53 protein-coding genes (2 of these 53 only partly in view) are annotated in these 55,576 nt (G+C 68.2%); 17 read left to right on the top strand and 36 right to left on the bottom strand.

The window, feature by feature from the left end:
* From lepA to ACAV_RS05835, 14 genes are all read right to left on the bottom strand, one after another.
* Window positions 1-1,432, bottom strand: the 5' portion of a protein-coding gene (gene lepA, locus ACAV_RS05900; RefSeq protein ID WP_013593665.1) for a translation elongation factor 4. Its footprint begins 377 nt before the window's first position; the window shows 1,432 of its 1,809 coding nt (coding positions 1-1,432); it begins with the start codon at window positions 1,430-1,432; its stop codon lies off the left edge, out of view.
* Between the two features lie 475 nt (window positions 1,433-1,907).
* The gene (locus tag ACAV_RS05895; RefSeq protein ID WP_013593664.1) at window positions 1,908-3,389 is read right to left on the bottom strand and encodes a DegQ family serine endoprotease; all 1,482 of its coding nucleotides are present in this window, start codon (window positions 3,387-3,389) and stop codon (window positions 1,908-1,910) included.
* A 126-nt stretch (window positions 3,390-3,515) separates the two neighbouring features.
* The gene (locus ACAV_RS05890; RefSeq protein WP_013593663.1) at window positions 3,516-4,556 is read right to left on the bottom strand and encodes a MucB/RseB C-terminal domain-containing protein; all 1,041 of its coding nucleotides are present in this window, start codon (window positions 4,554-4,556) and stop codon (window positions 3,516-3,518) included.
* 91 nt (window positions 4,557-4,647) lie between these two features.
* Entirely contained in the window at window positions 4,648-5,268 is a 621-nt protein-coding gene (locus tag ACAV_RS05885; protein WP_013593662.1) for a sigma-E factor negative regulatory protein, read from the bottom strand.
* Window positions 5,269-5,330: 62 nt separating this feature from the next.
* Window positions 5,331-5,960 (bottom strand): RNA polymerase sigma factor RpoE, encoded by a 630-nt coding sequence (rpoE, locus tag ACAV_RS05880; protein ID WP_013593661.1) that lies wholly within the window; start codon window positions 5,958-5,960, stop codon window positions 5,331-5,333.
* A 12-nt stretch (window positions 5,961-5,972) separates the two neighbouring features.
* On the bottom strand, window positions 5,973-6,476 hold the full coding sequence (locus ACAV_RS05875) for a hypothetical protein (RefSeq protein ID WP_013593660.1): 504 nt from the start codon (window positions 6,474-6,476) through the stop codon (window positions 5,973-5,975).
* Window positions 6,477-6,515: 39 nt separating this feature from the next.
* Window positions 6,516-7,760, bottom strand: coding sequence for a beta-ketoacyl-ACP synthase II (gene fabF, locus ACAV_RS05870; RefSeq protein WP_013593659.1), 1,245 nt, complete (start codon window positions 7,758-7,760; stop codon window positions 6,516-6,518).
* Window positions 7,761-7,827: 67 nt separating this feature from the next.
* Window positions 7,828-8,067 (bottom strand): acyl carrier protein, encoded by a 240-nt coding sequence (gene acpP, locus ACAV_RS05865; protein WP_003058049.1) that lies wholly within the window; start codon window positions 8,065-8,067, stop codon window positions 7,828-7,830.
* A gap of 103 nt (window positions 8,068-8,170) precedes the next feature.
* Complete coding sequence (gene fabG / locus ACAV_RS05860) at window positions 8,171-8,926, bottom strand: 3-oxoacyl-ACP reductase FabG (protein WP_013593658.1); 756 nt, start codon at window positions 8,924-8,926, stop codon at window positions 8,171-8,173.
* A gap of 22 nt (window positions 8,927-8,948) precedes the next feature.
* On the bottom strand, window positions 8,949-9,905 hold the full coding sequence (gene fabD / locus ACAV_RS05855; protein WP_013593657.1) for an ACP S-malonyltransferase: 957 nt from the start codon (window positions 9,903-9,905) through the stop codon (window positions 8,949-8,951).
* Between the two features lie 62 nt (window positions 9,906-9,967).
* On the bottom strand, window positions 9,968-10,945 hold the full coding sequence (locus tag ACAV_RS05850) for a beta-ketoacyl-ACP synthase III (protein ID WP_013593656.1): 978 nt from the start codon (window positions 10,943-10,945) through the stop codon (window positions 9,968-9,970).
* Between the two features lie 23 nt (window positions 10,946-10,968).
* Window positions 10,969-12,003 carry a phosphate acyltransferase PlsX gene (gene plsX / locus ACAV_RS05845; protein WP_013593655.1) on the bottom strand — a complete coding sequence of 345 codons (1,035 nt, stop codon included), beginning with the start codon at window positions 12,001-12,003 and terminating at the stop codon, window positions 10,969-10,971.
* Between the two features lie 112 nt (window positions 12,004-12,115).
* Window positions 12,116-12,298 (bottom strand): 50S ribosomal protein L32, encoded by a 183-nt coding sequence (gene rpmF / locus ACAV_RS05840; RefSeq protein WP_005794249.1) that lies wholly within the window; start codon window positions 12,296-12,298, stop codon window positions 12,116-12,118.
* Window positions 12,299-12,402: 104 nt separating this feature from the next.
* Window positions 12,403-12,954 (bottom strand): YceD family protein, encoded by a 552-nt coding sequence (locus ACAV_RS05835; protein WP_013593654.1) that lies wholly within the window; start codon window positions 12,952-12,954, stop codon window positions 12,403-12,405.
* 26 nt (window positions 12,955-12,980) lie between these two features.
* Here ACAV_RS05835 and ACAV_RS05830 point away from each other — a divergent pair, with 26 nt between their 5' ends.
* Window positions 12,981-13,580 (top strand): Maf family protein, encoded by a 600-nt coding sequence (locus tag ACAV_RS05830; protein ID WP_013593653.1) that lies wholly within the window; start codon window positions 12,981-12,983, stop codon window positions 13,578-13,580.
* On the top strand, window positions 13,577-14,398 hold the full coding sequence (locus ACAV_RS05825) for an SAM-dependent methyltransferase (protein WP_013593652.1): 822 nt from the start codon (window positions 13,577-13,579) through the stop codon (window positions 14,396-14,398). The genes ACAV_RS05830 and ACAV_RS05825 overlap by 4 nt, the downstream gene beginning before the upstream one ends.
* A 66-nt stretch (window positions 14,399-14,464) precedes the next feature.
* On the opposite strand, the gene ACAV_RS05820 is transcribed toward ACAV_RS05825, so the two are convergent.
* From ACAV_RS05820 to ACAV_RS05805, 4 genes are read right to left on the bottom strand one after another with little or no spacing between them, the layout of a single operon-like run.
* Window positions 14,465-15,517 carry a S49 family peptidase gene (locus tag ACAV_RS05820; RefSeq protein ID WP_013593651.1) on the bottom strand — a complete coding sequence of 351 codons (1,053 nt, stop codon included), beginning with the start codon at window positions 15,515-15,517 and terminating at the stop codon, window positions 14,465-14,467.
* A gap of 8 nt (window positions 15,518-15,525) precedes the next feature.
* Window positions 15,526-15,903 carry a Rieske (2Fe-2S) protein gene (locus ACAV_RS05815; protein ID WP_013593650.1) on the bottom strand — a complete coding sequence of 126 codons (378 nt, stop codon included), beginning with the start codon at window positions 15,901-15,903 and terminating at the stop codon, window positions 15,526-15,528.
* Between the two features lie 29 nt (window positions 15,904-15,932).
* Complete coding sequence (locus ACAV_RS05810; protein WP_013593649.1) at window positions 15,933-16,601, bottom strand: HAD family hydrolase; 669 nt, start codon at window positions 16,599-16,601, stop codon at window positions 15,933-15,935.
* 13 nt (window positions 16,602-16,614) lie between these two features.
* Window positions 16,615-17,646 (bottom strand): RluA family pseudouridine synthase, encoded by a 1,032-nt coding sequence (locus ACAV_RS05805; RefSeq protein WP_013593648.1) that lies wholly within the window; start codon window positions 17,644-17,646, stop codon window positions 16,615-16,617.
* Between the two features lie 585 nt (window positions 17,647-18,231).
* On the opposite strand from ACAV_RS05805, the gene ACAV_RS05795 reads away from it, so the two are divergent.
* The 4 genes from ACAV_RS05795 to queF all read left to right on the top strand — a co-directional run bounded on the left by ACAV_RS05795 (window position 18,232) and on the right by queF (window position 24,084).
* Window positions 18,232-21,351 carry an Rne/Rng family ribonuclease gene (locus ACAV_RS05795; RefSeq protein WP_013593646.1) on the top strand — a complete coding sequence of 1,040 codons (3,120 nt, stop codon included), beginning with the start codon at window positions 18,232-18,234 and terminating at the stop codon, window positions 21,349-21,351.
* 93 nt (window positions 21,352-21,444) lie between these two features.
* A complete protein-coding gene (gene yaaA / locus ACAV_RS05790; RefSeq protein WP_013593645.1) occupies window positions 21,445-22,224 on the top strand; it encodes a peroxide stress protein YaaA in 780 nt (259 codons plus the stop codon).
* 101 nt (window positions 22,225-22,325) lie between these two features.
* Window positions 22,326-23,222 carry a 2OG-Fe(II) oxygenase gene (locus ACAV_RS05785; RefSeq protein ID WP_013593644.1) on the top strand — a complete coding sequence of 299 codons (897 nt, stop codon included), beginning with the start codon at window positions 22,326-22,328 and terminating at the stop codon, window positions 23,220-23,222.
* A gap of 16 nt (window positions 23,223-23,238) precedes the next feature.
* Window positions 23,239-24,084: an NADPH-dependent 7-cyano-7-deazaguanine reductase QueF gene (queF, locus tag ACAV_RS05780; RefSeq protein ID WP_013593643.1), complete on the top strand. Its 846-nt coding sequence runs from the start codon at window positions 23,239-23,241 to the stop codon at window positions 24,082-24,084.
* 2 nt (window positions 24,085-24,086) lie between these two features.
* Here queF and ACAV_RS05775 read toward each other — a convergent pair whose 3' ends face one another.
* Both ACAV_RS05775 and murJ read right to left on the bottom strand, forming a co-directional pair.
* Window positions 24,087-24,938, bottom strand: coding sequence for a SirB1 family protein (locus ACAV_RS05775; protein ID WP_013593642.1), 852 nt, complete (start codon window positions 24,936-24,938; stop codon window positions 24,087-24,089).
* Window positions 24,939-25,015: 77 nt separating this feature from the next.
* The gene (murJ, locus tag ACAV_RS05770; RefSeq protein WP_013593641.1) at window positions 25,016-26,581 is read right to left on the bottom strand and encodes a murein biosynthesis integral membrane protein MurJ; all 1,566 of its coding nucleotides are present in this window, start codon (window positions 26,579-26,581) and stop codon (window positions 25,016-25,018) included.
* A 131-nt stretch (window positions 26,582-26,712) separates the two neighbouring features.
* Here murJ and rpsT point away from each other — a divergent pair, with 131 nt between their 5' ends.
* Complete coding sequence (gene rpsT / locus ACAV_RS05765) at window positions 26,713-27,012, top strand: 30S ribosomal protein S20 (RefSeq protein WP_011794312.1); 300 nt, start codon at window positions 26,713-26,715, stop codon at window positions 27,010-27,012.
* Between the two features lie 61 nt (window positions 27,013-27,073).
* Here the strand turns inward: rpsT and ACAV_RS24500 are convergent, their stop codons facing one another.
* Complete coding sequence (locus tag ACAV_RS24500) at window positions 27,074-27,343, bottom strand: hypothetical protein (protein WP_157768734.1); 270 nt, start codon at window positions 27,341-27,343, stop codon at window positions 27,074-27,076.
* On the opposite strand from ACAV_RS24500, the gene mqo reads away from it, so the two are divergent.
* Window positions 27,327-29,039 (top strand): malate dehydrogenase (quinone), encoded by a 1,713-nt coding sequence (gene mqo / locus ACAV_RS05760; RefSeq protein WP_013593640.1) that lies wholly within the window; start codon window positions 27,327-27,329, stop codon window positions 29,037-29,039. The genes ACAV_RS24500 and mqo overlap by 17 nt on opposite strands.
* Before the next feature lie 171 nt (window positions 29,040-29,210).
* Here mqo and ACAV_RS05755 read toward each other — a convergent pair whose 3' ends face one another.
* Window positions 29,211-29,540 carry a DUF3579 domain-containing protein gene (locus tag ACAV_RS05755; protein WP_013593639.1) on the bottom strand — a complete coding sequence of 110 codons (330 nt, stop codon included), beginning with the start codon at window positions 29,538-29,540 and terminating at the stop codon, window positions 29,211-29,213.
* 257 nt (window positions 29,541-29,797) lie between these two features.
* Between ACAV_RS05755 and ACAV_RS05750 the strand changes: the two genes are divergently transcribed.
* Genes ACAV_RS05750 through ACAV_RS05735 form a run of 4 tightly spaced genes read left to right on the top strand, consistent with a single transcriptional unit; the run spans window position 29,798 to window position 33,116 of the window.
* The gene (locus ACAV_RS05750; protein ID WP_013593638.1) at window positions 29,798-30,994 is read left to right on the top strand and encodes an aspartate aminotransferase family protein; all 1,197 of its coding nucleotides are present in this window, start codon (window positions 29,798-29,800) and stop codon (window positions 30,992-30,994) included.
* Window positions 30,991-31,920 (top strand): ornithine carbamoyltransferase, encoded by a 930-nt coding sequence (gene argF, locus ACAV_RS05745; protein ID WP_013593637.1) that lies wholly within the window; start codon window positions 30,991-30,993, stop codon window positions 31,918-31,920. The genes ACAV_RS05750 and argF overlap by 4 nt, the downstream gene beginning before the upstream one ends.
* A 29-nt stretch (window positions 31,921-31,949) precedes the next feature.
* On the top strand, window positions 31,950-32,618 hold the full coding sequence (locus tag ACAV_RS05740; RefSeq protein WP_013593636.1) for an HD domain-containing protein: 669 nt from the start codon (window positions 31,950-31,952) through the stop codon (window positions 32,616-32,618).
* A 39-nt stretch (window positions 32,619-32,657) separates the two neighbouring features.
* Window positions 32,658-33,116 carry a hypothetical protein gene (locus ACAV_RS05735; protein ID WP_013593635.1) on the top strand — a complete coding sequence of 153 codons (459 nt, stop codon included), beginning with the start codon at window positions 32,658-32,660 and terminating at the stop codon, window positions 33,114-33,116.
* A 33-nt stretch (window positions 33,117-33,149) separates the two neighbouring features.
* Here the strand turns inward: ACAV_RS05735 and ACAV_RS05730 are convergent, their stop codons facing one another.
* The 3 genes from ACAV_RS05730 to ACAV_RS05720 are packed head-to-tail and all read right to left on the bottom strand — an operon-like array spanning window position 33,150 to window position 35,667.
* Window positions 33,150-33,449: a hypothetical protein gene (locus ACAV_RS05730; protein WP_081463113.1), complete on the bottom strand. Its 300-nt coding sequence runs from the start codon at window positions 33,447-33,449 to the stop codon at window positions 33,150-33,152.
* Window positions 33,446-35,350 carry a ferrous iron transporter B gene (gene feoB / locus ACAV_RS05725; RefSeq protein ID WP_013593633.1) on the bottom strand — a complete coding sequence of 635 codons (1,905 nt, stop codon included), beginning with the start codon at window positions 35,348-35,350 and terminating at the stop codon, window positions 33,446-33,448. Before feoB ends, ACAV_RS05730 begins: the two co-directional genes overlap by 4 nt.
* The gene (locus ACAV_RS05720) at window positions 35,347-35,667 is read right to left on the bottom strand and encodes a FeoA family protein (protein ID WP_013593632.1); all 321 of its coding nucleotides are present in this window, start codon (window positions 35,665-35,667) and stop codon (window positions 35,347-35,349) included. Before ACAV_RS05720 ends, feoB begins: the two co-directional genes overlap by 4 nt.
* Window positions 35,668-35,854: 187 nt before the next feature.
* Between ACAV_RS05720 and ACAV_RS05715 the strand changes: the two genes are divergently transcribed.
* The gene (locus ACAV_RS05715) at window positions 35,855-36,181 is read left to right on the top strand and encodes a YkgJ family cysteine cluster protein (protein WP_013593631.1); all 327 of its coding nucleotides are present in this window, start codon (window positions 35,855-35,857) and stop codon (window positions 36,179-36,181) included.
* On the opposite strand, the gene ACAV_RS05710 is transcribed toward ACAV_RS05715, so the two are convergent.
* Entirely contained in the window at window positions 36,178-36,648 is a 471-nt protein-coding gene (locus ACAV_RS05710; RefSeq protein WP_013593630.1) for an Lrp/AsnC family transcriptional regulator, read from the bottom strand. The two genes, ACAV_RS05715 and ACAV_RS05710, sit on opposite strands and share 4 nt — an antisense overlap.
* Before the next feature lie 135 nt (window positions 36,649-36,783).
* Here ACAV_RS05710 and kynB point away from each other — a divergent pair, with 135 nt between their 5' ends.
* The 3 genes from kynB (at window position 36,784) to kynA (ending at window position 39,737) form a co-directional block, all read left to right on the top strand.
* Window positions 36,784-37,434: an arylformamidase gene (gene kynB / locus ACAV_RS05705; RefSeq protein ID WP_013593629.1), complete on the top strand. Its 651-nt coding sequence runs from the start codon at window positions 36,784-36,786 to the stop codon at window positions 37,432-37,434.
* 66 nt (window positions 37,435-37,500) lie between these two features.
* Window positions 37,501-38,808, top strand: coding sequence for a kynureninase (gene kynU, locus ACAV_RS05700; RefSeq protein ID WP_013593628.1), 1,308 nt, complete (start codon window positions 37,501-37,503; stop codon window positions 38,806-38,808).
* A gap of 23 nt (window positions 38,809-38,831) precedes the next feature.
* Window positions 38,832-39,737, top strand: coding sequence for a tryptophan 2,3-dioxygenase (gene kynA, locus ACAV_RS05695; protein WP_013593627.1), 906 nt, complete (start codon window positions 38,832-38,834; stop codon window positions 39,735-39,737).
* A 194-nt stretch (window positions 39,738-39,931) separates the two neighbouring features.
* Here the strand turns inward: kynA and ACAV_RS05690 are convergent, their stop codons facing one another.
* From ACAV_RS05690 to ACAV_RS05670, 5 genes are all read right to left on the bottom strand, one after another.
* Window positions 39,932-41,167, bottom strand: a complete 1,236-nt coding sequence (locus ACAV_RS05690; RefSeq protein ID WP_013593625.1) for an FAD-dependent monooxygenase — start codon at window positions 41,165-41,167, stop codon at window positions 39,932-39,934.
* 73 nt (window positions 41,168-41,240) lie between these two features.
* Window positions 41,241-43,793 carry a putative bifunctional diguanylate cyclase/phosphodiesterase gene (locus ACAV_RS05685; protein ID WP_013593624.1) on the bottom strand — a complete coding sequence of 851 codons (2,553 nt, stop codon included), beginning with the start codon at window positions 43,791-43,793 and terminating at the stop codon, window positions 41,241-41,243.
* Window positions 43,794-43,795: 2 nt separating this feature from the next.
* A complete protein-coding gene (locus ACAV_RS05680; protein ID WP_013593623.1) occupies window positions 43,796-47,158 on the bottom strand; it encodes an EAL domain-containing protein in 3,363 nt (1,120 codons plus the stop codon).
* Window positions 47,159-47,271: 113 nt separating this feature from the next.
* The gene (locus ACAV_RS05675; RefSeq protein ID WP_013593622.1) at window positions 47,272-50,163 is read right to left on the bottom strand and encodes an aconitate hydratase; all 2,892 of its coding nucleotides are present in this window, start codon (window positions 50,161-50,163) and stop codon (window positions 47,272-47,274) included.
* 550 nt (window positions 50,164-50,713) lie between these two features.
* Window positions 50,714-51,013 (bottom strand): H-NS histone family protein, encoded by a 300-nt coding sequence (locus tag ACAV_RS05670; protein WP_013593621.1) that lies wholly within the window; start codon window positions 51,011-51,013, stop codon window positions 50,714-50,716.
* Window positions 51,014-51,242: 229 nt separating this feature from the next.
* On the opposite strand from ACAV_RS05670, the gene ACAV_RS05665 reads away from it, so the two are divergent.
* A complete protein-coding gene (locus ACAV_RS05665; RefSeq protein WP_013593620.1) occupies window positions 51,243-52,085 on the top strand; it encodes a symmetrical bis(5'-nucleosyl)-tetraphosphatase in 843 nt (280 codons plus the stop codon).
* A gap of 36 nt (window positions 52,086-52,121) precedes the next feature.
* Here the strand turns inward: ACAV_RS05665 and ACAV_RS05660 are convergent, their stop codons facing one another.
* From ACAV_RS05660 to dcd, 5 genes are all read right to left on the bottom strand, one after another.
* Entirely contained in the window at window positions 52,122-53,597 is a 1,476-nt protein-coding gene (locus tag ACAV_RS05660; RefSeq protein WP_013593619.1) for a DEAD/DEAH box helicase, read from the bottom strand.
* Between the two features lie 109 nt (window positions 53,598-53,706).
* Entirely contained in the window at window positions 53,707-54,603 is an 897-nt protein-coding gene (gene ypfJ / locus ACAV_RS05655) for a KPN_02809 family neutral zinc metallopeptidase (protein ID WP_013593618.1), read from the bottom strand.
* A 55-nt stretch (window positions 54,604-54,658) separates the two neighbouring features.
* Window positions 54,659-54,949 carry a hypothetical protein gene (locus ACAV_RS05650; RefSeq protein ID WP_013593617.1) on the bottom strand — a complete coding sequence of 97 codons (291 nt, stop codon included), beginning with the start codon at window positions 54,947-54,949 and terminating at the stop codon, window positions 54,659-54,661.
* Between the two features lie 24 nt (window positions 54,950-54,973).
* Complete coding sequence (locus ACAV_RS05645; protein ID WP_013593616.1) at window positions 54,974-55,297, bottom strand: hypothetical protein; 324 nt, start codon at window positions 55,295-55,297, stop codon at window positions 54,974-54,976.
* A gap of 178 nt (window positions 55,298-55,475) precedes the next feature.
* Window positions 55,476-55,576, bottom strand: the 3' end of a protein-coding gene (gene dcd, locus ACAV_RS05640) for a dCTP deaminase (protein ID WP_013593615.1). 466 nt of this gene lie beyond the right edge of the window; the window shows 101 of its 567 coding nt (coding positions 467-567); the start codon falls outside the window, past its right edge; its stop codon occupies window positions 55,476-55,478.

Raw genomic sequence — 55,576 nt, 5'->3', positions numbered from 1 at the left:
ACTCGTAGTCCATGGACGCATAGCCGCGCGACACCGATTTCAGCTTGTCGAAGAAGTCCAGCACGATCTCGCCCAGCGGCAGTTCGTAGGTCAGCATGACCTGCCGGCCGTGGTAGGCCATGTTCATCTGCACGCCGCGCTTCTGGTTGGCCAGCGTCATCACCGGGCCCACGTATTCCTGCGGCATGTAGAGATGCACGGTCACGATGGGCTCGCGCACCTCCTGGATGCGGCCCTGGTCCGGCATCTTGGAGGGGTTCTCCACCATGATGACCTCGCCGTCGCCCTTGACTACTTCGTAGACCACGCTGGGCGCGGTGGTGATGAGGTCCTGGTCGAACTCGCGCTCCAGGCGCTCCTGCACGATCTCCATGTGCAGCAGGCCCAGGAAGCCGCAACGGAAGCCGAAGCCCAGCGCCTGCGACACCTCGGGCTCGAAATGCAGCGAGGCGTCGTTGAGCTGCAGCTTCTCCAGCGCGTCGCGCAGCTGGTCGTATTCGCTGGCCTCGGTCGGGTACAGGCCCGCGAACACCTGCGGCTGGATTTCCTTGAAGCCGGGCAGCGCCTGTTCGGCCGGGCCCAGGTTGTTGGGCAGCTTCTTCTCCAGCGTGATGGTGTCCCCCACCTTGGCGGCCTTGAGCTCCTTGATGCCGGCGATGATGTAGCCCACCTCGCCCGCATTCAGCGCATTGCGCGACTCGTTGGCGGGCGTGAAGACGCCCAGGTTGTCGGCGTTGTAGGCCGCACCCGAGGCCATCATCTTGAAGCGCTCGCCCTTGAGCAGCCGTCCATCGACCACGCGCACCAGCATCACGACGCCCACGTAGGGATCGAACCAGCTGTCGATGATCATGGCGCGCAGTGGCGCATCGGGATTGCCGCGCGGCGCAGGCACCTTGGCGACGATGAGCTCGAGGATCTCGTCGATGCCCATGCCGGTCTTGGCGGAGCAGGGAATCGCATCCGTCGCGTCGATGCCGATCACGTCCTCGATCTCGGCCTTGGCGTTGTCGGGATCGGCCTGCGGCAGATCCATCTTGTTGAGCACGGGCAGCACTTCCACGCCGAGGTCCAGGGCGGTGTAGCAGTTGGCCACCGTCTGGGCTTCGACGCCCTGCGAGGCATCGACCACGAGCAGTGCGCCCTCGCAGGCGGACAGCGAGCGGGAGACCTCGTACGAGAAGTCCACATGGCCGGGCGTGTCGATCAGGTTGAGGTTGTACACCTGCCCATCTTTGGCCTTGTATTGCAGCGCCGCGGTCTGGGCCTTGATGGTTATCCCACGCTCTTTTTCGATATCCATCGAATCGAGCACCTGTGCTTCCATCTGGCGCTCTTCCAGGCCGCCGCAGCGCTGGATCAGGCGGTCGGCGAGCGTCGATTTGCCGTGATCAATGTGCGCAATGATCGAAAAATTTCTGATGTGATTCATCAACGAGAAGCGACAAGTAGTTGAATTAGAACGGCGCGCACAAGAAAAAAGGGCGCGTCAAGTGGTGACGCGCCCTGAACCAACAATCTTTGGCAACTGCGATGGTTGGAGCTTCATTGTAGGCAAAAAGGCCGACAGGGAAAGCCCGCATCATGACCGGCAGGGCGCGTTGCCACCCTGCAACGCGGTATTTATGCACAGCTTATTCACAATATGCCGGCACATCATGAGAACAACTTGTGGGCGATCTGTGGAACACCTGTGCATGAAAAGGGGCGATCCCATATGGTGATGTTAACGGCTTTGCATATACAAGCAGAGCGCTGAAAACGTGCAGCATTCTATCCAAATGTATAGATAGAACTTTTTTCCCGCCCGGCGCGCCCAAAGCCTCTGCCCAGAGGGAGATCCCAAGGCAGCGGAAAGGCCCCAATTCCCACTCCGGGATGGGGCCTTTGCCTGTCATTGCCGTGTCTTACCGGCTCGGGCGGATGACGGCGTACTGGGTCCAGTCACCCCGGCGGAAAAGCACATTGATGGGCTTGGACTTGTCCGCCTTGGCCAGCACGGCATCGAAGTCCTTCATGCTGGAGACCTCGGTGTTGGCGACCCCCAGGATCACGTCGCCCTCCCGCAGGCCCGCCCTGGCCGCGGCATCGGTCACCCCCGTCACGCGCACTCCGCCCTTGACCTTCAACTCCTTTTTCTGGGCATCGGTCAGGTCGGCGGCCGCGAGGCCGAGCTGCAGGGCGGCGGGCGACGCCTTGGGCTTCGCGCCGCGGTCCCCGGCTGCGGCCGTCGGCTTGTCGTCGGGCTCCACCTCCGCCACCGTGATGGGCAGCTCCTTCGTTGCACCGCGCCGGAACACCGTCACGGTGCTCTTGTTGCCAGGCTTGGTGTTGCCCACCAGGCGCGGCAGATCGGAAATCTTCTCGATGTTCTTGCCATCGAAGCGGGTGATGATGTCACCGGCCTCCACGCCAGCCTTGTCGGCCGGCGAGCCGGTTTCCACGCCCGTCACCAGCGCGCCCTGCGTCTTGCCCAGGCCGATCGATTCCGCCACGTCCTTCGTGACCTGGCCGATCTGCACGCCAATGCGTCCGCGGGTCACGCGCCCCGTGGCCCGGAGCTGGTCGCTCACCCGGATCGCCTCGTCGATCGGGATGGCGAACGAGATGCCCATGAAGCCGCCGGAACGCGAATAGATCTGGCTGTTGATGCCCACGACCTCGCCGCGCATGTTGATGAGCGGGCCGCCCGAATTGCCGGGGTTGATGGCCACATCCGTCTGGATGAACGGCAGGTAGTCGCCCGTGTCGCGCTGCTTGGCGCTCACGATGCCGGCGGTGACCGTGTTCTCGAGGCCGAACGGCGAGCCGATGGCCATCACCCATTCACCGACGCGCAGCCGGTTCATGTCGCCGACCTTCACCGCGGGGAGCCCCGTGGCGTCGATCTTCACCACCGCCACATCGGTGCGCTTGTCCGAGCCCACGATCTTGGCCTTGAACTCCCGCTTGTCGGTCAGCGTGACCAGCACTTCCTGCGCGCCCTCCACGACGTGGGCGTTGGTCATCACGTAGCCGTCGGAGGTGAGGATGAAGCCGGAACCCACGCCGCGCGGCTGCTCGTCATCGGGACGCTGGGGGCGCTGCTGGCGCGGCGCGCCCGGCATGGGCAGGCCGAAGCGCTTGAAGAACTCCAGCATCTCCTCGTCCATGCCATTCGTGGAGGAGCGGTCGGGCGCCTTCTCGATGGTCCGGATGTTCACCACCGCCGGGCCCACCTGGTCCACCAGGTCGGTGAAGTCCGGCAATCCCTGCACCACCGGCGGCGGACTGGCCGTGGCGGCCTGCGCGTGCAGCGCACCGGCGGGGACCAGGGCGACAGCTCCGGCGGCAGCGAGGGAGCGGACGAGTGTCCGGAAACGCGATGGGTTACACGGCATGGTGAACATGAAAGACCTTTCTTTCTTTTCGGGGCAAATCGTCGATGTTGTGCAAAAACGCATGTGAAGGTGTGAAGGACAAGGCCGTGTTTGGTTCCGTGCGCAACGGCCGGCACTCTACCGGCCGCGCACGGGTCAACGCACGGGCTCGATCTGCTCCACCAGTTGCCGCAGGGTCTCCTGCGGCACCTCGCCTACGGCGGTGAGCCAGGTGGAGCCTCCGCCCACCCGCTGGGCGAGGGTCTGGGTGGCACCCATGTCCATGCGGCGCGGCTCGCCGGCATGGCGCGCGGCGTCATAGGGCTCGAAGAACAGGGACACCGTTGCCAGGCCGTCCGAGAAAATGCACTGCAGGGGCGGCATGGGCATCCTGGCCAGCACGGCCGGATCCCGCTTGTAGCAATCGCCGGGGACGAACCCGGCCACGGGCCGGCCCAGCTGCCAGCCAGCGTCCCGCGCCGTCGTCTTGACCAGCGGAACGGCCAGCAGCCGGAACCCGCGGGTATCGTCCATCTGCGCCGCCAGCTGCGGCACGGTGGGCGGCGTGTCGAAGTCGATCTGCGAGAACGCCGCCTGCTCCAGCACCTGGCCACGCAGGCCCAGCGTCTGCAGCTTGACGACCAGGCCGCTCGGCTGCGCCATCCAGATACGGTAGCCGAAGCGCAATCCGTCCCGGGGCTCCAGCCACAGGACGCTGGCATCCTGGCCCGCCACCCGGTCGCTGCCGAGGAACCGCGCCCGGTAGTGGCGCAGCACGGCACTGCTTTCGGCCTGTGGCAGATGGGGGAACAGGCCTGGCATGTCCCGCCGCTCTTCCTTCACGACCTGCGCCCGCGGCAGGAAAGTGCGCACCAGATCATCCTTGCGGAACACGGTGCGCGGCGAGCCATCCAGGGCCTCGATGCGCTCGATCTGCACCTTGCCGTCCGTGGCGTGCCAGATGCGCGAACTGGTCATGCCTCCCGCGGAAGACCAGACCACGAAGCTCCCGCGGTAGCTCTGCTCGCGCGATGCCCGGTGGATGCGCTCCACCCAGTCGTCGATCTCGGCGCGGACCTGCGGGGCAGAAGCGGTCGATGCTCCGGCCCGGGCCACGGCACCGGCGCTGCCGTCCCCGGTGCCCGCCCAGGCGCCGGGCCACGGGGCGCATGCCAGCCATACCGCCAGGCCCGCCATGGCCTTCGCCCGGTGACAGCACCGGACCCATTTCCCCCAGCCACCGGCGTTGCGCGGACCTGCCAATCCTGATCTCCGGTATTGCAAGCGCTCAGCGCTGGGGCGTCTCGAAGGTGGCATTGCGCAGGAAACCTGCCGGCATCTGGAGCGCCGAAGCGCCCCCGTACTGGCGGTGCGCTGCCAGCAACTCGTCCAGGCGCGGGTCGCGCAGCATCACCTGCGGCTCGCCCGCGGGATCGGTCGCGGACACCAGCGTCGTGGTGGCCGGCGCCTCCAGGCGGGACGGAGCAGCAGCCAGCCGGGTTTCGCCACCGGCCGGCAGCCCGCCGGACAGGCCACTCCAGCCCAGCACGCCGACCGCGGCCAGCGATGCCAGCCCGGCGACCATCTTCCAGCGGAACACGGCGGCATTCGCCGCCTCGCCCTGGGCCTGGACAGCAGGAGCCAGCGGAACCGCGTCCGGCAGGGCCACCTCGGCGGCCGGCCGCTCTTCCCGTGCCAGCTGGGCCATCACGCGATCGGCCAGCTCGGCATTTCCAGGACGTGCCAGCTCAGGGGAGCGCAGCACGTCGCCGATCAGGTGATAGACGGCCCAGGCCTCCTGGCCTTCGGCGGTCTGGGCATAAGCAAAGGTCTCGCTCCACTCGGCCTCGCCGATGCCGCCATCGGCCAGCGCGGAAAGCTGCTCACGCATTGTCGGATCGTCTTTCATGCTTCTCACCTGCTATCGTCCTTGGGCCGGCACGCTGCCCCGGCTCCCCGGGCACGCCTGCGTCACCAGCGCTTGCCTGTCTGCTTTTCCAGCAATGGCCGTACCCGGGCGGAAATCGCCTCCCGGGCACGGAATATCCTCGATCGCACCGTTCCTATGGGGCACTGCATCACCTCGGCGATTTCCTCATAGGTCAGGCCTTCGATCTCGCGCAGCGTGACCGCCTGGCGCAGATCCTCCGGCAACGCTTCCATGGCCGTGTTGACCGCAGCGGCGATCTCCTGCGCGGCCATCACGGTTTCCGGCGTTTCGTCGGTGGTTAGTTCGTGTCCGATACGGGAAGTTTCATCCTCGTCTTCTCCGCCGCGCAATGCGTTCTCGGAAATGACGGGATTGCGCTTGATGTCCATCAAGGCCTTCTTCGCCGTGTTGACCGCGATGCGGTAGAGCCAGGTGTAGAACTGCGCTTCCCCGCGGAACTGGTGCAGTGCACGGTAGGCGCGCAGGAAGGTTTCCTGGGCGATGTCCTGCACCAGGTCCGAGTCGCGCACCATGCGGCCGATGAGGCGTTCGATGCGGCGCTGGTATTTCACGACCAGCAGCCCGTAGGCCCGCTGGTCGCCGGACACGGTGCGCTCCACGAGCTGGAGGTCGCTGTCGGCAGGGGAAGGCGGGGGCAGGGAAGCGTTCATGTATTCGTGAGCTCACGCATCGAAGCGATGAGCAGGGGGCATCGTCGGCCCCTGGGCTGCGGGCTCCCGTCTGGGGCGCGAATATACCGCACGGCGGAGCGCGGCCCATCCGGCGGCATGGCGGCCCGGCTCGAGGCCCAGCCATGCCCGCCGGCCATCCTGGCCCACGAGGCGAACCAGCAGGAACCGCTGCAGGTCCAGCGCGACCTCCAGCCGCCCGCATACCGGGGGATGCGCCCTGCCACGGTCCAGGGACCACAGCAGTCCATCCCAGGCCAGAACTCCGGACGGCCACCGGGACACCGCATGCCAGCCCTGCAGCAGGATCAAGCCCCACAGCATCAGCCCGCAGGCGGCAGTTCGGGCGGACCCGCTACTTCCGAGGAGTGCCCATGCCGAACACGCCATGAAGCCCGCGAGACCGGCTCCGAGCACCCAGCTGCGCACCCGGTGCCCCGCGCCTGCGGGATGGCGGAGTACCGGGGCGAGGAACTCCTCCTGCGCGGAATCGGCCATGGATGCAGGCGCCTCGGAGCCGTGACGGCGGTGCAGCCGTCAGATGCGCCGGAAGACCAGCGTGCCGTTGGTGCCGCCGAAGCCGAAATTGTTCTTCACCGCGATATCCATCTTCATGTCTCGCGCAGTGTTGGCGCAGTAGTCCAGATCGCACTCCGGATCCTGCTCGAAGATGTTGATCGTGGGAGGCACCTTCTGGTCATGCAGCGCCAGCACGGTGAACACGCTCTCGATGCCGCCGGCACCGCCGAGCAGGTGGCCGGTCATCGACTTCGTCGAGCTCACCACCATGTTCCGGGCATGGTCGCCCAGCGCCGCCTTGATGGCATTGGTCTCGTTCAGATCGCCCAGGGGCGTCGAGGTGCCATGTGCGTTCAGGTAATCGACCTCGTCGGCATTGATGCCGGCATTGCGCAAGGCCGACAGCATGGCGCGCCGCGGGCCGTCCATGCTGGGAGCGGTCATGTGGCCGGCGTCCGCGCTCATGCCGTAGCCGGATAGCTCGGCATAGATCTTCGCGCCGCGGGCCTTCGCATGCTCGTACTCTTCCAGCACCAGCACGCCGGCCCCCTCGCCCAGCACGAAGCCGTCGCGGTCCTTGTCCCACGGACGGGATGCCGTGGCGGGATCGTCGTTGCGCGTGGACAGCGCACGCATGGCAGCGAACCCTCCCACGCCCAGGGGCGAGACCGTGGATTCCGTGCCGCCCGCGACGATCACGTCGGCGTCGCCGTACTCGATCTTGCGGGCACCCTCACCGATGCAGTGCAGGCCCGTGGTGCAGGCGGTGACCACCGAGAGATTCGGCCCCTTGAAGCCGAAGCGCATGGAAACATGCCCCGCCACCATGTTGATGATGGACGCGGGAACGAAGAAGGGAGTGATGCGGCGCGGGCCGCGGTTCTCCAGTTCCGCATGCGTGTTCTCGATCAGCGGCAGGCCGCCGATGCCCGAGCCGATGATGCAGCCGATCCGGGTGGCCAGCTCCTCGTCCAGGGCTTCGCCCACAGGCAGGCCCGCATCGCGCACGGCCTGCTCCGCCGCGGCGATGCCGTAGTGGATGAAGCTGTCCATCGTGCGCGCATCCTTGGCGCTGATATAGGCATTCAGGTCGAAATCCTTGACCTCGCCGGCAATCCTGCAGGCAAAGTTCGAAGCATCGAACTTGGTGATGAGGCCAATGCCGGATTGACCGGCAAGGATTTGGGCCCAGGCTTCCGCCACCGTGTTACCGACGGGGCTGACGCAACCCAGGCCGGTCACGACGACGCGACGACGGCTCATGCGCTAAGACTCTTTCGTGCTGATACCGGACCGCAGGGCGATCCGAGGGGAAGGCGAGACCGCAGGCTCAGGCCTTCTGGTGGGTGTTCGCGTAGTCGATGGCGTTCTGGACCGTCGTGATCTTCTCTGCGTCTTCGTCAGGGATCTCGATGCCGAACTCGTCTTCCAGCGCCATCACCAGCTCCACCGTGTCGAGCGAGTCGGCACCCAGGTCGGCCACGAAAGCCTTTTCATTGGTGACTTGCGACTCTTCCACGCCGAGTTGCTCGGCGATGATTTTTTTGACACGTGCTTCGATATCGCTCATGGTTTCCCTTTGGGGGTTGTGAATGAATCCGCGATTCTAGCCGTATCGGGATATACCTCGAAATGGCTCGCCGGGCGGAACAACCGGCGTCAACTTTCATCAATTACATGTACATGCCGCCATTGACATGCAACTCCTGGCCGGTCACATAACCCGCGTCGTCCGAAGCGAGGTAGGCGACGGCCTTGGCGATGTCCGATGGCTGGCCCATGTGGCCCAGCGGGATCTGCATCTGCAGGGCCTTGTGCTGCTCTTCGGAGAGCTCGGCGGTCATGTCCGTGCGGATGAAACCGGGAGCCACGCAGTTCACCGTGATGCCGCGGCTGCCCAGTTCGCGGGCCAGCGAGCGCGTCATCCCGGCAAGGCCTGCCTTCGCTGCAGCGTAGTTGGCCTGGCCCGGATTGCCGGAGGCGCCCACCACGCTCGTGATGTTGACGATGCGCCCGTAGCGCTGCTTCATCATCGGCCGCATCACGGCGCGGCAGGCCCGGAACACCGCCTTGAGGTTCGTGTCGAGCACGGCGTCCCAGTCATCGTCCTTCATGCGCATGGCGATCTGGTCGCGCGTGATGCCGGCGTTGTTGACCAGCACATGCAGTCCGCCCCGCTCCTTCACGATGCTGTCGATCAGTGCGTCCAGCGCCGCGGCGTCGTTCACGTCGAGGGCGGCGCCACGGCAGCCTGCATGCGCGGACAGCGCCTGGGTGATGCGTTGCGCGCCGTCTTCGGTAGTTGCCGTGCCGATGACGCGGAAGCCCCGCGCCGCCAGTTCGGCGGCGATGGCGGCACCGATGCCGCGGGAGGCACCCGTCACCAGGGCGATGCGGGCGGTGTTGTCGGAAGAATTCGAAAGGGTCATGGAGTCTCTCCGGGCAGCCGTCTCAGGCCAGCAGTTCGCGGGTTTCCTGCAGGGATGCGGGGTCGTACACGGAACCGGCTACCAGGGTCGCGTCGATGCGCTTGGCCATGCCCGTGAGCACCTTGCCGGGGCCGCACTCGATCACGTGGGTGGCACCCAGCGCCTTGAGCGCACCGATGCACTCCACCCACCGCACGGGGCCGAAGGCCTGGCGGTAGAGTGCATCGCGGATCGCGTCCGCATCCTGCACCACGGCCACGTCGATGTTGTTGACCACGGGGATGCGGGGAGCGGCCAGGGACAGGCCGGCCAGTGCCTCGCGCAGCTTCTCGGCGGCCGGCCTCATGAGGCTGGAGTGGAACGGCGCGGACACGGGCAGGGGCAATGCGCGCTTGGCACCCGCCGCCTTGAGCATTTCGCAGGCCTTCTCGACGCCCGCCTTGGTACCGGCGATGACGGTCTGGGCCGGGTCGTTGAAGTTCACCGCCTCGACGACGTCCGTGCTGCCCACCCCGAAGGCGGCGGTGGCCTGGGCGCAGCCCTCGATCACCTTCGCGGATTCGAGCCCGAGGATGGCGGCCATGGCCCCCATGCCCACGGGCACGGCCTCCTGCATGGCGGAAGCGCGCAGCCGCACCAGCGGAGCCGCCTGCGACAGCGTGAGCACGCCGGAGGCCACCAGGGCGGAATATTCGCCCAGGGAGTGGCCGGCCACCGCGGCAGGCTGCGCGCCGCCTTCCGCGAGCCAGACGCGCCAGGCCGCCACGCCGGCGACCAGCATCACGGGCTGGGTGTTGGTGGTCAGCGCCAGGGCTTCCTTGGGGCCTTCATGGATCAGGCGGCCGATGTCCTCGCCGAGCGCGTCGGAGGCCTCCTGGACGGCTTCGGCCACGGCGGGATGGCCGCCCCAGGCGTCGAGCATGCCGACGGATTGCGAACCCTGTCCGGGAAAGACGAATGCGAAGTTCTTCGTGGTCATGAAAGGAAATTCAGGTCATGCGAGGTACCGGGCCCGCGCTTCGGCGCAGGCCACGGCAGTCCTCAGAGCGTGAGCAGCACGGCGCCCCAGGTGAAGCCGCCCCCCACGCCTTCGAGCAGCAGGTTCTGGCCGGGACGGGCCTGCCCGGTGCGCACTGCGTGGTCGAGGGCCAGGGGAATGGATGCGGCCGACGTGTTGCCGTGCTGGTCCACCGTGACCACCACCTTGTCCATCGGCAGTCCCAGCTTCCTGGCCGTGCCCTGCATGATGCGGATGTTGGCCTGGTGGGGAATCAGCCAGTCCACGTCCGACTCCTTCAGGCCGGCCTTGTCCAGCACGGCGCGGGCTGCCTTGTCGAGCACGCCCACGGCCAGCTTGAACACCGCCTGGCCATCCATCTTGAGCAGCGGGTCGCCGAGGATCTCGCCGCCATACACGTTGCCCGGCACGCACAGGATGCCGACGTGCCTGCCATCCGCATGCAGGTCGCTCGCGAGGATGCCAGGCGTCTCGGAGGCCTCCAGGACCACCGCACCCGCACCGTCGCCGAACAGCACGCAGGTGGTGCGGTCGTTGAAGTCGAGCAGCCGGCTAAACACTTCGGAACCCACGACGAGGGCGCGGCGGGCGCCGCCCGAGCGGATCATGGAATCCGCCACCGCCAGCGCATAGATGAATCCGCTGCACACCGCCTGCACGTCGAATGCGGGGCAGCCATTGGCTCCCAGCTTGTTCTGGAGGATGCACGCAGTGGAGGGAAAGACCATGTCCGGCGTGGACGTGGCTACGATGATGAGGTCGATGTCCGCAGGCTGCACGCCCGCGGCATCCAGCGCCTGCCGCGCCGCCTCCAGCCCCAGATCGCTGCTGCACACGTCCCGCTCGGCGAAATGCCGGGCGCGGATGCCCGTGCGCTCCACGATCCACTGGTCCGAGGTCTCAACGCCCCGCCCGGCCAGTTCGGCCACGAGGTCGGCGTTGGTCAGACGGCGCGGGGGCAGGCTGCTGCCGGTGCCTGTGATGCGGGAATAACGGCTCATTCATTGGGGCCCAAAACGGTCCGTCAGGGCGACGGCTGCGCGGCGGCGGGCCCCAGCAGGGGCGCGGCATGCGCAACCCGCGAACGGACTCGATCGAGCAGGTTGTTGCGGGCCGCATCATACGCGCGGATCAAAGCCTGCTCGAACGCCAATATGTCAGCGGACCCGTGGCTCTTGAAGACAAGCCCCCGCAGCCCCAGCAGTGCCGCCCCGTTGTAACGGCGGTGGTCCATGCGCCGCATCAGCGCAGATAGCACCGGATAGGCCACAACTGCCGCGATTTTCGTGAAGATGCCGCGTTTGAACTCCTGCTTGAGCGCGCCGACGATCATCGATGCGACGCCCTCGCTGGCCTTGAGCGCCACGTTGCCCACGAAGCCATCACACACGACGATGTCCACGGTGCCCTTGAATATGTCATTGCCTTCCACGTTGCCATAGAAGTTCAGGTCACCGGATTCGGACGCGGAACGCAACAGCTCGCCGGTGCGCTTGATGACTTCATTGCCCTTGATGACCTCTTCGCCAATGTTGAGCAGGCCGACCGCGGGCTCTTCCGTTCCCTCGTGCAGCGCCGACACCAGGGCCGCGCCCATGACAGCGAACTGCAGCAGATGCTCGGCGCTGCAATCCACGTTGGCGCCCAGGTCCAGCACGGTGGTCGCACCGCCCCGGGCATTGGGCATCTGGGTGGCGATGGCGGGCCGGTCGATGCCATCCAGGGTCTTCAGGAGGTAGCGCGCAATCGCCATCAGCGCGCCGGTATTGCCCGCCGATACGGCGACCTGGGCTGCACCGTCCTTCACCTGCTGGATCGCCACGCGCATGGAAGAGTCCTTCTTGCGGCGCAGGGCCACCTCCACGGGGTCGTCCATCGAGACGACCTCGCTGGCCGGGACGATCTGGGCGCGCTCGTGCGCGAACCCGCCCAGGCTCTCGGGCTGGCCCACCAGCAGCAAGCGCGCCTGCCGATGGTGTTCGAGGAATTGGCGGCAGGCCGCCAGTGTGACGCGGGGGCCGTGATCGCCCCCCATGCAGTCGACAGCCAGTGTGATCATGGGCGACTCGCCGGATCGCACGCGAGCGGGATCCGGAAAAAAGAAGCAGCAGACAAAACAAAGGCCCGCGCTACCGCATGTGTAGCAGCGGGCCTCGGCGCGCGGGCGAAGATCAGGCTTCGGACTTGTTCTTCAGCACCTGGCGGCCACGGTAGAAGCCGTTGGGGCTGATGTGGTGGCGCAGGTGGGTTTCGCCGGTGGTGGGCTCGACAGCGATGCCGGGCACGTTCAGGGCGTTGTGCGAACGGTGCATGCCGCGCTTGGAGGGGGACTTTTTGTTCTGTTGAACAGCCATGGTGGCTCCTGGTCTTGAAAGGGTGGGTTGGTAAAAACGCGATCAGCCCATTGAAGACACGAGGGGATTCGCGCGAAGCCCATGATTATAGCCCAAATGGTTTTTCACCCCCCGGGCTTGCCGGTCTTGAGGGAGGCGAGTGCAGCAAAGGGGTTCGGTTTGTCCGCGCTGGCCTCCTCGAAATCCTCATCGCTGGAGGCCATCCGCACGGACGAAGGACATTCGTCGTGCCGCGGCACGAGCGGCAGTGCCATGAGGAGCTCGTCCTCGATCAGTTCGCGCAGGTTGAATTCGCGGCTCAGGGCCAGCAGGTCTTCCTCGCTCTCGTCGTCGAGCGCCTCGGCCGTGGCCTCGTCGGCGACGAACCGGAACTCGCGATCGACCTCCAGGGGGACGTCCACCGGCCCGAGGCAGCGTTGGCAGGTCATGGGGAAAGCAGCGCGCACGCGCAGCCGCAGCCATACCTGGCCGCCGATGCCGTGCGTGGTCCGCACTTCGCCGTCGGCCGTCCAGTCCACGAGCAGGTCGGGGTGCAGCCCTTTGGCCTCCTGGGCCAGCCGCTCGTATTTCAGGAGCGAATCATGGCCGGACAGATGACCGCCCGCCTGCGCGAATGCCTTGACGTCGAGGCGCTGGGGAGAGAATTCCTTGGTCATGGCGGCAGTGTAAGAGAATCGCCGCCATGTCTGCCCCCGCCTCCCCTCTCCGCCCGCTGGTACTGGGCTCCACCTCCCGCTACCGGCGCGAACTGCTCGCCCGGCTGGGAGTGCCTTTCGATGTTTCCGCGCCCGATGTGGACGAAACCCCTCAACCCGGCGAGTCGCCACGCGATCTGGCCCTGCGGCTCGCGCAGGCCAAGGCGCGCGATGTGGCACGGCGCCATCCCGACGCGGTCGTCATCGGCTCCGACCAGGTGGCGGACCTGTCCGGAACCCCGCTGGGCAAGCCGGGCACCCATGAGCGGGCCGTGGCCCAGCTGCAGCGCATGCGCGGCCGGACCGTGGTGTTCCAGACGGCCGTGACCGTGGCCTGCGCCGCCACGGGTTTCGAGGCCACCGATCTCGCGCCGGTGGAAGTGCGCTTCCGGGATCTCTCCGATGCAGAGATCGAGCGCTACCTGCGCGCCGAGCAGCCCTATGACTGCGCAGGCAGCGCCAAGAGCGAAGGCCTGGGCATCAGCCTGCTGGACGCCATCGTGAGCGACGATCCCACGGCGCTGGTGGGCCTGCCGCTGATCCGCACCTGCCGCATGCTGCGCGACGCGGGCCTGGTACTGCCATGACGGAGCAGGCCCGCCCTCCCCTGCCGCCCGGTGCGGCCGGCACGCCCCGCGGCACGCTGTACCTCGTCCCGGCACCTCTGGATTTCGGGTGCGATGAGCAGGCGCCGCTGGAGGATGCCCTTCCCGCAGGCACCCTGCGAAAGGCGGCAGGCATCACCCACTGGATCTGCGAGAACGCGAAGAGCACGCGCGCCTACCTCAAGCGCATCGATGCACTCCATCCGCTGGCGGCGCCGCTGCAGGGCCAGTCCATCACCGAATTGCCCCGCGAGGTCCACAAGAAGGGGGACCACCAGGGCGCTCCCGGCGGTGCGGCCGGCTTCGATGCCAGCCCGTTGCTGGCTGCGGCGATGGCGGGCCACGACATGGGGCTGGTCAGCGAGGCCGGGATGCCCGCCGTGGCGGACCCCGGCAGCTCGGTGGTGCGCGCAGCCCATGACCTGGGCGTGCGCGTGGAGCCGCTCACCGGCCCCGTCTCGGTGCTGCTCGCCCTGGCGGCCAGCGGCCTCAACGGCCAGAATTTCGCGTTCAACGGCTACCTGCCGCAGGATGCGGCCCAGCGCGCGCAGCGCATCCGGGAACTGGAGGCGCTGGCGCTGCGACAGGGGCAGACACAGCTGTTCATCGAAACACCCTATCGCAACCCCGCGCTGTGGCAGGCCCTGGTCAAGACACTGCAGCCCCACACCCGGCTGGCATTCGCCAGCGGCCTGACCCTGGCCAGCGCCCGCACGGCCAGCCAGCTCGTGCGCCACTGGCGCCAGCAGCCGGAGATGCTGGACAGCCGCACGCCCGTCGTGTTCGCCATTGGGCGGTGATCTCCGGCGGGAACGAAAAAGAGGCGCCGCGGCGCCTCTTTTCTTGCTGAAAGCGAACCCGCCTGTTCAGCGCACTGCCGGCAGGCTGGCACCCAGGGCGCGGATGGCGGTTTCACCCATGGCGGCGCCGAACTTCTTCACCAGGCGCTCTGCCACGTTGTCCCGGCGCGTGTAGTCGATGATGTCCTCGGCCTTGACGACCTCGCGGGCCACGTAGTCAAGGTTGCCCAGGTGGTCGGCCAGCCCCATGTCGACGGCCTGCTGGCCCGTCCAGAACAGGCCGCTGAACGTATCCGCCGTGGGCTTGAGGCGATCGCCCCGCCCCTTCTGGACCACGTGAATGAACTGCTGGTGGATCTGGTCGAGCATGGCCTGCGCATAGGTGCGCTGCTTCTCGGACATCGGGCTGAACGGATCGAGGAAACCCTTGTTCTCGCCCGCCGTCAGCAGGCGGCGCTCCACGCCGAGCTTTTCCATGGTGCCGGTGAAGCCGAAGCCGTCCATCAGCACGCCGATGCTGCCCACGATGCTGGCCTTGTCCACGAAGATCTGGTCGGCGCCGGCTGCGATGTAATAGGCGGCAGATGCGCAGGTTTCCTCGACCACCGCATAGACCGGCTTGTTGTACTTGGCCTTGAGCCGGATGATCTCGTCGTTGATGATGCCGGCCTGCACGGGGCTGCCGCCAGGGGAGTTGATGAGCAGCACCACGGCCTGGGAGCCGGAGTCCTCGAAGGCGCTGCGCATGGCGGCGACCACGAATTCCGCGCTCGCCTCGGCACCGGATGCGATCTCGCCCTTGATGTCCACCACGGCGGTGTGGGGCGTGCTTTTGCTGGGCGCCGCAACGTCGCGCGCAAGCAACACCCAGGCCACGGCGACCAGGAAAACCAGCCACGCCATGCGGGTGAAAACACGCCAGCGGCGCGCGGAGCGCTGTTCGGAAAGGGTGGCGAAGACGAGCTTTTCCAGCACCTCACGCTCCCAGCCGGGGGGCCTGTCGGCCGCGGTCGGGGTGTCTTTCGCTATTTTTTCAGGAGCACTCTGGGCCCACAGGTCAGGCGTGGGCGACGGATCAGCTTCCAGGCCGGAGGGTTCTTTCCGGGTCGGATCGGTCATGGGATGTCTCAGAATTCCACGGGTTGCAACTGGGAGCCAGTATGCCAGCGCACCACTCCGGACTCTTCCGAAATTGCGATCTTCACCAGTCCGCCACGGCAGGGGCCGCCCGCACAGGCGCCGGTATCGGGACGGTAGGCCGCGCCATGCGAGGCGCAGAGCAGCCAGTGCCCCGTGTCATCGAAGAAGCGGTTGGGCTGCCAATCCATCTCCATGGGCACATGGGTGCACTGGTTCAGGTAGGCATGGACCTGCCCCTGGTAGCGGATGGCGAAGGCACGGCAGGACTGTCCGGCCCACACGACATCGAATGGAACGGCATCGCCGCCCTCCCGCAGCGCATCGCTCGGGCACAGGGGAATGGCCGGTCCCGGGGTGTCGGTCATGGTCGGTCCTACAGCAGCGCGCCGGGCAATCAGCCGTTGCGCACCAGCCAGTCGTGCAGATCGGCCACGGAATGGGCGACGTGCAGCGGCTCCAGCGCATGGAATCCGGAGGGCTCGTGCGCTCCGTAGCTCACTCCCACGCTGGCGCAGCCGGCCGAGCGGGCCATCTGCAGGTCGTGGGTGGTGTCGCCGATCATCAGCAGCCGCTCGGGCGGCACGCCGAACTCCGCCATCAGCTCCTGCAGCATCAGGGGATGCGGCTTGCTGGCGGTCTCATCGGCCGTCCGGGATCCATCGAACATGCCCCGCAGCGAGACCGAGTGCAGGACTTCGTCGAGCCCCCGGCGGCTCTTGCCGGTGGCCACGGCCAGCAGGTGGCCGGCTGCGCGCAGGTCTTCCAGCATTGGCAACACCCCCTCGAAGAGGCTCAGGTCGTTCTGGTGGCGCGCGTAGTGGTAGCCGTAGCGGCTGCGCAGTTCCGCATGCCTTTCGCGCGGCACGTGGGGTGCGGCATGCGCCAGCGCCTCCATCAGCCCCATGCCGATCACCCAGGCGGCGTCGCGGTCGCTGGGCACCTGCCCGCCCACGTCGCGCACGGCATCCTGGATGCAGCGCACGATGATGGCGGTGGAGTCGAAGAGGGTCCCATCCCAGTCGAAGGCGATGAGATCGAAGCGGCGGGCACGGGTGGCGGACATGGGGCGGCGGGCGTCAGGTGGGAGCGGGAGCGGCGGGCAGGAAGCCGGACAGATCCGCCGGCAGTTCGGCATGCAGTTCGACGCGCTCGCCGCTGGCGGGGTGGCTGAACTGTAACCGCCATGCATGCAGGAACATGCGGCGCAGGCCGTGCTTCTGGACGCGGCGGTTCAGATCGAAGTCGCCATATTTGTCATCGCCCAGGATCGGGTGGCCCCGGCTGGCCAGGTGGACCCGGATCTGGTGGGTGCGGCCGGTCTTGATCGTCACTTCCAGCAGCGCCATGGCGGGCAGCCCCTCGGCCGGCCGCGCCGGTATGCGGCTGCGCACTTTCACGAGGGTGATGGAGCGCATGCCGTCGGGATCGTCTTCCGTGGTCACGCGCACGCGGCGCTCGCCGTCGACCTGCAGGTACTTGTGCAGGGGGGCGTCGATGACCTTCAGGCGCTCCGGCCACTCGCCCGACACGAGGGCCAGATAGGTCTTGCCGGTTTCGCGCTCGCGGAACTGGTCCTGCAGGTGCGTGAGCGCCGAACGCTTCTTGGCCACGAGCAGGATGCCCGAGGTTTCCCGGTCCAGGCGATGCACCAGTTCCAGGAAGCGGGCCTGCGGGCGTGCCTGGCGCAATTGCTCGATGACGCCGAAGCTCACGCCGCTGCCACCATGCACGGCCACGCCGGCGGGCTTGTCCAGGGCGATCAGGTGCTCGTCCTCCAGCAGCAGGGGGAACTCCCTGGCCGGCGCGGGCCGCTCCGCCCTGGCAGCCACCTTGTCGGAAATGCGCACGGGCGGCACACGGACCACGTCTCCGGCCTCGATGCGGGTGTCGGCCGCGGCCCGCCCCTTGTTGATGCGGACCTCGCCGCTGCGGATGATGCGATAGACGTGCGTCTTGGGCACGCCCTTGAGCTCACGTATCAGAAAGTTATCCAGCCGCTGTCCCGCGGACTCGGCATCGACCTCCACCCAGCGCACGGCCACGGCACCCGGTTCGGAGTCGGCGGGGGGACGGCCGGGTGCCGGTTTGGCCCCTATAATGTGTTTCACCTGTGCGACGTTGTGTAAGTGGTTGATTTGCCTGGAGTTTAGTCCACCCGATCCGACACGCCGTACAGGAAGGTCGATGCCAACGGGCGTCGTGCGCGCAGATTGCAGGCCGATTGCCTGCGAAGGCCCGCATGCCACCCGGCCCGGCTGACAAATTGAAACACCCAAACGGAATCCCCAACCGGCAGGCCGCCTCTCCACGGAGATCGCCCCTGCCGCGGATCAAAGCGAAAAACATGCTGGCGCTGATGGCTTGGATCATGGCACTGTGGCAGGGGCACAAGCCCCTGGCGCGAGCCGTCCGCATGCCCGACGTGCCCGCATGGCGCGCCCTGCCGGCGACATTCTTCCCGGCCAGGAAGCGCGCTTCCTTCATCGCCCCCATCCACGCCCCACCACCCCGGCTGCCGAGCTAGTCAACAGCTTCGCGGCCGCCTGGCTTTCAGCGGCAATTCCCTTCGTTTCAGTGCGTCGGCCCCTGGCATCCATGGCTCCTGAAGAGCCTGTGTCAACGGTTGAACCCGGGACGCATGCAGCCCCTGTGCTGCGCGGCGTCCCGCACCCATACGAAGAAGGAAACGCATCATGAAGCGGATGCTCATCAATGCCACGCAGCCTGAAGAACGGCGCCTCGCCATCGTGGACGGCCAGAAGCTGCTGGACTACGAGATCGAGATCGAGGGACGCGAACAACGCAAGGGCAACATCTACAAGGCGGTCGTCACCCGTGTCGAGCCCAGCCTGGAAGCCTGCTTCGTGGATTACGGCGAGGACCGCCACGGCTTCCTGCCCTTCAAGGAAATCTCCCGCCAGTATTTCGCCGAGGGCGTCTCGCCCAGCCAGGCCCGCATCAACGACGTGATCCGCGAAGGCCAGGAACTGCTGGTCCAGGTCGAGAAGGAAGAACGCGGCAACAAGGGCGCGGCCCTGACCACCTTCGTGTCGCTGGCCGGCCGCTACGTGGTGCTGATGCCCAACAACCCGCGCGGCGGCGGCGTGTCGCGCCGCATCGAGGGCGAGGACCGTGCCGAGCTCAAGGAGGCGATGGACCAGCTCGAGTACCCGAAGGGCATGAGCATCATCGCGCGCACCGCCGGCATCGGCCGCTCGGCGCCCGAGCTGCAATGGGACCTGAACTACCTGCTCAAGCTCTGGACCGCCATCGACGGCGCCGCCAGGGGCGGCAAGGGCGCCTTCCTGATCTACCAGGAGTCGTCGCTGGTGATCCGCGCGATCCGCGACTACTTCAACAACGACATCGGCGACATCCTCATCGATACGGACGACATCTATGAACAGGCGCAGCAGTTCATGTCGCACGTCATGCCCGAGCATGCCGCCAAGGTCAAGCGCTACCGCGACGACGCGGCGCTGTTCAGCCGCTTCCAGATCGAGCACCAGATCGAGTCCGCCTACGCCCGCACGGTGACCCTGCCCTCCGGCGGCGCCATCGTGATCGACCACACGGAAGCGCTGGTGTCCGTGGACGTGAACTCGGCCCGCGCCATCAAGGGCGGCGACATCGAGGAGACCGCCACCCGCACCAACCTGGAAGCCGCCGACGAGGTGGCCCGCCAGATGCGCCTGCGCGACCTGGGCGGCCTGATCGTGATCGACTTCATCGACATGGAGGAGAGCAAGAACCGCCGCGAGGTCGAGAACCGCCTGCGCGACGCGCTGCGCCACGACCGCGCCCGCGTGCAGTTCGGCACGATCAGCAAGTTCGGCCTCATGGAAATGAGCCGCCAGCGCCTGAAGCCGTCGCTCAGCGAAGGCGCGCACATCCGCTGCCCGCGCTGCGATGGCACGGGCCACGTGCGCGACACGGAAGGCTTCTCGCTGCAGATCCTGCGCATGATCCAGGAAGAGTCCATGAAGGACAACACGGCCGCCGTGCACTGCCAGGTGCCGGTGGAAGTGGCCTCGTTCCTGCTGAACGAGAAGCGCACCGAGATCGCCAAGATCGAACTCAAGCAGCGCGTGAGCGTGCTCATGGTACCCAACAAGACCATGGAGACGCCCAAGTACAAGCTCGAGCGCCTCAAGCACGACGACCCGCGACTGGACCACATCGCCGCGAGCTACAAGCTGGCCGAGGAGATGGAAGACCCGACCACGGTGACGCGCCGCTCCCAGGAGCCGACGAACAAGCAGACCCCCGTGATCAAGGGTGTGCTGCCCGATGCGCCCGCCCCGATCGCCGAGCCGCGCCCCGAAACGCCGCGCACGGCAGGCCCACGCAACGGCTCGCACGCGGCCGCCGCGCCCGCCCCGGCACAGGCGCCTGCACCGGCCCCCGCTCCGGCACCGGCGGCACCGCAGGAACAGGGCTTCTTCGCATGGCTCAAGAGCCTCTTCGGCTTCGGACCGAGCACCGCTCCGGCACCGGTGTCCGCACCGGTGCCGGCGCCGGCTCCCGCGCCTGCCGCCGATGCCCCGCGTGACGGACGCCGTGGAGGCCGGCGCGGCGGACGCGACGGCAACGGTGGCGGCCGTGACGGGCAGCGCGAGAACGGTGGCGCGGAAGGCCGCGGACGCCGTGGCGAGCGCGGAGAGCGCCCTGAGCGCGCCGAAGGCGAAGCGCCGCGCAACGGCCGGGGTCCACGCGATTCCGAGGGCCGCGAAGGCCGGCCGGCGCGAGAACGCGACCGCGACCGCGAAGGCGGGCGCGAGAACGGACGCGATGCATCCGTTCGCGCCGAAGGAGATTACGCGCCCCGCAATGGCCGCGAAGGCCGTGAAGGCGGCCGCGGCCGCCGGGAGGCCGGTGACGCTCCGCGCCAGCAGCCGCTGGGCACGGACGCCGGCATGGCGGCGGCCCAGGACGTCGGCATCGACGGCCAGGGCGCCGCACCGCAGGAGCGCGGCGAACGGGGTCCTCGCAACGGCGAGCGCCGGGAGCGCCGTGAACGCGGCGGCGACCGCCGTCCGCGCGGGGAGGAAGGCCAGGCCGAGTTCGTGGATACGTCCCCGATGGCCTCGTTGCCCGATCTGGACCTGACCGGCGGCGAAGCCGGCGGCCCGGCCGCGGGCTCCGCCTCGGGCGAGGAGCCGCGCCGCGAGCGCCGGTCGCGCGACCGCTACGGACGCGACCGCCGGGAGCGCACACCGCGCGAAGGCGCCGAAGCGGAATCCGCACCGGTGGACGAATCCACCACGGCGCAGGCCGTGCAGGAGGTGGCTGGCGAAGGAGCTGCCCAGGAAGCGCCGCGCCGCAGCTACTTCAGCCAGGGCGGCAGCGCACCGGCGCCCATCGCCGCGACGGCGGCTTCCGAAGCAGCGCCGCACGGCCAGGCCCCTGCAGAACCTGCGCAGGCCCCGGCCAGCATCCCGGCGGCAGCGCCGGCACCTGCAGTCGCCGCCGTGACCCCAGCGCCAGCGCCCGCCCCGGTCGCCACGCCAGCGCCTGCGCCGGCCGCGGCAGCCGCCGTGCCGGGACTGCCACGCGTGCAGGCCTTCCAGCTGCCGGTGGAGGAGCTGAACCGCATCGCCGAAAGTTCGGGCCTGCAATGGGTGAACTCCGATGCGGAGAAGATCGCCGCCGCCCAGGCAGCGATCGCCGCGGAGCCCCGCCCGGTGCACGTGCCTCGCGAGCGGCCCCCGGCCGTCGTGCTGGATGAAGGTCCGCTGGTGCTGGTGGAGACCCGCCGCGACCTGCGCGACCTGAAGCTGCCGTTCGAACAGCAGCCTTCGTCCGTCGCCTGACGGACCCGGACGGCCGGCGGCGCCATGTGCATGGCGCCGCCGGCCGTCCGCATTTTTACGCACCATCCGTTCGCCCCGAGGGAATCCGCACCGATGCTGTTCCTGCTGTCTCCCGCCAAATCCCTGGATTACGACACCCCGCTGCCGCCAGGGCTGGCCCACACCCTTCCCCCTTTCATTCCCGAATCCACGCAGCTCATCGGCGTGCTGCGCGAGAAGTCTCCGCAGGAACTCGCGTCCCTGATGGATATCAGCGACGCGCTGGCCGGGCTCAATGCCGCACGCTATGCCGCATGGTCGCCGCGGTTCACGGCCGGCAACGCCCGCCAGGCGCTCTTCGCGTTCAACGGCGATGTCTATGAGGGCCTGGATGCCCGGAGCCTGGACGGCGACGGATTGCGCTGGGCACAGGACCATGTCGCCATCCTGAGCGGCCTCTACGGCGTGCTGCGCCCCCTCGACCGGATGCAGCCTTACCGCCTGGAGATGGGCACGCGGCTGGCCACCGAGGCTGGTGCCAATCTCTACCGGTTCTGGGGCAAGCGCATCGCAGAGCACCTGAACCAGCGCCTCGCGGCCGACGCCACGCCGGTGGTGGTGAACCTCGCCTCCCAGGAATACTTCAAATCCGTGGACACCGCCGTGCTGAAGGCCCGCGTGATCGAATGCGTGTTCGAGGACTGGAAGGCAGGCCGCTACAAGATCATCAGCTTCCATGCCAAGCGCGCCCGCGGGCTGATGGCGCGCTATGCCATCCAGCACCGCGTGGTGGCGCCCCGCCAGCTGGAAGGGTTCGATCTCGAAGGCTATGCGTTCGACGCGTCCGCCTCGGCGCAGGACCGCCTCGTCTTCCGCCGCCGGGACGCCGGCTGAGGCACGCCCTAAAAACCGCACTCCGCGGCCGTGTTTGGCACGGGGGTTAACGTACCCGGTTGCCGATGGCTGCATCCCCACCCACTTTCCCGACCGAACACATGTCCGCCAACCGCCCCGTTGCAGCGCGCGCCGACACGGACGCCGCCCTCTCCCAATCCATCACGCCGGAACTGCGCACCTGGATCGTCGCGCAGGCGCAGGCCGGCTTCGGTGCGCCCGCCGTGCTGCAATCCATGCTCGACGCGGGCTGGAGCGAGGAGGTGGCCACCTATGCGATGGAACACGTGCTGCGCGAGCACCTGGACACGCTGGCGGTGCAGCAGGGCCATCCAGCAGCCTCGCGCGTGCCCGAGCCGGACCTGGCGGAATCCCCCGGCAGCATCGACGTCGGCGACCGCCGCGTGGACGTGCTCATGGCCATGGCCCAGCCGCGCGTGGTGCTGTTCGGCAACCTGCTGTCGCCGGAGGAATGCGACGCCATCATCGATGCGGCCCGCCCCCGCATGGCCCGGTCGCTCACCGTCGCCACGCGCACGGGCGGCGAGGAAGTCAACGACGACCGCACCAGCAACGGCATGTTCTTCCAGCGCGAGGAAAACCCCATGGTGGCCAAGCTGGAGGCGCGCATCGCCCGGCTGGTGAACTGGCCCCTGGAAAACGGCGAGGGCCTGCAGGTGCTGCACTACCGGCCCGGCGCCGAATACAAGCCCCACTACGACTATTTCGACCCCACGGAGCCCGGCACGCCGACCATCCTGCGCCGGGGCGGGCAGCGGGTGGCCACGATCGTCATCTACCTCAACGATCCGGAAAAGGGCGGTGGCACCACCTTCCCCGACGTGCATCTGGAGGTGGCTCCACGCCGCGGGAACGCGGTGTTCTTCAGCTACGAGCGCCCCCACCCTTCCACGCGCACGCTCCATGGCGGAGCCCCTGTCGTCGCCGGCGACAAGTGGATCGCCACGAAGTGGCTGCGCGAACGGCGCTTCGAATGACGCCGGCGGACACACCATGAATACTCCCGACCAATCCCAGCTGGGCCGCGTCTCCGGCTACGCCGACCAGTACGACGCCTCGCTGCTGTTCCCCCTGCCCCGCCAGCCCAAGCGCGACGAGATCGGCGTGACGGGCGCCCCGCCCTTTTTCGGGGCGGACCTGTGGACCGCCTTCGAGCTGTCATGGCTGAACCTGCGCGGCAAGCCGCAGGTCGCGCTCGCGCACATCACCGTGCCCTGCGAGACGCCCAACATCATCGAGAGCAAGTCGTTCAAGCTCTACCTGAACAGCTTCAACAACACGCGATTCGCGGATGCCGCGGAAGTGCAGGCGCGCATCCGGACGGACATCAGCGAGGCTGCGTGGCGCGGTTCGGACCGCCAGGCGACCGTGGGCGTGAAACTGGTGCTGCCCGAGATGTTCGACCGCGAGCCCGTGCAGGAACTCGACGGCCTGCTGCTGGACCGCCTGGACGTGGAGTGCACGCACTACACCCCCGCCCCGGAGTTGCTGCATGCGAACCACGGCGAAGCCCCCGTCACGGAAACGCTCACCAGCCACCTGCTCAAGAGCAATTGCCTGGTGACGGGACAGCCGGACTGGGGCAGCGTGCGCATCCAGTACAGCGGGGCCCAGATCGACCAGGCCGGCCTGCTGCAGTACCTGGTCAGCTTCCGCAACCACAACGAGTTCCACGAACAGTGCGTGGAGCGCATCTTCATGGACCTGTGGACGCGCTGCCGCCCGATCAAGCTGTCGGTGTATGCGCGCTACACCCGGCGCGGCGGGCTGGACATCAACCCGCTGCGCACGAGCCATCCCCAGGCGCTGCCGGCCAACATCCGCACGGCGCGGCAGTAGGGTCAGTCGCCGGTACGCCGCAGCTGCTCGAGCCGCGCGGCGATGGCATCGACGTCTAGCGCGTCCTCGGCATGGGCCAGATAGGTTTCGAGGTCCGACACCGCCCCTTCCGCATGGCCGAGTTCGGCCCGCGCGAGGCCGCGGTCCCGCCACTCGCCCCAGGCGTCGGGCAGCAGCAGCACCAGCCGTTCCTGCACGGCCGCGAGGCGCCCCCAGTCCTGCTGGGACCGGTGGATTTCCTTCAGGTTGCGCAGCATGCGGGCGATGACCTCGCGGGCCGGGGCGGCCTGCAGGTAGAGCCCCAGGGGAACTTCGAAATCGTCCACCAGGCCGCTGCGCCGCCGGAACGGCTCCAGCCGCTCGGCCAGGTCTTCGCGGGACAGGGACTGGCCCGTGGTCGGATCCAGCACCACCTGCCCGCGCGGCAGCAGCACCTTGACCATGAAATGCCCGGGAAACGAGATGCCCCGCGCATGCAGCCCCAGCCCCTGCGCCAGCTCCATCCACAGCACGGCCAGGGAAATCGGAATGCCCCGGCGCGTGCGCAGCACGGCGTTCAGATAGCTGTTGTCCGGGTCGTAGTAGTTGTTGACGTTGCCACCGAAGCCCAGGTCGTGGAAGAAGAACTGGTTGAGCGACCGCAGCCGCTGCAGCGACGAAGCATCCTCCGGCAACCGGCGGCGCACACGCGCCAGCAACTGGTCCATGTCGCCAAGCAGCTGCTGCACGTCGAATTCGGGGTATTCGTCGTGGGCGATGCAGGCCGCGGCTTCCAGCAGGGGGAATTGTTCGTCGCTCTGCACGAGGGCGGCGAAGTATTCGAGCGGTGTCGGGAGGGAATAGCTCAGAGCCATGCCAGTGGTTGTACGGGCGTGCGCCGGGGGGCGTCAAGCAGACGCATCCCACGCATTGGTAAATTTTTTGCAGGGCTTCAGCGGCGCAGCAGTTGGCGCAGCTTCATTCCCGCCGCCCACAGCGCGCCAAAGTACAGCACCGCGGCCCCCGTCAGGAACACCGCAAGCCACCCCACGCGCTGTGCCTCGTGGGCCCGCATCGCGATCCAGTCGATGTACCGGCTGGCCCAGATCAGGAAGATCGCCAGCAGGGCGCTGGCTGCCACGACCTGCAGCAGCAGGCGCCCCCAGCCGGGCTGCGGCTGGAAGCTGCCGCGGCGCAGCAGCCCCACCAGCAGCCACGTGGCATTCACCAGCGCGCCCAGCCCGATGGACAGCGCCAGGCCCGCATGTTCCAGCGTCGGCACCAGGACGGCGTTCAGCAGCTGGGTCACGCACAGCACTGCGACCGCGATGCGCACGGGAGTGCGGATGTCCTGGCTGGCGTAGTACCCGGGAGCGAGCACCTTGATGGCGACGAGACCCAGCAACCCCACGCCATAGCCGGCGAGCGCCAGGGCGATCTGCCCCACGTCGCCATCGTGCAGTGCACCATGGTGGAACAGCGTGGCCACCAGCGGCTGCGCGAAGGTGAGCAGGGCCACGGCGCACGGCACGGACAGCACCACCACGATGCGCAGGCCCCAGTCCAGCATGGCGGAATAGCGCTGCGCGTCACCGGCGGCACGGGCGGCCGCCAGCTGCGGCGTGAGCACCACGCCCAGGGCGACGCCCAGCAGCGAGGTGGGGAACTCCATCAGGCGGTCCGCGTAGAACAGCCAGGTGACGCTGCCCGGAGCCAGGTAGGACGCGATCTGCGTGTTGATCATCAGGGAGATCTGCGCCACGCCCACGCCCAGCAGCGCCGGCCCCATGAGCGTGAGGATGCGCCGCACCCCCGGCGCCTGCCAGGCGGTCCGGACCGCGCCAGGAGTCATGCCGATGCGCGGCAGCAGCCGGAGGCGATGGAGCGCCGGCAATTGCACGGCCAGTTGCGCGATCCCGCCCAGCATCACCCCTCCCGCCATGGCGTAGATGGGCTCGATGCCGCGGGCGGCCAGTTGCGGCGCGCCCAGCCACGCGGCGAGGATCATGCAGAGGTTGAGCAGCACCGGCGTGGCCGCCGGCACGGCGAAGCGCTTCCAGGTATTGAGCACGCCGGCGGACAGTGCCACCAGCGACATGAAGCCGATGTAGGGGAACATCCAGCGCGTCATCAGCACGGCCGCGCCGTAGCCCTCGGGGTTCTGCCGCAGGCCGCTGGCCAGCAGCCAGACCAGCAGCGGCGCGCCCAGCACGCCCGCCAGGCAGGTGAACAGCAGCACCCAGAAGAGCGCGGTGGCCACGCTCGATACCAGCGCGCGCGTGGAGTCCTCGCCATGCTGCGCCCGGTGCGTGGCCAGCACGGGCACGAAGGCCTGGCTGAATGCCCCTTCGGCGAAGAGGCGGCGGAACAGGTTGGGAATGCGGAAGGCGACGTTGAAGGCGTCGGTGAGGGCGCTCGCGCCGAACATCGATGCCATGAGCAGATCGCGCGCCAGCCCCGTCACGCGGGAGGCCAGGGTCAGCAGGGAGACGGTGGAGGCGGCTTTGAACAGGGACACGGGCAGGAGTGTATGCGCTGCGCACCGTGGCCCGCCGCCCCGCGGCAGGGGCCGGTGAAGGGCCCCGCGGCGGCGTGGGCTATAATCGCCGGCTTTGCTGACATCATCCTCAGACACCTAAGGAACACATCATGGCATCTGCCAAGCCCAAGAAAAAGAACCCCCGCCTCGCCTCCGGCCGCAAGCGCGCGCGCCAGGACGTGAAGCTGAACGCAGCCAACACCTCGCTGCGCTCGAAGTACCGTACCGCCGTCAAGAACGTCGAGAAGGCCGTTCTGGCCGGCGACAAGACGAAGGCCTCCGAACTGTTCGCGAAGATGCAGTCCGTGGTCGATACGATCGCCGACAAGGGCATCTTCCACAAGAACAAGGCCGCTCGCGACAAGAGCCGCCTGTCCGCCAAGGTGAAAGCCCTGGCACTGGCCGCCTGACCCTCTTCAGGCAAAACAGCCCGGGTGGCCTTGCCGCCCGCCGTTTGCAACGGGTGCGCTGTCAGCAGGAAAACGGAAAACCGCCTTCGGGCGGTTTTTTCGTTTCCGGCCCCTGCCGCCGGCAGCGTCGGTTGCGCATTGCCCACTGTATTGATACCCCCAATACCACGAGCTGGGAAAATGAAGCTTGATTTTCGCCAAGGTTTTCACTTTGATGGGAGAATCCCGCTTCCAAAAATTCCCGTTCTCCGGTAGCACCGCCCGGCCTGCCCCTTCCTGACGGCAGGCTTTTTCGCTCGCTGCCTTCGTGCTCCATGAAAAAGACGATCAAAGCCTTGTCCGGCACCCTGCTGGTGCTCGCCCTGGCCGCTGTACTGTTCCTGTACTGGCCCCTCTTCCCCCGCTCCGTCCCCCCCGCCGAAAACGACCAGCCCATCGATGTCGCGATGGTCGGCGCAGGCACCATGAGCACCACGCTGGCCACCTACCTGCAGGAACTGCAGCCCGACTGGAAGATCCAGGTCTTCGAGCGCCTGGACGGCGTGGCCCTGGAAAGCTCCAATGGCTGGAACAACGCAGGCACGGGGCATTCGGGCTTCGCGGAACTGAACTACACACCGCAGCTTCCCGACGGATCCATCGAAACCAAACGCGCAGTGGGCATCGCCGAGCAGTTCGAGGTGTCGCGCCAGTTCTGGGCGCACCAGATCGGCCGGGGCGCCATGCAGGCGCCGGGCACCTTCATCAACCCGACGCCCCACATGAGCTTCGTCTGGGGCGACGACAACATCGCCTACCTGCGCAAGCGCCACGCCGCACTGGTGCGCAATCCGCTCTTCTACGGCATGCAGTACTCGGAGGACCAGGCCCAGATCCGGAAGTGGGCTCCGCTGATGATCGAGGGCCGCGATCCTGCCCAGAAGGTGGCCGCCACCTACATGCCCCTGGGTACCGACGTGAACTACGGCGCGGTGACGAACCAGCTCATGGCGGGCCTGCGCAAGAGCCCGAACTTCACGCTGAGCCTGCAGCAGGAAGTGCGCGCGCTGCGCCAGAACGCCGACAAGACCTGGAACGTGACCGTGGCCCAGCTGGCCGAGGGCGGCAAGGAAAAGACCATCAAGGCCCGCTTCGTCTTCGTGGGCGCTGGCGGCGCGGCCCTCAAGCTGCTGCAGGCATCGGGCATTCCCGAGTCGAAGAACTACGCAGGTTTCCCCGTGGGCGGGCAGTTCCTCGCCACAGAGAACCCCGAGTTGACCGCGCGGCATGACGTGAAGGCGTACGGCATCGCCTCGACCGGCTCCCCGCCGATGTCGGTCCCGCACATGGACGCCCGCAACCTGGACGGCAAGCCGGTCGTGCTCTTCGGCCCCTTCGCACTGGCCACCACGAAGTTCCTCAAGAACGGCTCCTGGTTCGACCTGTTCTCCTCCGTCACGCACGACAACCTCGTGGGTATGCTGCGCGTGGGCATCCATAACCTGGACCTGGTGAAGTACCTGCTGCAGCAGGCGGAACTTACCGACGAAGACCGCTACAAGGAACTGCAGGCCTACTTCCCGCAGGCCAGGCGCGAGGACTGGCGCCTGATCACAGCGGGGCAGCGCGTGCAGGTGATCAAGCGCGACCCGGAAAAAGGCGCGGTGCTGCAGTTCGGCACGGAAGTCGTGACGGATGCCGACGGAACCATCGCGGCCCTGATGGGCGCCTCTCCTGGCGCATCGACGGCGCCCTACATCATGCTGAACCTGATGGCCAAGGCGTTTCCCCGGCAGATGACGGACGCCGGCTGGAAGCCACGCCTGCAGCAGATCATCCCGTCGTATGGCCGCAAGATCAACGACAGCCCGGCCACGACCAACGAGATCCGGCGCATGACCAGCACGGCCCTGCACCTGCCCTACCTGGATGTTCCGGCCGACCTCGCTCCGTCCGCCACGCAGCCGGCAGCGCCCGCCGCTGCGGCACCTGCGGCACCGGCATCGGCCGCTCCGCGGGTCCTGAACAAGGACATGCAGGCACTCTGAGCTCGACGCTCCGGTGCCGTACCCGGCCGCGCTGAATGGCTTCCGCCGTCAGCGCGGTTTTTTTATGGATGGTGAGAGTGGCTGCCAGCGGCAGAGGAATGAAGACGCGGACGCCGACCCGGTGGCCGGCAGCCGTGCCCGGAGCACAGCGCGGCGGGCAAAGAAAAGCGCTCAGGCCTTGCCGGGAGCGGGGTTGCCGTCCGGCAGCAGGCAGGCCTCGGCCACCTGCAGGCCGTTGTCGCGCGCGAAGTTCATGACGAAATCCCAGGCCATGGGTTCATGCGTCTGCAGGTCGCGGTGGACCACCACGCACTTCACGCCATTCATGGTGGTGGGCACGCACCAGGGGGAATAGCTCAGGTGGCTGCCCGGCCGGGCGCCGCCGGGCCGGAACTGGCCCATGACGCCCGCCAAGCGCTCGGCCCAGTCGCTGGGGCGGAAGGTTTTCCCGTCGTGGGTGATGCCTTGGATGAAGACTTCTTTCGAGTTGGGGGAAACCATGGGGGATCGGGGGGTCGTGGAGGGAAGTCGCCGCAGGATCGCCGCCAGGCGCTACTGACCAGTATTCTAACTCTTATATAAGAGCTACCCACCCCAAAGACCCTGGCGATCCCGGCGGCTCGCATGGCTGTGATGCGCAATCGGCAATGGCGACGTCATGCCCTGCACCTAGAATCGTGCCTTCGCGCGCCGGGCGGCCTTCTCCCCGGACCGGCGCATTCTTTCCCGATACGCATCGAATGCCAGGAGATTTCCGCATGAGCGCTTCCGCCCAGCCCGCCTCGCCCCACGTGATGAACACCTATGGCCGCCTGCCGATCGCGCTCGAGCGAGGCCAGGGCTGCAGGGTCTGGGACGTGGACGGCAGGCAGTACCTCGACGCGCTGGGCGGCATCGCGGTGAACACGCTGGGCCACAACCACGCAAAGCTCGTGCCGGCGCTGCAGGAGCAGGTGGCCAAGCTGATCCACAGTTCCAACTACTACCACGTGCCCCTGCAGGAGCAGCTCGCCGCCCAGCTGGTGGAGCGCTCCGGCATGACTAACGTGTTCTTCTGCAATTCCGGGCTGGAGGCCAACGAGGCCGCGCTGAAGCTGGCACGCAAATACGGCCACGACAAGGGCATCGAGCGCCCGCAGATCGTGGTCTATGAAAAAGCCTTCCACGGCCGCTCCATCGCCACCCTGTCGGCCACGGGCAACCCCAAGGTGCAGGCCGGCTTCGGCCCGCTGGTCGAAGGTTTCATCCGCGTGCCGATGAACGACATCGAGGCCATCCGCAAGGCGACGGAAGGCAACCCGGACGTGGTGGCCGTGTTCTTCGAGACCATCCAGGGCGAAGGCGGCGTGAACCCGATGCGCATCGGGTACCTGCAGCAGCTGCGGCAGCTCTGCGACGAGCGCGGCTGGCTGATGATGATCGACGAGGTGCAGTGCGGCATGGGCCGCACCGGCAAGTGGTTCGCGCACCAGTGGGCCGGCATCGTGCCGGACGTGATGCCGCTGGCCAAGGGCCTGGGCTCGGGCGTGCCGATCGGCGCGGTGGTGGCCGGCCCCAAGGCGGCGAACATCTTCGCGCCGGGCAACCACGGCACGACCTTCGGCGGCAATCCGCTGGCCATGCGCGCGGGGGTGGAAACCATCCGCATCATGGAAGAAGAAGGCCTGCTGCAGAACGCGGCCGACGTGGGAGCACACCTGAAGGCGGCCCTGCAGCGCGAGCTGGGCGGGTTGCCCGGGGTGAAGGAGATCCGCGGCCAGGGCCTGATGCTGGGCATCGAACTCGACAGGCCGTGCGGCGTGCTCGTGGGCCGTGCCGCCGAAGCCGGCCTGCTGCTGTCCGTCACTGCGGACAGCGTGATCCGCATGGTGCCCGCGCTCATCCTCACGCGCGAGGAAGCCGACGAGATCGTGTCCCTGCTCGTTCCGCTGGTCAAGGCCTTCCTGGCCGAATGAAAGCCGTCTCCGACATGAAGCACTACCTGCAATTCAAGGACCTTTCCCCCGAGGACTACGCCTACCTGTTCGAGCGCGCGGCGGTCATCAAGGGCAAGTTCAAGAGCTACGAGAAGCACCATCCGCTCACGGACCGCACGCTGGCCATGATCTTCGAGAAGGCCAGCACGCGCACGCGCGTGAGCTTCGAGGCCGGCATGTACCAGCTCGGCGGCAGCGTGGTGCATCTCACCACGGGCGACAGCCAGCTCGGACGTGCCGAGCCCATCGAGGACAGCGCCAAGGTCATCAGCCGCATGGTGGACCTGGTGATGATCCGTACCTACGAGCAGACCAAGATCGAGCGCTTCGCTGCACATTCGCGGGTGCCGGTCATCAACGGCCTGACCAACGAATTCCACCCCTGCCAGATCCTGGCCGACATCTTCACCTTCATCGAGCACCGCGGCTCCATCCAGGGCAGGACGGTGGCCTGGGTGGGCGACGGGAACAACATGGCCAACACCTGGCTGCAGGCGGCCGAGCTCCTGGGTTTCACGGTGCACGTGAGCACGCCCTCGGGCTACGAAGTGGACAGCCGCATCGCGGGCGTGGCGGCCGGGTCGCACTACAAGGTGTTCAGCGACCCGCTGGAGGCCTGCCGCGGCGCCGACCTCATCACCACCGACGTGTGGACCAGCATGGGCTACGAGGCCGAGAACGAGGCCCGCAAGAAGGCCTTCGCCGACTGGTGCGTGGACGCCGAGATGATGGCCGCAGCGCGCCCGGACGCGCTGTTCATGCACTGCCTGCCGGCGCACCGCGGCGAGGAAGTGGAGGCCGACGTGATCGACGGCCCGCAGTCCGTCGTGTGGGACGAGGCGGAGAACCGCATGCACGTGCAGAAGGCGCTGATGGAATACCTGCTGCTGGGCCGGATGGCCTGAAGGCGCCTTCCCCGCGGCCTGCCACCGCCATGGACTCCCGCCAGGACGCCCTGCTGGGCCGCTGGGAAGCACTGGGCCGGTCGCTGTCCCGGCACGGGCCCGCGTGGGCGGCAGAGGGACGGCGCCTGCTGCGCCACTGGTCGTTCTGGCCCCGCGCCTACCACGACACGCACCACCTGCGCGCCTGCCTGGACCACTGGGAGGCGGCGCGCATGGCTGCCGGGCCGCAGCCCATGGAGGATCCGGAGGCCATCGCGCTCGCGCTCTGGTTCCACGACGCCGTCTATTGGCCCTGGTCGGGGCGCAACGAGGAGCGAAGTGCGCGCTGGGCATGCCGCTTCCTGCAGGGCCAGGGCTTCGGCACCACGGTGGTGGAGGCCGTGGAGCGGCACATCCTGGCGACGCGCCATGGATCGGGCCCGCATCCCGCTGGAGATGCCTGCTGGGTGGTGGACATCGACCTCGCCATCCTTGGGCAGCCTCCGGCCGTCTATGCGGAATTCGAGCGCAGCGTGCGGCGCGAATACCGGTTCGTGCGCTGGCCGCGTTACCAGGCGGGGCGCTGCGCGGTCCTCCGGTCGTTCCTGGAACGGCCGGCCGTGTATGCCACGCCCTGGTTCCGCGACCGCTATGAGGCCCAGGCGCGGGAGAATCTTCAGAATGCGCTGGAGGTGCTGAGTGCGGGAAAGTCTTTCTAGAAAACAAAGGCCCAGGCCCGCCAAAACAGAGACAGCATCATGGCGATGAAGATGCGTTTCATCACTTTCACGGCCACCGCAGCCATGGCCTTCGGCACGGCGCTGGCCGCAGGCCGGCCGACCCAGGAATTCTGGCGGCCACAGCAATTGCGCCAGGTCACCATCGACCAGCCTGCGGCACGGAGCTTCGGCCAGGGCCAATGCAGCCACCTGGTGCTCGACGAAAAGCGCCTGCGGTTTTTCCTGGAGCACGCCCGCGCGGCTGCGCCAGAGCGCTACGACCAGGAGATGCTGGTCGATGACTGCAATGCCGAAGGCCGCGTGGAGTTGAAGGATGGACGGCGGTTCAAGGTATCCATCGACAACTGGACCGGCTGGGGCTCCATCAGCGACGACCAGAGAACGCAGTTCCTGTACTGCCGCAGCTGCACGGACATCCTGGAGCCGGGCTTCGGGTTCCAGCCGGCCGGCCGCCGGGGAAGCGGCAGCAGGGATTGAGGTGCGCGGCCCCCGCAGCCCGGGGCAGCCGGCTCAGGAAGAGGAAGGGCCCTGCTGCGCCCGGGAGGGCCCGGCGCCCTGGCTGCGCACCGGGGGGTGGAACACCACCGGCTGGCCGTCGCCGCTGCCGGCCTGCGGCTGCGATGTCGCGCAGCCGCCACCACCACTGCTTCCGCAGCTGTCGCAGCCCCCGCAACCGGACGATGCCGCCAGTGCCGGGTGGACGCCGCCCAGCCGTGCGCGCCAGCGCGCGGGCATCCACTTCCAGGCGACATAGGCCGCGGCCAGGGCCACGGCCGCCGCGACGATCCACTCCTGCGACGTCATGTTCATCCACCTCCGGAGGTCAGGGCGAGCGCCACGCGGTAGGTGACGAAGCTCGCGGCATAGGCCAGCGCGAACAGGTAGGCCGCCATGATGAGCGGATAGCGCCAGCTATTGGTTTCACGCCGCACGGCGGCGATGGTGGAAATGCACTGGGGTGCGAACACGAACCACACCAGCAGCGACAGCGCCGTGGCGAGCGACCAGGTCTGGCCGATCAGCGTGCCCAGTTGCGCAGCCGCCTCCTCGCCCGTGGCGGACAGCGCATAGACGGTGCCGAGCGCGCTCACGGCGACTTCGCGCGCGGCCATGCCGGGCACGAGGGCGATCGCGATCTGCCAGTTGAAGCCGATGGGTGCGACCAGGGGCTCCAGGAAGGCGCCGATGCGACCGGCGAAGCTGTAGCCGATGGCGGCACCCGTGGCGCCATCCGGCGGGGCGGGATAGCTGGAGAGGAACCACAGCAGGATGGTCACCGCCAGGATGATGCCGCCCACGCGCTTGAGGAAGATCACCGCGCGTTCGTAGAGGCCCTGCGCCAGGCCCCGCAGGCTGGGCCAGCGGTAGGCGGGCAGCTCCATGAGCAACGGTGTCGCGCCCTGCTGGCGCCGCGCAAGGCGGGCCACGGCCGCCACGGCCATGGCGCTCGCGATGCCGCCCGCATACAGGGCGAACAGCACCAGGCCCTGCAGGTTGAACACGCCAGCCACCGCGCGCTCGGGAATGAACGCGCCGATCAGCAGGGCATAGACCGGCAGCCGCGCCGAGCAGGTCATGAGCGGCGCGATCATGATGGTCACCAGCCGGTCGCGCCAGTGGGTGATGGAGCGCGTGGCCATCACGCCCGGAACGGCGCAGGCGAAGCTGGAGAGCAGCGGGATGAAGGAGCGCCCCGACAGGCCGACCGTGCCCATGACGCGGTCCAGCAGGAACGCGGCGCGCGGCAGGTAGCCGGAGTCTTCCAGTGCGAGGATGAAGAGGAACAGGATCAGGATCTGCGGCAGGAAGACCAGCACGCCCCCCGTGCCGGCCAGGATGCCGTCGGTGAGCAGGCTGCGCAGCGGCCCCTCGGCCATGTGGGCGTTGATCCAGCCCGACAGCGCCGCCACGCCGTCCTCGATGAGGCCCTTGGGGGCCTCGGCCCAGCTGAAGACGGCCTGGAACATGAGGAACAGGGTCACGGCCAGGAGCACCAGGCCCCAGAACGGATGGAGCACCACCGCATCGATGCGGTCGTCCGCGCGCAGGCTGGCGGCCGCGGGTTCGCGCACGGCCGCCGACATGATCCGCCGCACTTCCTGGTGCAGCTGCATCGCGCGCTCGGATGCGGAAGCCGGGCCCTCCACAGCAGCCGCGAGGGCTGTGGGAAGCGGTGGCGTGGCCGTGTCCAGCCAACCCAGCAGTTCACGCGCGCCGTCGCTGCGCACGCCGACCGTGGAGATCACCGGCATGCCGAGTTCCCGCGACAGCGCCTCGCGGTCGATGGAGATGCCCTGGCGCTCGGCCATGTCGCTCATGTTGAGCGCCAGCACCATGGGCAGGCCCAGCGCGCGGGCTTCCAGCACCAACCGCAGGTTGAGCCGCAGGTGCGTGGCATCGGTCACGCACACGAGCAGGTCGGGCAGGGCCTCACCCGCGCGGCGTCCGGTGACGATGTCGCGCGTGACGGCTTCGTCGAGGCTGTGGGCGTTCAGGCTGTAGGCGCCGGGCAGGTCGAGCACGCGAACGCGCCGCCCGCCGGCCGTCTGCAGGTGGCCTTCCTTGCGCTCCACGGTCACGCCCGCGTAGTTGGCGACCTTCTGGCGCGCGCCGGTCAGCAGGTTGAAGAGTGCGGTCTTCCCGCAGTTGGGATTGCCCAGCAGGGCGATGCGCAGCGGCTGGGCGCCAGCGGTCGGGGCCTGTGCCGTCATGCCGGCACCTCCCCGGGCTGCACCCGGACCAGGGCCGCTTCATGGCGCCGCAGGGCGAAGGTGGCCTGCCCGATGCGGACGGCGAGGGGATCGCCGCCAGGAAAGCCGCTGGCCACGATGCGCACGGGTTCGCCCGGCAGGAAGCCGATTTCCATGAGGCGCTGCACGATCGCCTGCTCGCGCTCGTCGCGTGCGGGCTGAAGGGACGCCACGTGCGCGGCCACCCGGCGCGGCAGCTGGTCCAGCCCCATGGGCGCATGCGGGGAGGAAGGCCGGGCGTGCGCGAGCCCGGCCGCATCGTCAGCGGACATCTTCATGGGAGCTATTGTTAGCAATGATATTAATTCTCATTCTACCTGGCAGAACCTTTTGGGCCTTGCGATGGATCACAGACCCCTATCGCGCACAAAGGTTCTCGCACGGCCGTGATTTTCTCTCGCTCCGGCGCTGCCCGCGCCATGCACCGCGCGGCATGCGGGCGAGACGGGGCACAATCGCCCCGCCATGAGTCTCCACCCCTGCCTGACGTGCGGTGCATGCTGCGCGAGTTTCCGCGTCGATTTCTCGGTGTACGAGTCGCAGGAGGAAGGCGGCTGCGTTCCTGCCGGACTCGTGGTCGAAGTGAATGCCGGCCTGCGCCGCATGCGCGGCACCGACCACGCTGCACCGCGCTGCGCCGCTTTGTCCGGACAGGTGGGCACGCGAGCCGCGTGCGGCATCTATGAATGGCGCCCCTCGCCCTGCCGAGAGTTCGAGGCGGGCAGTGGCGCCTGCGCGCAGGCCCGGCGGCGCCATGGCATGGTGCCGCTTCCGGAAGGCTTCGTCCTTTAGGGCACGGGCAGGTCGCCGATGCGCCCCTTGAATTCCTGCAGCGAGAAGTAGCTGTGCACCCGGCGCACGCCGGGCAGGCGGTGCAGGCGGTTCTGCAGCAGTTCGGAATAGGCGTCCAGGTCGCGGGTGACGACCACCAGCATGAAATCCTCCGGTCCGGAGATGCCATGGAACATGACCACCTCCGGAATGGCGCACACCGCCTCCTCGAAAGGCAGGGACGATGCTTCGGTCTGGTGGTCGATGCCGATCATCACGAACACCATCACCCCCAGGCCGAGCGCGCGCCGGTTGAGGGAGGCGTGGTAGCCCGCGATCACGCCGTCTTCTTCGAGGCGCTTCACGCGGCGCCAGCACGGGGATTGCGAGAGATGGGCCATCTGGGCCAGTTCGCCGGAGGTGAGGCGGGCGTTGTCCTGCAGGGCCGAGAGCAGCTGCCGGTCCGTGCGATCCAGCTCGGTTTGCATAAATATTCCCTCAGAGCACCGAAATGGGAAGGATTTTCCAATTTTCCGGCATGTAGGGATTAAACGACACCACGCAGGTACGGGTTGCCTAGGATGCGCGCGTTGGCGGCGTTGCCGCCGCAAGGACCCTCCCCCATGACCACGCCCCGCTCTCTTTGGGATATTTCCGCGCCGGTGCATGCCGGCAGTCCGGTGTTTCCCGGCGACACGGCCTATGCGCAGCAGTGGTGCGCCACCATCGGGCCGCAGTGCCCGGTCAACGTGAGCGCGGTGACGATGTCGCCCCACGTGGGCACGCATGCCGATGCACCCCTGCACTACGACCCGCAGGGCGCGTCGATCGGCGACGTATCCCTGGACGCCTTCATCGGCCCCTGCCGCGTGATCCACGCGATCGGCAAGGGCCCGCTGGTCGCATGGGAGCACATCGCCCACGCGTTGGGTGCCGACCGGCCCGCCCTGCCGCAGCGCGTGCTCGTTCGTACCTATGAACGCATGCCGGTGGACCGCTGGGATGCCGCGCTGGCCGCCTACGCCCCGGACACCATCGAGCGCCTGGCCGACCTGGGCGTGGTCCTGGTGGGCATCGACACCGCCAGCATCGATCCCGCCGACAGCAAGTCGCTGGACAGCCACCAGGTGATCCGCCGGCGCGGGCTGCGGGTGCTGGAGAACCTCGTGCTCGATGCAGTTCCGGAGGGCGACTACGAACTCATCGCCCTGCCCCTGAAGCTCTCCACCGCGGACGCCTCGCCCGTGCGCGCCGTGCTGCGGGCGCTGGCCTGACGCAGGCTGTCGCCGTATCCATCCATTCCGATCCGCTTCCGACCCTTTCCTGGCCCTTCCCTCACCATGACGACACTCGACGATTGCCGCGCCCTGGATGCGCACGACCCGCTGCGCCCCCTGCGCGGCCATTTCCAGCTGCCCGACGGGGTGATCTACCTGGATGGCAACTCCCTGGGCGTGCTGCCGAAGGCCGCCCCCGCGCGCATCGCCGAGGTGGTGGCGCAGGAATGGGGCACCGACCTGATCCGCTCATGGAACAGCGCCAGCTGGTTCGACCTGCCGCAGCGCCTGGGCAACCAGCTCGCGCCGCTGATCGGTGCCGGGGCGGGCGAAGTCGTCTGCACGGACAGCACCTCCATCAACCTCTACAAGGTGCTGAGCGCCGCGCTGAACATCGCACGCGAGGATGCGCCCGCGCGCCGCCGCATCGTGAGCGAGCGCAGCAACTTTCCCACCGATCTCTACATCGCCGAAGGCCTGTGCCGCGAGCGCGGCCTGGAGCTGGTGCTGGTGGAACCCGAAGAGATTCCTGCCGCGCTCACCGGCGACGTGGCGGTGCTGATGCTCACGCACGTCAATTACCGCACGGGCGCGATGCACGACATGGCGGCCGTCACCGCCGCGGCGCATGCGCAGGGCATCCTCTGCGTGTGGGACCTCGCGCACAGTGCCGGTGCGGTGCCGGTGGACCTGCGCGGCGCGGGCGCGGACTTCTCGATCGGCTGCGGCTACAAATACCTCAATGGCGGTCCCGGCGCCCCGGCGTTCGTCTGGGTGCATCCTCGCCATGCCGACCGTTTCTGGCAGCCGCTGTCGGGCTGGTGGGGCCACGCAGCGCCGTTCGCGTTCACGCCGGACTACCAGCCGGCCCCCGGCATCTCCCGCTACCTGTGCGGCACCCAGCCCATCATCAGCCTCTCGGCACTGCAATGCGGGCTGGACGTGTTCACCGCCGCGCAGCCGCTGGGCGGAATGCAGGCGCTGCGCGCGAAATCGCTCGCGCTGACGGACCTGTTCATCCGCCTGGTGGAAGAGCGCTGCGCAGGCCACGGCCTGGGCCTGGCGACGCCCCGCGAGCATGCGCGGCGCGGCTCGCAGGTGTGCCTGACGCGCGACGAGGGCCAGGGCGTGGACGGCCAGGGCAGCGGCGCCTATGCCATCGTGCAGGCGTTGATCGCGCGCGGCGTGATCGGCGACTTCCGCAAGGGCGATGGCGGCCAGGGGCCGCACAAGGACATCCTGCGCTTCGGCCTCACCCCGCTCTACCTCGGCTTCGAGGACGTGTGGAATGCCGTGGAGCACCTGCGCGCCGTCCTGGACGGCGGCGAGTGGCGCCGGCCCGAGTTCAACCAGCAACACGCCGTGACCTGAAGGCCGGCAGGAGACATCGCACCATGTGCCCCCACGCCACGCAAGCATCCAGCGCGCCTCCGTCCGCGGCCTCCACCCCTTCCGCGCACGCGTCCCAGCCCGAAGCCATCGTGCACGAGGAGCGCGCGCAGCTCGATTTCAGCCGCGACATGAGCTATGGCGACTACCTGCAGCTCGACGCGATCCTGAATGCGCAGAAGCCGCTCTCGCCCAACCACAATGAAATGCTCTTCATCGTGCAGCACCAGACCAGCGAGCTGTGGATGAAGCTCATGCTGCACGAGCTGCGCGCCGCGATCGACCATGTGGCGCGCGATGACCTGCCGCCCGCCTTCAAGATGCTCGCGCGCGTGTCCAAGATCATGGAACAACTGGTCCATGCCTGGGACGTGCTGGCCACGATGACGCCGCCCGAGTACAGCGCCATCCGGCCCTACCTCGCGCAGTCGAGCGGCTTCCAGAGCTACCAGTACCGCTGCATCGAGTTCTCCCTGGGCAACAAGAACGCGGCGATGCTCAAGCCGCACGCGCACCGGCCGGATCTGCTCGCGCAGGTGCAGGCCGCCTATGAAGCACCCTCGCTCTACGACGAGGCACTGCGCCTGCTGGCCCGCCGGGGCATTCCCGTGCCGGCGAGCCACACGGACCGCGACTGGACGCAGCCCTATGCAGAGAACGATGCCGTGGAGGGCGCGTGGCTCGCCGTCTATCGCGATACGCAGCGCTACTGGGACCTGTACCAGCTGGGCGAGAAGCTCACGGACCTGGAAGACGCCTTCCGCCTCTGGCGATTCCGCCACGTGACCACGGTGGAGCGCGTGATCGGCTTCAAGCGGGGCACTGGCGGCACGGGCGGCGTGAGCTACCTGCGGCGCATGCTGGATGTGGTGCTGTTTCCGGAGATCTGGAAGCTGCGCACGAGTCTCTGACTCCCCCGGAGTCGTCTCAGGCGCATTGCCAGAGCGGGGAGTTCGCCCCGGGGCCGGCCAGGCGCAGGCATGGGACCGCGCAGGCACACGGCCGCTCGCGGCGTGGCACTGGTGCAGTGGGTGACAGGGCGCGCGGCCTCCATGACGGCAGTGCTGTGCACCATCGCCGGGCTGCTCGCCGCAGGCGCGCTCGCCTACCGGCTGCTGCCGGGACCTGCGGCCATCGCTTCCGCGGCCTCGCCCCGGTAGAGCCAGGGCTGGTCGAGCAGGCGTGCCCCGAGCAGGCGCAGGGAGGCGTCACGGGCCCAGCGCAGGGGGCCCCTGGCATGGAAGATCCTGCCGTTGCGCTCGGCCCTGGACTGCACGCGCGCGTTGCGTTGCCACCGCGCGGCCGCATAGCGCGCCAGGCGGCCCGGCACATCGCCGCCGCCGGACAGGGCGAGCCCGAGCGCGGCGGCGTCCTCGATCGCCATGCCGGCGCCCTGGGCCAGATAGGGCCGCATCGGGTGGGCGGCATCGCCCAGCAGGGCCACCCTGCCGCGCGCCATCTCGTGCGGTCCGGACAGCGGGGGCCGGTCGGACAGCGGCCAGAGGCGCCAGCCGCCACCCGCCTGCGGCACCGCGCGCACAAGGTCCTGCAGCGCCGAGCAGGTGGGGCGCAGCGCCCCTTCCAGGTCCCCCGCGTTGCCGGCGTGGTCCCAGTGGTCGAGGTCCTCCGGCGCCCGTCCATGGCGGATGGCGACGATATTCATGAGCTCGCCACGGCGCACCGGGTACTGGACCACATGCAGGCCCGGCCCCAGCCAGGCCGTGACCTGCGTGGTGCGCAGGCGCTCGGGCAACGCCTGCTGGGGCACCACCGTCCGGTAGGCCAGATGGCCGGATATCCGTGCGGTCTCCGCGCCCAGCAGCCGGGCGCGCGTGGCGCTGCGCAATCCATCGGCGCCGACGAAGGCGGCCCCCTGCACCGGGTGCCCCGCCACCGTGCGCACCATGATTCCCGCCGCATGCTCCCCGTGGTCGGCGATGGTCTCGCCGAGGTGCAGTTCGACGCCGGGCCGTCCGCGCACGGCCTCCAGCAGCAGGCCATGCAGGTCTGCGCGGTGGATGGCCACGTAGGGGGCTCCGTAGCGGGACGCGATGGCCGTGCCCAGCGGCATGGCCGCCAGCACCCGGCCGTCCAGCGCGCTGCGCACCTGCAGCCTGTCGGGATACGCGGCGACGGCCTGCAAAGCGGCCTCGAGCCCCCACGCATGCAGCAGCCTCACCGCATTCGGCCCGAGCTGAACGCCCGCCCCCACTTCGCTGAAAACGGGCGCGCGCTCGTACAGGTCCACGGACCAGCCCGCGCGCGAGCCCGCCAGGGCCGCGGACAGGCCTCCGATGCCGCCGCCCGCGACCAGAAGCACGGTCTGTCGTGTATGTTGCATGGGCCGATTGTGCGGGCTGCCCCGCGCCCCCGGGTCGAGGCAGGTCAAAGCCAGGCCCTGCCCGGGCGGCGTTTCAGAGGGCCGGACGCAGCGCCCGCTCCAGCACGGCGGCTGGCGCCGGCCGCCCGAAGAGGTGGCCCTGGAATGCCTTGCACCCGTGGCGCTGCAGGAATTTCAGCTGGCCCGTGGTCTCCACCCCTTCGGCGACCACGTCCAGATCGAGGCTGCGGGCCAGCGCGAGGATGGTGCGCACGATGGCGGCGTCATTGGGGTCGGTCAGCACGTCGCGCACGAAGCTCTGGTCGATCTTGAGCTGGTCCAGCGGCAGCCGCTTGAGGTAGGCGAGCGACGAGTAGCCCGTGCCGAAGTCGTCGATGGCGAAGCCCACCCCGTGCGCCCGCAGTTGCTCCATGCGCGCGATCACCTCCTCCACGTCCGCCATGAGCAGGCTTTCGGTGAGCTCGATCTTGAGCAGCCGCGGCTGCGCTCCGCTGCGGCGCAGCGTCTGCAGCAACTGGTCCACGAAGTCGGGCTGGCGGAACTGGCGCACGCTCACGTTCACCGCGAGCACGAGCTGTGCCGTGGCGGCGTTCCGGCTCCATGCCACCAACTGGGCACAGGCCCGCTCCAGGACCCACTGCCCCAGCGGGACGATCAGCCCACCCTGCTCCGCCGCCGGGATGAAATCACCGGGCATCACCAGGCCGCGCTGGGGGTGGCGCCAGCGCACCAGCGCCTCCGCGCCCAGCATGCTGCCGTCGCCGTTGACCAGGGGCTGGTAGTGCAGCAGGAGTTCGTCCGATTCGAGGGCGTGCCGCAATTCCGACTCGAGTGCCGCGCGCGCGAGCACCGCCTGCAGCATCGAGGGATCGAAAAAGCGGATCGTGTTGCGCCCCGCGGCCTTGGACTGGTACATGGCGAGATCGGCATGCTTGAGCAGGTCGTCCACGCCGGCCGCATCCCCCGTGCCGCCGCCGAACAGCGCCAGCCCGATGCTGGGCGTGCTGTGGTGGTATCCCATCCCCCCGACCGCGTAGGGCCTGCCCAGCGCCGCCGTGATCCGGTTGGCCAGCACGGCCGCATCGGCGCGGGCCCGGTGCATGTCGCCCGGCAGGCCTTCCGCCAGCACCACGAACTCGTCGCCGCCGAACCGGCTCACCGTATCGCCGGCACCGACGCAGGCGAGCAGGCGCTGCGCCGCCTGCACGAGCAGGCGGTCGCCCATGTCGTGCCCGAGCGTATCGTTGAGGTCCTTGAAGTTGTCCAGGTCGAGGAAGAGCAGCGCGCCATGGCTGTGCTCTTGCGCCGCCGTGCCGATGGCCCGGTGCAGGCGGTCGGTGAGCAGGCGCCGGTTGGGCAGGCCGGTCAGCGGGTCAAAGAATGCCAGGCGTTCGATCTCCGCGTCCACGCGCTTGCGCTCGGTGATGTCCCGGCCGACGCCGCGGTAGCCCAGGAAGGCGCCGTCCGCGCTGAAGACCGGAATCCCGCTCACGGACACCCAGTAAATGCGACCGTCGGCCGCGGTACGCTGCAGTTCCAGATCCCGGAACGGCTGGCGCGCCGCCAGGAGGCGCCGGTGCTCGATCCAGTCCTGCGCGGAGAGATTGTTCGCGCCCAGTTCCCACCGCGTCCGGCCGACCACCTCGTCTTCAGAAATGCCCAGGCCCTTGATGCCCTGGTTGACGTGGACGAAACGGTGCTCGGCATCCTGCTCCCAGTACCAGTCGGACGACAGGTCGCACAGACTGCGGAACCGCGCCTCGCTGAGACGCAGTTCCGACTGCAGGAGCATGTGCGGGGTCACGTCGGAAAAGGTGCGCAGCCACTCCCCGCCCGGCAGGGGCGCAGTGAAGACCTCGAGCATGCGGCCGTCGGGTGTCTTGCGCCAATAGACGCCGGGGGGCGGAAGGGCGTCGCCGCTCTCCATGTACGGCCGCCCCCGTTCGTCCACCCGCTCGAAGCCCGGACCGAAATCGCCGCGCCGTTCCTGCCATTGCTTGAGTTCCGCCAGGGTGGGGGCGGAATCGAGCAGGGGGCGCGGAAGATCGAGTATCCCGGGCAGGCGGTCGTTATAGAAGCGCACGCGGCGGTCCGCCCCGAGGATGAGCAGGCCGGACGCCATGTGGTCGAGCGCCGTGCGCAGCATTTCCGGCGGCGCGGCATGGCCGGGCGGGCTGGCGGCACCGTCCCCCTCCGGCCGGGCCACGCCCTGCCGCATACCGTCGATGCCGCCCCGCTCGCAGGCAGCCAGCAGGGCCGAAAGCCGCAGGGCCAGGTCGCGCACCGTGCCGTCACCCGGGCCCGAGCGCAGGACATAGTCTCCAGGGCCGGCGCGCAGCGCCCTGGCCGCCAGGGCCTCCTGCTGGGGCTGTGCATCGAGATACAGCAGCAGCGGCAGTCGCCGGCCGGGCTGTACGGACCAGGCGGGCAACGTCACCGCGTGCGGGGGCGGCACCAGCACCACCGCGTCGAACCCGGCGCCCGGACCGGGGCCGTCGCGCATCGCCATCCAGGACATCGGGAACACGTCCCACGCATGCCCCCAGTGCCCGCCCTCCGATGCCAGGGACGCTGCTGCCGCGGAACTCTCGCCGTCCGCGGCGGAATCGATCCACCCGATGCGCATGTTCAGAGCACCGCGCCGGCGGTTCCGCGGGCCGCGGCAGGCTCTGCTGGAACGGGAAGGTCGTGCTCGCGCTCGAAGGTCTCCATCGGCACCGGCCTGCCGAACAGGTAGCCCTGGAAGCCTTCGCAGCCGTGCAGCTTGAGGAAGCTCAGCTGGCCCGCGGTTTCCACGCCTTCTGCAACGACCTGCAGGTCGAGGCTCTTGGCCAGCGCCAGGATGGTGCGGACGATGGCTGCATCGTTGGGGTCGGTGAGCACATCGCGCACGAAGCTCTGGTCGATCTTGACCAGGTCCAGGGGCAGGCGCTTGAGGTAGCTCAGCGACGAGTACCCGGTACCGAAATCGTCCAGCGCGAAGCCCACGCCGACCCGCTTGAGCTGCGCCATGCGGCCGATCGTGTCTTCCACGTCGCCCAGCAGCAGGCTTTCGGTGAGCTCGAGCTTGAGCCGCTGCGGATTGGCCCCGGTGGCCGCGAGCGTTCCCAGCACTTCCGCCACGAAATCGGGCTGGCGGAACTGCCGCGCGCTCACGTTCACCGCGATGGTGAAAGCGGCCGTGGCGGGATGGGCAGCCCAGCGCACGAGCTGCTCGCACGCGGTCTGCAGCACCTGCCGGCCGAGCGGAAGGATGAGGCCGGTCTCCTCGGCGAGCGGGATGAAGTCGGCCGGGCTCACCAGGCCCTTCACGGGATGCCGCCAGCGCACCAGCGCTTCCGCGCCGCACAGGCGCGTGCTGCCGTCCACGATGGGCTGCAGGTGCACGGTGAGTTCCTGCCGCGCGATGCCCTGGCGAAGATCCGACTCCAGTTGCGAGCGCGCCGTCACCTGGGCCTGCATGTCCGGATCGAAGAACCGCTGGGTGTTCCGCCCGGCCGCCTTGGCCTGGTACATGGCGAGATCGGCGCGCTTGAGCAGCTCGTCCACGCTGCGCCGCTGGTCGCCGAAGAGGGTGATGCCGATGCTGGGCGTGCTGTAGTGCTGCTGCGCCCCCATCTCGAAAGGCCGGTTGAGCTGGGCCAGCAGCTTCTCCGCCACCTGTTCGGCCTGCAGCGCCGCCTGCGCGGTGTCGGCATCCAGGCCTTCGAGCATGACCACGAATTCGTCGCCCCCGAACCGGGCCACGGTATCGGAGGTGCGCACGCACTCCTGTAGCCGCTGCGCCACCTGCACGAGCAGGCGGTCCCCCATGTCGTGGCCGAGGGTGTCGTTGAGGTCCTTGAAATTGTCCAGGTCGATGAACAGCAGCGCGCCCAGCTTCTCGTTGCGCTGGCACGCGGCACCGGCCCGCTGCAGGCGGTCCAGCAGCAGGCGCCGGTTCGGCAGCCCGGTCAGGGCATCGAAGAAGGCCAGCAGTTCGATCTGTTGCTCCGCCTTCTTGCGGTCGGTGATGTCGCGGCTCACGCTGAGCAGCCCCGTGACGTGCCCGTGCATGTCGCGGATCGGGGTCTTGATGGTCTCGAAGTAGCCGGCATAGCCGTCTTCGGCGAAGGTGAGCGTTTCTTCGTACACCACGGGCTGCCAGGCGGCCATCGCCCGCTCGTCGAGCTGGCGCACGCGGGCGGCTTCGATGGGGGTCATCAGTTCCTCGTCGCCCAGGCCGACGATGTCGCGCTCGCGCCGTCCCAGGTAGCGCTCGAAGACCGGGTTGCAGGACAGGTAGCGCCCGGACGCATCCTTGAGGAACACCACGTCCGGGATGGCGTTGACGAGGCTCGCGAGCCGGGAGCGCTGCTGGCTGAGTTCCAGCGCCAGGTGCTTCTGCTCCGTCACATCGACGGCGAACACCATGATCGCCACGACCCGCCCGTCCGGCCCGGTCTCGGGAATGATGGTGGTGTGGAAGAACTCCGGGCCTTCCCCCCTGAAGGGCGAACGGTAGTCGAACACCACCGGCCGCCCCTGCAGGGCCTGCAGCATGTGCGGGTGCAGGGACTGCACGAGCTCCGCGGACAGGACTTCGGAAGCGCGTCGCCCCTCCAGTTCCTGCGGCGTGCGCCGCAGCCACTGGGCTTGCGACGGGTTCACGTAGAGGATGCGCAGGTCGCGGTCGAGCCGGGAGATGCCCCCCGGCATGCGGCCCAGCAGGCTGGCGAGCTGGATTTCGTGCGCCCGGCTCAGATCCTGCGCCTCCCGCTGCTCCGTCACGTCGGTGAGGACGCCGTCCCAGATGACCCGGCCGCTGCCACCCTTCAGCAACCGTGGCGAGGAACTCAGCCGTATCCACCGCGGCGCGCCGTCCATGCGCCGCATCCGCACCACCGACTCCCCCACGCCCATCGTGCGGTAGGAGACTTCATCCGCCTCGGCCTGGGCCGCCCGGTCTTCGGGATCGATGCGGTCGAACAGGCGCTGCGCGTCCTCCATGACGTCGGCGGCGCTCACCCCCACGAGCCGCTCCAGCGCTTCGCCCATGTGAACGAACCGGCGACGGCCGTCGGGCTCGCGGACCATCTGGTAGAGCACGCTGTCGGGCAGGTTGCGGCCGAGCAGCTGCAGGCGCGACTCGCTTTCGCGCAGGCGGGACTCCGCTTCCCGCAGCCGGGCATAGGGCATGCGGACACCGGCGATGAACACCGCCTGGAACAGCAGGGCATAGCCCACCACGTGCAGGGCGTGCGCCAGCATCCGGGCCCAATGGAACCGCTCCGGCGGCAGCGCCATCAGGAACTGCGCCGTCGCCATCGCCACCGCGGCAGCGGCCATGGTGCGGCGCCGGCCATGGCGCGCCACCGCCGCGTCCGTGCGGCGCTGGCGCATTCCATAGAACAGGCAGGCGGACAGGACCATGAACGCGCCGGACACCAGCGCGGCGACACGCATCGGCGCATGGCCCGAAGCGACCAGCCAGTCGCGGGGGCCGTCCATCGTGGCCGTCCAGACGATGGCCAGGGACAGCAGGGCCGACACCAGGGCCCAGGCCATGCCGGGACCTGCGGCCGAAGCGCGCAGCGCGAACAGGAGCAGCGTCACCGACTCCACGCCGTGGCCCCAGAGGGAGAAATAGTGCGAAACCGCCACCTGCGCGTCCTGGCCCACCCCGAGTGGCTGGTGCGACAGGACCCCGTGGAAGAAATTGCAGACGGCAGCGGTCGCCAGGCCCACCACCAGGATGTTGGCGCGGCCCTGCGCGCTCTCGTCCAGCATGTGCAGCGACACCGAAACGGCCAGCACGCCGATCAGCACCGCCACCATGTCCAGGAACTGCTCGACGCCATGGGGGCCGTCCAGCCCCGTGCCCAGCAGTTGCATGACCGGGGAGAACATCGCCGCCATGCCAGCCACCACCAGCACGGCGGTGACCGCCGGGCTTTCGGAAAACAAGGTGCGGCGGAAGGAGCCGGCAGACGGCGGGCGGAACAGGCGCATGGAAAGGGTCGAAGTGGCCGGCTGTGACGGATTTATGGCTTGAACATATCGTCACAAGTGTATCGATCCCGCCGGGCGGCCGGGTACCGCCGGTCCGCCCGGCAGCGCGCTCGTCAGGCGGTCAGCAACTGGCGCAGCACGTAGGGCAGGATACCCCCGGCCCGGTAGTAGTCCACCTCGATGGGCGTATCGATGCGCAGCGTCACCGTCACCTCCTTCCGGGAGCCGTCGGCGCGGCGGATCACGAGCTGCGCATCGCTCTGCGGCGTGAGCGCCGGATCCGGCACCACGTCGATGGTCTCGTCGCCCCGCAGTCCAAGGGACTCCCAGGAGTCCGAGCCCCGGAACTGCAGCGGCAGCACGCCCATGCCCACGAGGTTGGAACGGTGGATGCGCTCGAAGCTGCGCGCGACCACTGCCTTGATGCCCAGCAGCTGCGTGCCCTTGGCCGCCCAGTCGCGGCTGGAGCCGGTGCCGTACTCCTCGCCGGCGAAGATCACGGTGGGTGTGTCCTGCGCCATGTACTGCATCGCCGCGTCGAAGATGAACATCTTCGCGCCCTGGTGGGAGCCCTCGTTCTGGAAGATGGTCAGCCCGCCCTCCTCCCGCGATCCGTCCTCCTTCGGCGGGATCATGAGGTTCTTGATGCGCACATTGGCGAACGTGCCGCGCATCATCACGTCATGGTTGCCGCGGCGCGCGCCGTAACTGTTGAAGTCCTGCTTCATCACGCCATGCTGCAGCAGCCACTGGCCGGCGGGCGAGGTTTCCTTGATCGACCCCGCGGGCGAGATGTGGTCGGTGGTGATCGAGTCGCCGAAGAGCGCCATGATGCGCGCGCCCCGCACCGCGGCATTGCCGCTCTCCGTCGCCTCGAGCGCGAAGTTCGTGAAGAACGGCGGCTCGGCGATGTAGGTGCTGGCGGGCCAGTTGTAGGTGTCGCCCGACACGCCCTGGATCTTGCCCCAGAGGGCTCCCGGATCGGTCTTCACCTTGCCGTAGTTCTCGCGGAACGCCTTGCCGTTCATCGCATGCTTCATGAGCTGGTGCACCTCGTCGCTGCCGGGCCAGATATCGCCCAGGTACACGTCGCGCCCGCCGCGCCCCTTGCCCACCGGCTCGGTCATCAGGTCGCGCAGCACCGTGCCGGCGATGGCATAGGCCACCACCAGGGGCGGGCTCGCGAGGAAATTGGCCTTGATGTTGGGATGGATGCGCGCCTCGAAATTGCGGTTGCCCGAAAGCACGGCGGCGCAGACGAGATCGCTGCCCGTGATGGCATCGTTGATCTCGGGCGCGAGGTCACCCGCGTTGCCGATGCAGGTCGTGCAGCCATAGCCCGCCACGGCGAAGCCCAGCTTCTCGAGATAGGGCAGCAGGCCGGTTTCGCTCAGGTACTGCGTGACGATGCGCGAACCGGGGGCCAGCGAGGTCTTGATGTGCGGCTGGACCTTCAGGCCTGCCTCCACCGCCTTCTTCGCCAGCAGGCCCGCCGCGAGCAGCACGCTCGGGTTCGACGTGTTCGTGCAGCTAGTGATGGCGGCGATCAGCACGTCGCCGTTGCCGATCGTCGGATCGCTGCCCTTGGCCGGCAGGCGGACGGACGGATCGGCATGCTTGACCGCGAGCTTGGGCTTGTTGTGCTCCATCTCCACGAGGAAGCGAGGGCCGCCCGCAGGTGCATCCTTCTCGGCGGGTACGTCCTCGCACACGTCCTCCTCGCCGCGGTGGATGTGGTGGCGCGTGTGCAGCAACTCCGCAGGCCGGTTGAAGCCGCTCTCCGCAGCCGGCCGGGAGAACAGCGTGGTGAACTGCTCCTTCACCTTGCCCAGCTCGATGCGGTCCTGCGGCCGCTTCGGGCCGGCCAGGCTGGGAGTGACGTCGCCCAGGTCCAGGCGCACCACCTGCGAATAATCGATCTCGCCGGCCTGCGGCACGCCGAACAGGCCCTGGGCGCGGAAATACGCCTCGAAGGCCTCGATCTCGGCCTTGGTGCGGCCCGTGCCCTTGAAGTAGTCGATGGTCTTCTCGTCCACCGGGAAGAAGCCCATGGTGGCACCGTACTCGGGTGCCATGTTGCCGATGGTCGCCCGGTCCGGCAGCGCCAGTGTGCGCGTGCCCTCGCCGAAGAACTCCACGAACTTGCCCACCACCTTGTGGCGGCGCAGGATCTCGGTCACCGTCAGCACCAGGTCGGTGGCCGTCACGCCCTCGCGCAACTGGCCCGTCAGCTCGAAGCCCACCACGTCGGGCGTGAGGAAGTACACCGGCTGCCCGAGCATCGCCGCCTCGGCCTCGATGCCGCCCACGCCCCAGGCGACCACGCCGATGCCGTTGATCATGGTGGTGTGGCTGTCCGTGCCGACCAGGGTGTCGGGGTAGTGGACGCCGTCGGCGCGCTTGTGCACGCCGCGCGCCAGGTATTCCAGGTTCACCTGGTGGACGATGCCGAAGCCCGGAGGCACCACCCCGAAGGTGTCGAACGCCTGCATGCCCCACTTCATGAATTCATAGCGCTCGCGGTTGCGCTGGAATTCGAGCTTCATGTTCAGGTCCAGGGCCTTCTTCGTGCCGTAGTAATCGACCATGATGGAGTGGTCCACCACGAGATCGACCGGCACCAGCGGCTCGATCTTCTTGGGTTTCCTGCCCAGGCGCTGCGCCACGCTGCGCATCGCGGCCAAGTCAGCCAGCAGGGGCACGCCGGTGAAATCCTGCAGCACCACGCGCGACACGATGAAGGGAATCTCGTCCTTCCGGTCGGCGACGGGCTGCCAGTTCGCAAGCTGCTCCACATGCTCGGGCGTCACCTTCAGGCCATCGCAATTGCGGAGGACGGACTCCAGGACGATGCGAATGGAAACCGGCAGACGCTTGACGGACGGGTACTTCCGCGCCAGTGCGGGAAGGGAATAGAACTGGCCGCTCTTACCCGATGCGGTCGTGAATGTCTGCAAAGTGGATGCGAAAGCGTGGCGCGGAACCACGGGGGACTTCGAGGCCATGTAGCACTACTCCTTTAATGGGGCGACGCTCCCATTTTGGCAGTCCGGGATTTCGATGCAAATGTAGGGCGAAGGACCTGCAGCCACGGCGTTCGCCGGCAGCGTCCGGGGAAGCGGGCACGCAGCCGGGAGTGCGGTTGCCGCCGCCCCCGCGGAATCATCCGCAGGCATGGAAAGCGCCAAACTCCTGCATTACCACGGCAGAAAATGTGGTAAGGGCCACATGGAACATAAAGCCGGAGTGCCACCGGCCTTGCCCGCATATCGCGGCGCAGCAACCATCCGGGGCACCGCGGCCATTGCCCGCGTGGAAAGCACCCGCCATCTCCATGCAGTAACGGCATCCGGCACGCATTCAACGAACGCTTTTCCGCCAGGGGAATCGGGGGCACAGGCATTTCGCCCCGGCACCGCCGGAAATGGATGCGCGGCCCGCACGCAAACCAGGCCCGGGCAATAAAAAACCCGCCGAAAGGCGGGTTGAGTCAGCTCTACAGGAAAGACCGGCTGGCCCAATGGCCAGGGCGAAAGTGCCAGCCGGATCGCGCCATCAAATGGCGAACTGTTCGCGATTTTCGTTCTGAATCCACTTGGGCGCCTTGCCGCGGCCCGTCCAGGTCTGGCCAGTGGCGGGATTGCGGTATTTCGGAGCCACCTTCGTACCGGCGCTGGCGCTGCGGGCACGGCCGGACGGGAATACGTCTTCCGCCTTGAGGCCATACTCGGACACGAGCGAACGCACCTGGGCGATCGCATCCGACAACTCGCGGCGGCGTGCCTCGTTGATTTGCTGCTCGAGTTGTTCGCGCTGCTTCAGCAGTTCCTTGTAGCTGGTGTTCATGTCGGTCATGCGTGTGGAGTGGATAACAAGAACCGCATTATAGAAACTATTTTCGATTACGTGCAGGCTTTACGGAGATTCATAAAGCCAACCCGACGGGCCGCATCCCGGGAACTTTGAAAGCGGAAACTCCTCGAATCCCGCCCTCCGGGCACGGCCTGGCAGCCTGCCAGGGCTTTGCAGCCGAATCACAATAGCGCCCTTCCATAAACCCGCCGCGCGCCGCGGCACCACCCCCATGGCTCTCTACTGCATTGGCGATATTCAAGGCTGCGACGCAGCACTGCAGCGCCTGCTCGACACGGTGGATTTTTCCCCCAGTCGCGATATGGTTTATCTTCTGGGAGACCTCGTGAACCGGGGCCCGCAATCGCTGGACGTGCTGCGGCGCTGCACGCGGGCCGGCGACAGCCTGCGCTGCCTGCTGGGAAACCATGACCTGCATCTGCTGGCCGCCGCCCACGGAGCCCGCAAGCCGTCGCGGCGCGACACCCTCGCCGGGGTGCTGCAGGCGCCCGACCGGGATGCGTTGCTGGATTGGCTGAGGCACCAGCCCCTGGCCCGCGAACACCGGCTGGCAGGCGAGCGGCTGCTGATGGTGCATGCAGGCGTGCTGCCCTCCTGGACGGCCGACGCAGCGCTGGAGCACGCCGCCGAAGTGCAGGCGCAACTGCAGGGGGATGCGCTGCCGGCATTCCTGCAGGCCATGTACGGCAATACCCCGGACCGCTGGAACGACGGGCTTTGCGGCATGGAACGCTGGCGGGCCATCGTGAACGCGCTGACGCGGCTGCGCTTCTGCACGCCTGACGGCCGCATGGATTTCGACAGCAGCGAGGCGGCGGATGCCGCGCCGGACGGCCTCGTCCCGTGGTTCGATGCACCCGGCAGGCGCACGCGCGGCACGCTGGTGGCATTCGGCCATTGGTCCACGCTGGGCTGGATGAACCGGCCGGACCTGCTGGCACTGGATACGGGCTGTGTCTGGGGAGGCTGCCTCAGCGCCGTGCGGTTCGGCGCCACGCTGGCGGAGCGCGAGCACATCAGCGTGCGCTGCGAGCAGGCGCAGGCACCGGGCTGAGATCCGGGCCTGCCGGAGGCCCGGACGTGCCGCCGGTCACTGGCCGGACGGGGTTTCCACGGCCGGCATGGCGGCCTTGAAGAGCGCGGCGACCTTGCGCTTGGGCTTGATGTTGGCGGAAATGCCGCTGCGCGCGGGCTGCTGCCGGGAAGCGGACTCCCAGGAAGGCGCTGCTTCGGCGGCCGGGGCCTCGTACGGCTTGTCGAAGAAGGGATCACGCGACGCCGCGGGCGTGCGGTAGCCGCCCGGCGGCCGGGAGTCGCGGCCTGGGCCTTCGCCACGGCTTTCCCGCCGTCCACGCGCATCACCGCCGGACTCGTCGTCGCGCCAGGCGCGGCGGCCGTCGTTGAAGCGGCCGCGCGGGCGGTCCTCTTCCACTTCCAGGGCTTCGAGATCGATCTTCTTCTTCGTGAGCTTCTCGATGTCGGCCACCAGGCGGGCATCGCTGCTCGACACCAGCGTGACGGCGAGGCCGGAGGCGCCCGCGCGGCCCGTGCGGCCGATGCGGTGCACGTAGTCTTCGGCGTTGAACGGCACGTCGAAATTGAACACCGCGGGCACGTCCTTGATGTCGAGCCCGCGGGCCGCGACGTCGGTGCACACCAGCAGGTCCACCTCGCCGCGCTTGAAGGCGTCCAGTGCCTTCAGGCGCTCGTCCTGGCTCTTGTCGCCATGCAGCGCGGCGGCCTTCAGGCCTTCGCGCTCCAGGGTGCGCGACAGGCGCGCGCAGCCCAGCTTGCTGTTGACGAAGACGAAGGCCTGCTTGACCCCGCGCGTGCGCAGCACGTGGTGGATGGCGCGGCGCTTGTCATCGTCGTTCACGCTGTAGAAGCGCTGCTCGACCGTGGAGGCGGTCTCGTTCGGGCGGGCGACCTCGATGGTGACCGGGTTCTGCAGGTAGCTGCCCGCCAGGCGCTTGATTTCCGGCGAGAACGTGGCGGAGAACAGCAGCGTGGTGCGCGTCTTGGGCAGGTAGCTCAGGATGCGCTGCAGGTCGGGCAGGAAACCGATGTCCAGCATGCGGTCGGCCTCGTCGAGCACCACGTACTCGACCTGGTTCAGCACCGCGTTCTTGGCCTCGATGTGGTCCAGCAGGCGGCCCGGCGTGGCCACGAGGACTTCCACACCTTTCTTGAGCTCCAGCGTCTGGGGCTTCATGTCCATGCCGCCGAAGACCACGGTGCTGCGCAGCTTGGTGTACTTGGCGTAGAGGGCGATCTGCTGGGCGACCTGGTCGGCCAGTTCGCGCGTGGGCAGCAGCACCAGGGCGCGAACGGGATGGCGCGCCGGGGAGGTGGAGCTGTTTTCGTGCTTGAGCAGGCGCTGCAGCAGCGGCAGCGAGAACGCCGCCGTCTTGCCGGTGCCGGTCTGCGCGGCGCCCATCACATCCTGGCCGGTGAGCACCACGGGAATGGCTTCGGCCTGGATGGGGGTCATCGACGTGTAGCCCATCTCGGCCACGGCGCGCGCCAGCGGCTCGGCCAGCGATAAATTGGAGAAAGAACTTGTCATGTGCGGCCGTTATTGTCGCACCAGCCCTTCCCCGAGGCCACGGGAACGTCCGCACGGCCGGCGGGGTGGCAGTTTTTGCTGCATTTTCAATAGCAGAGAGCCGTTGTTTTCAAAGGCTCCTGGAGGAGAAGGTATCGCAGGCCTTGATGCTTCCACTCTGCAGCCCGGTCTGGAACCAGCGCTGGCGCTGGGCGCTGGTGCCGTGGGTGAAGCTGTCCGGAACGACCGCGCGGCCGGCCGCGCGCTGCAGCGCATCGTCGCCGATCTTCGCGGCAGCGTTCATGGCTTCCTCGACGTCACCCTGCTCCAGGATGTGCCGCGCGTTCTGTGCATGGTGGGCCCATACGCCCGCGAAACAGTCGGCCTGCAGTTCCAGGCGCACGGACAGGTGGTTGTATTCCACCTGGCTCACCCGGCCGCGCATCTGGTCCACCCGGGCGCTGATGCCCAGGAGGTTCTGCACGTGGTGGCCCACCTCGTGCGCGATCACGTAGGCCTGTGCGAAGTCGCCAGGGGCGCCGAGGCGGTTCTTCAGCGTTTCATAGAAGCCGAGGTCGATATAGACCTTGCGGTCCGCGGGGCAGTAGAACGGGCCCATGGCCGATTCGCCCCGCCCGCAGGCGGTGGGCGTGGCCCCGCGGAAAAGCACGAGCCGCGGGTTCTGGTAGGTGGATCCGTTCTGGCGGAAGACATCGGCCCAGACGTCTTCGGTGTCGGCGAGCACGGTGGAGACGAACCGGGCCATCGTGTCGTCTGCGGGAGGACGATGGGCCGGGGGCTGCTGGGTCTGCACATGGGCGGGAGGCGCGCCTCCGCCGCTCAGCAGCCCGAGGATGGTCAAGGGATTGATGCCGAACACCCATCCACCGATCAGCGCGATGACGATGGTGCCGATACCGATGCTGCGCCCTCCGAACACCGGGAAGCCGCCCCCTCCTGCGCCACTGTCGCCTTCGTCACGGCGGTCCTCGACGTTGTCCGATTCGCGATTGCCTTCCCATTTCATCGTGCGCACCCTGAAAGATTCATGCAGTGCGGATGGTACGCCCGGCGGAGCGGGTTCAGCGGGCCGCGAAGCTGGTGCCTGCCGTCCAGCCGGCGTCGGCCTGCAGCGCCTGCTGCCCGGGTACCTGCGCCGATCTGTCGGCCGGAGCCTGCAGGCCCCGGGCCACCCAGGTGTGCTGCTGCTGCTCGGCGTGCCGTACGTGGTCCTCGAGCACCCAGGCCATGGCCGCGATCTGCAGCACGATGACCGTGGCGCCCGCAGCCAGAAGACCCGGATGGATGGCGGAACGGCGGTCTTCCCCGTTCCGGGCGGCCGCGGTGGGCGCGTGTGCGTCAAAGTGGTCCATGGGGATTCCTTGGCGGCGGCCGCTTCAGCGGTGGGACCAGTGCAGGCCGGCGGCGGCCGGCTCGGCGTCTTCGAAATACGCGGAAAGCTCCTGCACCAGTGCCTGCAGGGTGTCCCCCTGCAACTGGCGTGCACGGGCGATCTGTTCCAGTGCGTACTGGCGGTCGCCGAGCATCATCGCGGCGCTGATGCAATGGCCCCGGGCCGCCATCTGCAGCAGGAACGCATCCAGCGTCTGAGCGGGCCAGTAGCGCTGGCCGCAGGGGTGGGCCCCGTCGGCGGGGTGATCGGCGGGGTAATCGGCGGGCGCGCCTGCCCGGGCGAAAGGGAGCGGGAAGGAGGCAAGCATGGCGAGGTCCTCGGCAAAAGAACGTATGTGTCAGTTTGCCGGCGTTTTGTGACAACCATCACGACATGCAACGGCATACCTTGATGCAAATGCTAGAGCCCCGCCCCGACCCGCGCATCGGAGAAACAGGCCGCCCGCCTGTAGGACACACGCCAGTCGCGCACCCTTCTCGCGCAGTTCAGGCCTTGGGCAGCGTGACGCCGACCTGTCCCTGGTACTTGCCGCCGCGGTCGCGATAGCTCACCTCGCAGACCTCGTCGCTTTCGAAGAACAGCACCT

The organism is Paracidovorax avenae ATCC 19860 (assembly GCF_000176855.2).
Classification (GTDB): domain Bacteria; phylum Pseudomonadota; class Gammaproteobacteria; order Burkholderiales; family Burkholderiaceae_C; genus Paracidovorax; species Paracidovorax avenae.
This window is presented reverse-complemented; position numbering and strand designations above follow the sequence as displayed.

Excerpts from the sequence above, each read along its gene's own strand:
- yaaA (WP_013593645.1), top strand. The coding sequence starts at position 21,445 with ATGCTGTTCCTGCTGTCTCCCGCCAAATCCCTGGATTACGACACCCCG.
- ACAV_RS05735 (WP_013593635.1), top strand. The coding sequence starts at position 32,658 with ATGGCGATGAAGATGCGTTTCATCACTTTCACGGCCACCGCAGCCATG.
- queF (WP_013593643.1), top strand. The coding sequence starts at position 23,239 with ATGAATACTCCCGACCAATCCCAGCTGGGCCGCGTCTCCGGCTACGCC.
- kynA (WP_013593627.1), top strand. The coding sequence starts at position 38,832 with ATGTGCCCCCACGCCACGCAAGCATCCAGCGCGCCTCCGTCCGCGGCC.
- rpsT (WP_011794312.1), top strand. The coding sequence starts at position 26,713 with ATGGCATCTGCCAAGCCCAAGAAAAAGAACCCCCGCCTCGCCTCCGGC.
- ACAV_RS05795 (WP_013593646.1), top strand. The coding sequence starts at position 18,232 with ATGAAGCGGATGCTCATCAATGCCACGCAGCCTGAAGAACGGCGCCTC.
- rpoE (WP_013593661.1), bottom strand. The coding sequence starts at position 5,960 with ATGAACGCTTCCCTGCCCCCGCCTTCCCCTGCCGACAGCGACCTCCAG.
- ACAV_RS05885 (WP_013593662.1), bottom strand. The coding sequence starts at position 5,268 with ATGAAAGACGATCCGACAATGCGTGAGCAGCTTTCCGCGCTGGCCGAT.
- ACAV_RS05785 (WP_013593644.1), top strand. The coding sequence starts at position 22,326 with ATGTCCGCCAACCGCCCCGTTGCAGCGCGCGCCGACACGGACGCCGCC.
- ACAV_RS05815 (WP_013593650.1), bottom strand. The coding sequence starts at position 15,903 with ATGACCGACACCCCGGGACCGGCCATTCCCCTGTGCCCGAGCGATGCG.
- ACAV_RS05660 (WP_013593619.1), bottom strand. The coding sequence starts at position 53,597 with ATGACAAGTTCTTTCTCCAATTTATCGCTGGCCGAGCCGCTGGCGCGC.
- ACAV_RS05850 (WP_013593656.1), bottom strand. The coding sequence starts at position 10,945 with ATGAGCCGTTATTCCCGCATCACAGGCACCGGCAGCAGCCTGCCCCCG.
- ACAV_RS05670 (WP_013593621.1), bottom strand. The coding sequence starts at position 51,013 with ATGACCGACATGAACACCAGCTACAAGGAACTGCTGAAGCAGCGCGAA.
- argF (WP_013593637.1), top strand. The coding sequence starts at position 30,991 with ATGAAAGCCGTCTCCGACATGAAGCACTACCTGCAATTCAAGGACCTT.
- ACAV_RS05820 (WP_013593651.1), bottom strand. The coding sequence starts at position 15,517 with ATGACCGATCCGACCCGGAAAGAACCCTCCGGCCTGGAAGCTGATCCG.
- ACAV_RS05755 (WP_013593639.1), bottom strand. The coding sequence starts at position 29,540 with ATGGTTTCCCCCAACTCGAAAGAAGTCTTCATCCAAGGCATCACCCAC.
- fabF (WP_013593659.1), bottom strand. The coding sequence starts at position 7,760 with ATGAGCCGTCGTCGCGTCGTCGTGACCGGCCTGGGTTGCGTCAGCCCC.
- ACAV_RS05875 (WP_013593660.1), bottom strand. The coding sequence starts at position 6,476 with ATGGCCGATTCCGCGCAGGAGGAGTTCCTCGCCCCGGTACTCCGCCAT.
- kynU (WP_013593628.1), top strand. The coding sequence starts at position 37,501 with ATGACGACACTCGACGATTGCCGCGCCCTGGATGCGCACGACCCGCTG.
- ACAV_RS05645 (WP_013593616.1), bottom strand. The coding sequence starts at position 55,297 with ATGCTTGCCTCCTTCCCGCTCCCTTTCGCCCGGGCAGGCGCGCCCGCC.
- acpP (WP_003058049.1), bottom strand. The coding sequence starts at position 8,067 with ATGAGCGATATCGAAGCACGTGTCAAAAAAATCATCGCCGAGCAACTC.
- ACAV_RS05810 (WP_013593649.1), bottom strand. The coding sequence starts at position 16,601 with ATGTCCGCCACCCGTGCCCGCCGCTTCGATCTCATCGCCTTCGACTGG.
- ACAV_RS05830 (WP_013593653.1), top strand. The coding sequence starts at position 12,981 with ATGTCTGCCCCCGCCTCCCCTCTCCGCCCGCTGGTACTGGGCTCCACC.
- ACAV_RS05680 (WP_013593623.1), bottom strand. The coding sequence starts at position 47,158 with ATGCGCCTGTTCCGCCCGCCGTCTGCCGGCTCCTTCCGCCGCACCTTG.
- feoB (WP_013593633.1), bottom strand. The coding sequence starts at position 35,350 with ATGACGGCACAGGCCCCGACCGCTGGCGCCCAGCCGCTGCGCATCGCC.
- mqo (WP_013593640.1), top strand. The coding sequence starts at position 27,327 with ATGAAAAAGACGATCAAAGCCTTGTCCGGCACCCTGCTGGTGCTCGCC.
- ACAV_RS05825 (WP_013593652.1), top strand. The coding sequence starts at position 13,577 with ATGACGGAGCAGGCCCGCCCTCCCCTGCCGCCCGGTGCGGCCGGCACG.
- fabG (WP_013593658.1), bottom strand. The coding sequence starts at position 8,926 with ATGACCCTTTCGAATTCTTCCGACAACACCGCCCGCATCGCCCTGGTG.
- ACAV_RS05895 (WP_013593664.1), bottom strand. The coding sequence starts at position 3,389 with ATGTTCACCATGCCGTGTAACCCATCGCGTTTCCGGACACTCGTCCGC.
- ACAV_RS05730 (WP_081463113.1), bottom strand. The coding sequence starts at position 33,449 with ATGAACATGACGTCGCAGGAGTGGATCGTCGCGGCGGCCGTGGCCCTG.
- ACAV_RS05690 (WP_013593625.1), bottom strand. The coding sequence starts at position 41,167 with ATGCAACATACACGACAGACCGTGCTTCTGGTCGCGGGCGGCGGCATC.
- ACAV_RS05740 (WP_013593636.1), top strand. The coding sequence starts at position 31,950 with ATGGACTCCCGCCAGGACGCCCTGCTGGGCCGCTGGGAAGCACTGGGC.
- plsX (WP_013593655.1), bottom strand. The coding sequence starts at position 12,003 with ATGATCACACTGGCTGTCGACTGCATGGGGGGCGATCACGGCCCCCGC.
- ACAV_RS05720 (WP_013593632.1), bottom strand. The coding sequence starts at position 35,667 with ATGAAGATGTCCGCTGACGATGCGGCCGGGCTCGCGCACGCCCGGCCT.
- ACAV_RS05890 (WP_013593663.1), bottom strand. The coding sequence starts at position 4,556 with ATGGCGGGCCTGGCGGTATGGCTGGCATGCGCCCCGTGGCCCGGCGCC.
- ACAV_RS05675 (WP_013593622.1), bottom strand. The coding sequence starts at position 50,163 with ATGGCCTCGAAGTCCCCCGTGGTTCCGCGCCACGCTTTCGCATCCACT.
- ACAV_RS05685 (WP_013593624.1), bottom strand. The coding sequence starts at position 43,793 with ATGCGCATCGGGTGGATCGATTCCGCCGCGGACGGCGAGAGTTCCGCG.
- ACAV_RS05835 (WP_013593654.1), bottom strand. The coding sequence starts at position 12,954 with ATGACCAAGGAATTCTCTCCCCAGCGCCTCGACGTCAAGGCATTCGCG.
- rpmF (WP_005794249.1), bottom strand. The coding sequence starts at position 12,298 with ATGGCTGTTCAACAGAACAAAAAGTCCCCCTCCAAGCGCGGCATGCAC.
- ACAV_RS05750 (WP_013593638.1), top strand. The coding sequence starts at position 29,798 with ATGAGCGCTTCCGCCCAGCCCGCCTCGCCCCACGTGATGAACACCTAT.
- fabD (WP_013593657.1), bottom strand. The coding sequence starts at position 9,905 with ATGACCACGAAGAACTTCGCATTCGTCTTTCCCGGACAGGGTTCGCAA.
- ACAV_RS05715 (WP_013593631.1), top strand. The coding sequence starts at position 35,855 with ATGAGTCTCCACCCCTGCCTGACGTGCGGTGCATGCTGCGCGAGTTTC.
- ACAV_RS05710 (WP_013593630.1), bottom strand. The coding sequence starts at position 36,648 with ATGCAAACCGAGCTGGATCGCACGGACCGGCAGCTGCTCTCGGCCCTG.
- ypfJ (WP_013593618.1), bottom strand. The coding sequence starts at position 54,603 with ATGAAATGGGAAGGCAATCGCGAATCGGACAACGTCGAGGACCGCCGT.
- ACAV_RS05775 (WP_013593642.1), bottom strand. The coding sequence starts at position 24,938 with ATGGCTCTGAGCTATTCCCTCCCGACACCGCTCGAATACTTCGCCGCC.
- kynB (WP_013593629.1), top strand. The coding sequence starts at position 36,784 with ATGACCACGCCCCGCTCTCTTTGGGATATTTCCGCGCCGGTGCATGCC.
- ACAV_RS05650 (WP_013593617.1), bottom strand. The coding sequence starts at position 54,949 with ATGGACCACTTTGACGCACACGCGCCCACCGCGGCCGCCCGGAACGGG.
- ACAV_RS05665 (WP_013593620.1), top strand. The coding sequence starts at position 51,243 with ATGGCTCTCTACTGCATTGGCGATATTCAAGGCTGCGACGCAGCACTG.